General features: G+C 74.4%; 48 protein-coding genes (1 of these 48 running past the window's edge). 17 read left to right on the plus strand and 31 right to left on the minus strand.

Features of this window, described 5'->3' with window-relative positions:
• Positions 1-74: 74 nt before the first annotated feature.
• The 11 genes from ACFT41_RS06245 to ACFT41_RS06295 all read right to left on the minus strand — a co-directional run bounded on the left by ACFT41_RS06245 (position 75) and on the right by ACFT41_RS06295 (position 13491).
• On the minus strand, positions 75-2594 hold the full coding sequence (locus ACFT41_RS06245) for an ATP-dependent Clp protease ATP-binding subunit (protein WP_377589523.1): 2520 nt from the start codon (positions 2592-2594) through the stop codon (positions 75-77).
• 481 nt (positions 2595-3075) lie between these two features.
• A complete protein-coding gene (locus tag ACFT41_RS06250) occupies positions 3076-3420 on the minus strand; it encodes an Lsr2 family protein (protein ID WP_198956599.1) in 345 nt (114 codons plus the stop codon).
• A gap of 115 nt (positions 3421-3535) precedes the next feature.
• On the minus strand, positions 3536-5044 hold the full coding sequence (gene lysS, locus ACFT41_RS06255; protein WP_377589524.1) for a lysine--tRNA ligase: 1509 nt from the start codon (positions 5042-5044) through the stop codon (positions 3536-3538).
• Between the two features lie 202 nt (positions 5045-5246).
• Positions 5247-6005 (minus strand): type III pantothenate kinase, encoded by a 759-nt coding sequence (locus tag ACFT41_RS06260; protein ID WP_377589525.1) that lies wholly within the window; start codon positions 6003-6005, stop codon positions 5247-5249.
• Between the two features lie 56 nt (positions 6006-6061).
• Entirely contained in the window at positions 6062-6973 is a 912-nt protein-coding gene (nadC, locus tag ACFT41_RS06265; protein ID WP_377589526.1) for a carboxylating nicotinate-nucleotide diphosphorylase, read from the minus strand.
• Entirely contained in the window at positions 6970-8667 is a 1698-nt protein-coding gene (locus ACFT41_RS06270; RefSeq protein WP_377589527.1) for an L-aspartate oxidase, read from the minus strand. Before ACFT41_RS06270 ends, nadC begins: the two co-directional genes overlap by 4 nt.
• Positions 8668-8777: 110 nt before the next feature.
• Positions 8778-9674: a septum formation family protein gene (locus tag ACFT41_RS06275; protein WP_377589528.1), complete on the minus strand. Its 897-nt coding sequence runs from the start codon at positions 9672-9674 to the stop codon at positions 8778-8780.
• 164 nt (positions 9675-9838) lie between these two features.
• A complete protein-coding gene (gene panD / locus ACFT41_RS06280) occupies positions 9839-10264 on the minus strand; it encodes an aspartate 1-decarboxylase (RefSeq protein ID WP_377589529.1) in 426 nt (141 codons plus the stop codon).
• A gap of 32 nt (positions 10265-10296) precedes the next feature.
• Positions 10297-11145: a pantoate--beta-alanine ligase gene (gene panC / locus ACFT41_RS06285; protein ID WP_377589530.1), complete on the minus strand. Its 849-nt coding sequence runs from the start codon at positions 11143-11145 to the stop codon at positions 10297-10299.
• Complete coding sequence (locus ACFT41_RS06290; protein WP_377589531.1) at positions 11142-12122, minus strand: Rossmann-like and DUF2520 domain-containing protein; 981 nt, start codon at positions 12120-12122, stop codon at positions 11142-11144. The genes panC and ACFT41_RS06290 overlap by 4 nt, the downstream gene beginning before the upstream one ends.
• An 88-nt stretch (positions 12123-12210) precedes the next feature.
• Positions 12211-13491, minus strand: coding sequence for a phytase (locus ACFT41_RS06295; RefSeq protein WP_377589532.1), 1281 nt, complete (start codon positions 13489-13491; stop codon positions 12211-12213).
• Positions 13492-13546: 55 nt separating this feature from the next.
• On the opposite strand from ACFT41_RS06295, the gene ACFT41_RS06300 reads away from it, so the two are divergent.
• The gene (locus ACFT41_RS06300; protein WP_377613759.1) at positions 13547-14698 is read left to right on the plus strand and encodes an SAM-dependent methyltransferase; all 1152 of its coding nucleotides are present in this window, start codon (positions 13547-13549) and stop codon (positions 14696-14698) included.
• Complete coding sequence (locus ACFT41_RS06305; RefSeq protein ID WP_377583911.1) at positions 14695-15864, plus strand: NADH-quinone oxidoreductase subunit D; 1170 nt, start codon at positions 14695-14697, stop codon at positions 15862-15864. The genes ACFT41_RS06300 and ACFT41_RS06305 overlap by 4 nt, the downstream gene beginning before the upstream one ends.
• A gap of 46 nt (positions 15865-15910) precedes the next feature.
• On the opposite strand, the gene ACFT41_RS06310 is transcribed toward ACFT41_RS06305, so the two are convergent.
• From ACFT41_RS06310 to ACFT41_RS06325, 4 genes are all read right to left on the minus strand, one after another.
• Positions 15911-17668 (minus strand): hypothetical protein, encoded by a 1758-nt coding sequence (locus tag ACFT41_RS06310; RefSeq protein WP_377583914.1) that lies wholly within the window; start codon positions 17666-17668, stop codon positions 15911-15913.
• Between the two features lie 91 nt (positions 17669-17759).
• Positions 17760-18764, minus strand: a complete 1005-nt coding sequence (locus ACFT41_RS06315; protein ID WP_377583916.1) for a glycine betaine ABC transporter substrate-binding protein — start codon at positions 18762-18764, stop codon at positions 17760-17762.
• Between the two features lie 177 nt (positions 18765-18941).
• Entirely contained in the window at positions 18942-19667 is a 726-nt protein-coding gene (locus ACFT41_RS06320) for an ABC transporter permease (RefSeq protein ID WP_377583919.1), read from the minus strand.
• A 52-nt stretch (positions 19668-19719) separates the two neighbouring features.
• On the minus strand, positions 19720-20406 hold the full coding sequence (locus ACFT41_RS06325) for an ABC transporter permease (RefSeq protein ID WP_377583922.1): 687 nt from the start codon (positions 20404-20406) through the stop codon (positions 19720-19722).
• A gap of 2 nt (positions 20407-20408) precedes the next feature.
• Here ACFT41_RS06325 and ACFT41_RS06330 point away from each other — a divergent pair, with 2 nt between their 5' ends.
• Positions 20409-21440, plus strand: coding sequence for an ABC transporter ATP-binding protein (locus ACFT41_RS06330; protein WP_377583925.1), 1032 nt, complete (start codon positions 20409-20411; stop codon positions 21438-21440).
• A 148-nt stretch (positions 21441-21588) separates the two neighbouring features.
• Here the strand turns inward: ACFT41_RS06330 and ACFT41_RS06335 are convergent, their stop codons facing one another.
• From ACFT41_RS06335 to folP, 7 genes are all read right to left on the minus strand, one after another.
• Positions 21589-22107: a hypothetical protein gene (locus ACFT41_RS06335; RefSeq protein ID WP_377583927.1), complete on the minus strand. Its 519-nt coding sequence runs from the start codon at positions 22105-22107 to the stop codon at positions 21589-21591.
• 64 nt (positions 22108-22171) lie between these two features.
• Positions 22172-22480, minus strand: coding sequence for a hypothetical protein (locus ACFT41_RS06340; RefSeq protein ID WP_074472273.1), 309 nt, complete (start codon positions 22478-22480; stop codon positions 22172-22174).
• Between the two features lie 60 nt (positions 22481-22540).
• Positions 22541-23758, minus strand: coding sequence for an ABC transporter permease (locus ACFT41_RS06345; protein ID WP_377583929.1), 1218 nt, complete (start codon positions 23756-23758; stop codon positions 22541-22543).
• Positions 23759-23878: 120 nt separating this feature from the next.
• Positions 23879-24415: a DUF3180 domain-containing protein gene (locus ACFT41_RS06350; protein WP_377583931.1), complete on the minus strand. Its 537-nt coding sequence runs from the start codon at positions 24413-24415 to the stop codon at positions 23879-23881.
• A gap of 19 nt (positions 24416-24434) precedes the next feature.
• Positions 24435-24962 carry a 2-amino-4-hydroxy-6-hydroxymethyldihydropteridine diphosphokinase gene (gene folK, locus ACFT41_RS06355; protein ID WP_377583933.1) on the minus strand — a complete coding sequence of 176 codons (528 nt, stop codon included), beginning with the start codon at positions 24960-24962 and terminating at the stop codon, positions 24435-24437.
• Positions 24959-25357, minus strand: a complete 399-nt coding sequence (gene folB / locus ACFT41_RS06360; protein ID WP_377583935.1) for a dihydroneopterin aldolase — start codon at positions 25355-25357, stop codon at positions 24959-24961. Before folB ends, folK begins: the two co-directional genes overlap by 4 nt.
• Positions 25354-26274, minus strand: a complete 921-nt coding sequence (gene folP / locus ACFT41_RS06365; RefSeq protein ID WP_377583937.1) for a dihydropteroate synthase — start codon at positions 26272-26274, stop codon at positions 25354-25356. The genes folB and folP overlap by 4 nt, the downstream gene beginning before the upstream one ends.
• A 354-nt stretch (positions 26275-26628) precedes the next feature.
• On the opposite strand from folP, the gene ACFT41_RS06370 reads away from it, so the two are divergent.
• The 7 genes from ACFT41_RS06370 to ACFT41_RS06400 are packed head-to-tail and all read left to right on the plus strand — an operon-like array spanning position 26629 to position 35006.
• Positions 26629-26943, plus strand: a complete 315-nt coding sequence (locus ACFT41_RS06370; RefSeq protein WP_077938023.1) for a hypothetical protein — start codon at positions 26629-26631, stop codon at positions 26941-26943.
• A gap of 10 nt (positions 26944-26953) precedes the next feature.
• Positions 26954-27316 carry a hypothetical protein gene (locus ACFT41_RS06375; protein ID WP_377583939.1) on the plus strand — a complete coding sequence of 121 codons (363 nt, stop codon included), beginning with the start codon at positions 26954-26956 and terminating at the stop codon, positions 27314-27316.
• A gap of 49 nt (positions 27317-27365) precedes the next feature.
• Positions 27366-30737, plus strand: a complete 3372-nt coding sequence (locus tag ACFT41_RS06380; RefSeq protein WP_377583941.1) for an ATP-binding protein — start codon at positions 27366-27368, stop codon at positions 30735-30737.
• Between the two features lies 1 nt (position 30738).
• Entirely contained in the window at positions 30739-32691 is a 1953-nt protein-coding gene (locus ACFT41_RS06385; protein WP_377583943.1) for an MFS transporter, read from the plus strand.
• Complete coding sequence (locus ACFT41_RS06390) at positions 32688-33245, plus strand: hypothetical protein (protein ID WP_377583945.1); 558 nt, start codon at positions 32688-32690, stop codon at positions 33243-33245. Before ACFT41_RS06385 ends, ACFT41_RS06390 begins: the two co-directional genes overlap by 4 nt.
• Positions 33246-33253: 8 nt before the next feature.
• Complete coding sequence (locus ACFT41_RS06395) at positions 33254-34393, plus strand: M23 family metallopeptidase (protein ID WP_377584067.1); 1140 nt, start codon at positions 33254-33256, stop codon at positions 34391-34393.
• Between the two features lie 13 nt (positions 34394-34406).
• A complete protein-coding gene (locus ACFT41_RS06400) occupies positions 34407-35006 on the plus strand; it encodes a hypothetical protein (RefSeq protein WP_377583948.1) in 600 nt (199 codons plus the stop codon).
• Positions 35007-35009: 3 nt separating this feature from the next.
• Here ACFT41_RS06400 and ACFT41_RS06405 read toward each other — a convergent pair whose 3' ends face one another.
• Positions 35010-35570 carry a hypothetical protein gene (locus tag ACFT41_RS06405; RefSeq protein WP_377584069.1) on the minus strand — a complete coding sequence of 187 codons (561 nt, stop codon included), beginning with the start codon at positions 35568-35570 and terminating at the stop codon, positions 35010-35012.
• A 206-nt stretch (positions 35571-35776) separates the two neighbouring features.
• Here ACFT41_RS06405 and ACFT41_RS06410 point away from each other — a divergent pair, with 206 nt between their 5' ends.
• Complete coding sequence (locus ACFT41_RS06410) at positions 35777-38584, plus strand: cell division protein FtsK (protein ID WP_377583951.1); 2808 nt, start codon at positions 35777-35779, stop codon at positions 38582-38584.
• Entirely contained in the window at positions 38581-39588 is a 1008-nt protein-coding gene (locus ACFT41_RS06415) for a hypothetical protein (protein ID WP_377583954.1), read from the plus strand. Before ACFT41_RS06410 ends, ACFT41_RS06415 begins: the two co-directional genes overlap by 4 nt.
• 109 nt (positions 39589-39697) lie before the next feature.
• Here the strand turns inward: ACFT41_RS06415 and folE are convergent, their stop codons facing one another.
• The 3 genes from folE to hpt all read right to left on the minus strand — a co-directional run bounded on the left by folE (position 39698) and on the right by hpt (position 43366).
• Entirely contained in the window at positions 39698-40363 is a 666-nt protein-coding gene (gene folE / locus ACFT41_RS06420; RefSeq protein ID WP_377584072.1) for a GTP cyclohydrolase I FolE, read from the minus strand.
• A gap of 32 nt (positions 40364-40395) precedes the next feature.
• Complete coding sequence (gene ftsH / locus ACFT41_RS06425) at positions 40396-42411, minus strand: ATP-dependent zinc metalloprotease FtsH (RefSeq protein ID WP_377584074.1); 2016 nt, start codon at positions 42409-42411, stop codon at positions 40396-40398.
• A 382-nt stretch (positions 42412-42793) separates the two neighbouring features.
• Positions 42794-43366 (minus strand): hypoxanthine phosphoribosyltransferase, encoded by a 573-nt coding sequence (hpt, locus tag ACFT41_RS06430; protein WP_377583956.1) that lies wholly within the window; start codon positions 43364-43366, stop codon positions 42794-42796.
• A 389-nt stretch (positions 43367-43755) separates the two neighbouring features.
• On the opposite strand from hpt, the gene ACFT41_RS06435 reads away from it, so the two are divergent.
• Positions 43756-44718 carry a GlxA family transcriptional regulator gene (locus ACFT41_RS06435; RefSeq protein WP_377583959.1) on the plus strand — a complete coding sequence of 321 codons (963 nt, stop codon included), beginning with the start codon at positions 43756-43758 and terminating at the stop codon, positions 44716-44718.
• Between the two features lie 73 nt (positions 44719-44791).
• Here the strand turns inward: ACFT41_RS06435 and tilS are convergent, their stop codons facing one another.
• The 3 genes from tilS to dacB form a co-directional block, all read right to left on the minus strand.
• On the minus strand, positions 44792-45817 hold the full coding sequence (tilS, locus tag ACFT41_RS06440) for a tRNA lysidine(34) synthetase TilS (RefSeq protein ID WP_377583961.1): 1026 nt from the start codon (positions 45815-45817) through the stop codon (positions 44792-44794).
• Positions 45818-45827: 10 nt separating this feature from the next.
• Positions 45828-46895: a zinc-dependent metalloprotease gene (locus ACFT41_RS06445; RefSeq protein WP_377583963.1), complete on the minus strand. Its 1068-nt coding sequence runs from the start codon at positions 46893-46895 to the stop codon at positions 45828-45830.
• A gap of 69 nt (positions 46896-46964) precedes the next feature.
• Positions 46965-48392, minus strand: a complete 1428-nt coding sequence (dacB, locus tag ACFT41_RS06450) for a D-alanyl-D-alanine carboxypeptidase/D-alanyl-D-alanine-endopeptidase (RefSeq protein ID WP_377584076.1) — start codon at positions 48390-48392, stop codon at positions 46965-46967.
• A gap of 541 nt (positions 48393-48933) precedes the next feature.
• On the opposite strand from dacB, the gene ACFT41_RS06455 reads away from it, so the two are divergent.
• Positions 48934-49440 (plus strand): inorganic diphosphatase, encoded by a 507-nt coding sequence (locus ACFT41_RS06455; RefSeq protein WP_377583966.1) that lies wholly within the window; start codon positions 48934-48936, stop codon positions 49438-49440.
• Between the two features lie 30 nt (positions 49441-49470).
• Here ACFT41_RS06455 and eccD read toward each other — a convergent pair whose 3' ends face one another.
• Positions 49471-50871: a type VII secretion integral membrane protein EccD gene (gene eccD, locus ACFT41_RS06460; RefSeq protein ID WP_377583969.1), complete on the minus strand. Its 1401-nt coding sequence runs from the start codon at positions 50869-50871 to the stop codon at positions 49471-49473.
• A gap of 100 nt (positions 50872-50971) precedes the next feature.
• On the opposite strand from eccD, the gene eccCa reads away from it, so the two are divergent.
• The 3 genes from eccCa (at position 50972) to ACFT41_RS06475 (ending at position 57119) form a co-directional block, all read left to right on the plus strand.
• On the plus strand, positions 50972-54958 hold the full coding sequence (eccCa, locus tag ACFT41_RS06465) for a type VII secretion protein EccCa (protein ID WP_377583971.1): 3987 nt from the start codon (positions 50972-50974) through the stop codon (positions 54956-54958).
• 98 nt (positions 54959-55056) lie between these two features.
• The gene (mycP, locus tag ACFT41_RS06470) at positions 55057-56457 is read left to right on the plus strand and encodes a type VII secretion-associated serine protease mycosin (RefSeq protein ID WP_377583974.1); all 1401 of its coding nucleotides are present in this window, start codon (positions 55057-55059) and stop codon (positions 56455-56457) included.
• Positions 56454-57119 (plus strand): phosphatase PAP2 family protein, encoded by a 666-nt coding sequence (locus ACFT41_RS06475; protein WP_377583976.1) that lies wholly within the window; start codon positions 56454-56456, stop codon positions 57117-57119. The genes mycP and ACFT41_RS06475 overlap by 4 nt, the downstream gene beginning before the upstream one ends.
• 19 nt (positions 57120-57138) lie before the next feature.
• On the opposite strand, the gene ACFT41_RS06480 is transcribed toward ACFT41_RS06475, so the two are convergent.
• Positions 57139-57671, minus strand: partial view of a MarP family serine protease gene (locus ACFT41_RS06480; RefSeq protein ID WP_377583978.1) — the final stretch only. Its footprint extends 646 nt past the window's final position; only the last 533 of its 1179 coding nucleotides appear in the window; the start codon falls outside the window, past its right edge; its stop codon occupies positions 57139-57141.

Genomic DNA, 57671 nt, shown 5'->3' on the forward strand with positions numbered 1-57671 from the left:
GGCTTTCGCCGCCGGGCCGTCGCCTCGTGCTGCCGGTCCTGCTCGTCGTCGTGCTGCCGGTCCTATACCTCGGCTCAGGCGGCCTCGGTGCCGCCCAGCTCGGCGGGGACGGCGTCGGGGACGTCGGCCGGTCGGTCCGAGCCACGGAACACGAGCTTGGACTTGTCGATGTCCTCCGGGTCGCCCTCGCAGTCGACCACGACGATCTGGCCCGGGATCAACTCGTTGAACAGAATCCGCTCGGACAGGTTGTCCTCGATGTCACGCTGGATCGTGCGCCGCAGCGGCCGAGCACCCAGGACCGGGTCGAAGCCCTTCTTCGCGAGGTACTTCTTGGCGTTGTCGGTCAGCTCCAGACCCATGTCCTTGTTGCGCAGCTGGGTCTCGATCCGGGCGATCATGATGTCCACGATCGAGAGGATCTCGCCCTGGCGCAGCTGGTGGAAGACGATGGTGTCGTCGATCCGGTTGAGGAACTCGGGGCGGAAGTGCTGCTTCAGCTCGTCGTTGACCTTCTGCTTCATCCGGTCGTAGGTGGACTCGGAGTCCTCCGACTGCTGGAAGCCCAGCGACACCGCCTTGGCGACGTCCCGGGTGCCGAGGTTGGTGGTCAGGATGATGACCGTGTTCTTGAAGTCCACGATCCGGCCCTGACCGTCGGTCAGCCGCCCGTCCTCCAGGATCTGGAGCAGGGTGTTGAACACGTCCGGGTGGGCCTTTTCGATCTCGTCGAAGAGGACCACCGAGAACGGCCGACGCCGCACCTTCTCGGTCAGCTGCCCACCCTCGTCGTATCCGACGTAGCCGGGAGGGGCACCGACGAGCCGGGACACCGTGTACCGGTCGTGGAACTCGGACATGTCGAGCTGGATGAGGGCGTCCTCGCTGCCGAACAGGAACTCCGCGAGCGCCTTGGACAGCTCGGTCTTACCCACGCCGGACGGGCCGGCGAAGATGAACGAGCCGGACGGGCGCTTCGGGTCCTTCAGGCCGGCCCGGGTGCGCCGGATGGCCTTCGAGACGGCCTTGACCGCGTCCTCCTGGCCGATGACGCGCTTGTGCAGCTCGTCCTCCATGCGCAGCAGGCGGGAGGTCTCCTCCTCGGTCAGCTTGTAGACCGGGATGCCGGTCCAGTTGCCCAGGACCTCGGCGATCTGCTCGTCGTCGACCTCGCTGACGACGTCGAGGTCGCCGGCCTTCCACTCCTTCTCCCGCTGCGCCTTCTGGCCCAGCAGCTGCTTCTCCTTGTCGCGGAGCTGCGCGGCGCGCTCGAAGTCCTGCGCGTCGATCGCGGACTCCTTGTCCCGACGCACCTGCGCGATGCGCTCGTCGAAGTCCCGCAGGTCCGGCGGCGCGGTCATCCGGCGGATCCGCATCCGCGCGCCCGCCTCGTCGATCAGGTCGATCGCCTTGTCCGGCAGGAAGCGGTCGGAGATGTACCTGTCGGCCAAAGTCGCGGCAGCCACGAGAGCGGCGTCGGTGATGCTCACCCGGTGGTGCGCCTCGTACCGGTCGCGCAGGCCCTTCAGGATCTCGATCGTGTGCGCCAGGGACGGCTCGCCCACCTGGATCGGCTGGAACCGCCGCTCGAGGGCGGCGTCCTTCTCCAGGTGCTTGCGGTATTCGTCGAGCGTCGTGGCACCGATGGTCTGCAGCTCGCCCCGGGCCAGCATCGGCTTGAGGATCGACGCCGCGTCGATCGCGCCCTCCGCCGCGCCCGCGCCGACGAGGGTGTGGATCTCGTCGATGAACAGGATGATGTCGCCTCGGGTGCGGATCTCCTTGAGCACCTTCTTCAGGCGCTCCTCGAAGTCACCCCGGTAGCGGGAACCGGCGACCAGCGCACCCAGGTCGAGGGTGTAGAGCTGCTTGTCCTTCAGCGTCTCCGGGACCTCGCCCTTGATGATCTTCTGGGCCAGGCCCTCCACCACGGCGGTCTTGCCGACGCCGGGCTCACCGATCAGCACCGGGTTGTTCTTGGTGCGGCGGGACAGCACCTGCATGACCCGCTCGATCTCCTTCTCCCGCCCGATGACCGGGTCGAGCTTGCCCTCCCGGGCAGCCTGGGTCAGGTTCCGACCGAACTGGTCCAGCACCAGGCTGGTCGACGGCGCGGCCTCACCCGTCGTCGTCCCGGCCGCCGCCGGCTCCTTGCCCTGGTAGCCGGAGAGCAACTGGATCACCTGCTGGCGGACCCGGTTGAGGTCGGCGCCGAGCTTCACCAGGACCTGGGCGGCGACGCCCTCGCCCTCGCGGATCAGGCCGAGCAGGATGTGCTCCGTGCCGATGTAGTTGTGGCCGAGCTGCAGCGCCTCACGCAGCGACAGCTCCAGGACCTTCTTCGCCCGCGGCGTGAACGGGATGTGCCCGCTCGGCGCCTGCTGGCCCTGACCGATGATCTCCTCGACCTGCTGACGCACACCCTCCAGCGAGATCCCCAGACTCTCCAGGGCCTTCGCCGCGACACCCTCACCCTCGTGGATCAGGCCCAGCAGGATGTGCTCCGTACCGATGTAGTTGTGGTTGAGCATCCGGGCCTCTTCTTGGGCCAGGACGACAACCCGTCGCGCTCGGTCGGTGAACCGCTCGAACATGCCCTCGTGCTCCTCACATGCCGTGCGCCTTGATGGTCAGATCTCGGCGGGGCCGGTGCGCGGACGTCCGGGACGGGCGTCCTTGCCTCATTACTCTATCGCCGCGGGCCGACTCCGCTGAGGTCGTGTGTCCTCCGCGGGGGTCCGGTACGCGTCGTTTTAGCCAACCGTCCGCGCTCAGGGCGTGTTCCGGGGGCTCCGCGTGTACGCGCAGAGCGAAATTCGGACGGGCGGAGGGACGGGCCTGCGGGGCTCCGAGCGGGCCCGCTCGGACGGATTCTCCACCGGCTGTGGACAACGCCGCGGCGGCCCGGGTTCTTTCCGGCCGGAGGCGGGACCGGCCGGGGCAGGAGGTGACGCGGCGACGCCGGCCCGGAGGCGTGCTCCGGCCCGGCGTCGGTGTCGCCCGTGTCGGGGATGTCCCGCCGACGGCCCTATCGCACCCGGCGACGGCTGCGGTCACCCGGGACCGACTCGGCGCTCAGCGCTTGGCGTGGAACTCGTCCACGATCTCCTGGGGGATGCGCCCCCGGTCGGAGATCTCCTTGCCCTCCCGCTTGGCCCATGCCCGGATCGCCTTGTTCTGCTCGCGGTCGGCGGTGGCACCGCCCCGGCCGCGCGCGGCCCGCCCGCCGACCACCACGCCGCCCCGGCCCACCTTGGTGCCGTTCGCGACGTAGGGCGAGAAAACCTCCCGCAATTTCTCGGCGTTCGTGGCAGAGAGGTCGATCTCGTACTGAACGCCGTCGAGCGCGAACTTGACGGTCTCGTCAGCGTCCCCGCCGTCCAGGTCATCGACCAGCTTGTGAATGATCTGCTTGGCCACGTCCCACATTCCTTTCGAGCAGGGTGATCCTGCAAACTAAGAGCACAATAACCCGCCCGATGCTTGCCGCGTCAATAGGATGCGGTAACTGCCCCTGCCGGGGGCGGCCGGTCGACTACTCCGCGCGGACCAACGGGAAGAGGATGGTTTCCCGAATTCCCAGGCCCGTGAGCGCCATCAACAGCCGGTCGATTCCCATTCCCATGCCACCGGCCGGGGGCATTCCGTACTCCATGGCCCGGAGAAAGTCCTCGTCCAGCCGCATGGCCTCGGCGTCGCCGCGCGCCGCGAGCTGGGCCTGGGCGACCAGCCGTTCCCGCTGCACCACCGGGTCGACCAGCTCCGAGTACGCGGTGCCCAGCTCGAACCCGAGGACGTAGAGGTCCCACTTCTCGGCCAACCCCGGCTCGCCGCGATGGGCCCGGGTCAGCGGGCTGGTCTCCTCCGGGTAGTCCCGCACGAAGGTCGGCGCCTGAAGCCCCGGCACGACCAGTTCCTCGAACAGCTCCTCGGCGAGCTTGCCCGGCCCCCACTTCGGGTCGACGGCCAGGCCGACCTTGTCGGCGTACTCGACGAGGCGGGCCCGCTCGGTGCGGACGGTGACCTCTTCGCCGAGCGCCTCCGAAAGCACCCCGAAGAGGGTCACGGAGCGCCACTCGCCGCCCAGATCGAACTCGCGGCCATCCGCGTGCGTCACCACGGTCGACCCGCCGACCGCGATCGCGGCCTGCTGCACGAGATTGCGGGTCAGCGCCGCCATCGTGTCGTAGTCGCCGTACGCCTCGTATGCCTCCAGCATCGCGAACTCCGGCGAGTGCGAAGAGTCGACACCCTCATTACGGAAGTTGCGGTTGATCTCGAACACCCGATCGACGCCGCCGACCACGGCCCGCTTGAGAAACAGTTCCGGCGCGATTCGAAGATACAGATCGGTGCTCAACGCATTGCTGTGAGTCACGAATGGCCGAGCTGCCGCCCCGCCGTGCAGCAACTGGAGCATCGGGGTCTCCACCTCGACGAACCCCTGCCCGTGCAGGCAGTCGCGCAGGCTGCGCACGGCCGCGGCCCGGGTGCGCACCATCTGCCGCGCCTGCGGTCGGACGATCAGGTCGACGTACCGCTGGCGGACGCGAGCCTCCTCGCTGAGCGGCTTGTGCGCCACGGGGAGCGGGCGCAGCGCCTTCGCGGTGACCGCCCACTCCTCGGCCAGCACCGACAGCTCGCCGCGCCGGCTGGTGATCACCTCGCCGGTGACGCCGACGTGGTCGCCCAGGTCGACGAGGCGCTTCCAGTCGTCCAGCCGCTGCGCGCCGACCCGGTCGAGGGAGAGCATCGCCTGCAACTCGGTGCCGTCGCCGTCACGCAGCGTCGCGAAGCAGAGCTTGCCGGTGTTCCGTACGAAGATCACCCGGCCGGTGACCGACACCCGGTCGCCCGTCGCGGTGTCCGTGGGCAGGTCGGCGTACCTCGCGCGGACCTCGGCCAGGGTGTCGGTCCGGGCGAACCCGACGGGGTACGGCTCGACGCCCTCGGCGAGCATCCGGTCCCGCTTCTCCCGGCGGACCTTCAGCTGCTCCGGAAGGTCGTCGGCGGGGTCGACTGGCACGGCGTTCTGCTCGGTCACGGCACGCTCTCTCAGCTAAGGAGTTTCGGTGGGGTCAGGCCCGAGCGTACTCAAGGGCTCCGGCGGCCGTTACGGGATAACCTGCCCGCCATGACCGACCCCACCGAGGCCCTGCCACACGCGGGGCCGCTGCCCATCGGGCACGGGTGAGAAGGGCACCCTTCTCTACCGAAAGCGTTGACAAGGGGCCCTTCCTTGCACCTCACACGTTGCGGTCGTAGACCATGCGCAGGCCGATCAGGGTGATCATCGGCTCGTGGTGGGTGATGGTGCGGCACTCGCCGATCACCACCGACGCCAGCCCGCCGGTGGCGATCACCGCCCGCACCTCGCCCAGCTCCTCGGTCATCCGCTCGACGATCCGGTCCACCTGCCCGGCGAAGCCGAAGTAGAGCCCCGACTGGAGACACTCGACGGTGTTCTTGCCGATCACCGACCGGGGCCTGGTCGCCTCCACCTTGCGCAGCTGGGCGGCCCGGGCCGCGAGCGCGTCGAAGGAGATCTCGATGCCCGGGGCGAACGCGCCGCCGAGGAACTCGCCCCGGCCGCTGATCACGTCGAAGTTGGTGGTGGTGCCGAAGTCGACCACGATCGACGGCCCGCCGAACAGGGTGTACGCGGCGAGCGTGTTCACCACCCGGTCGGAGCCGACCTCCTTCGGGTTGTCGATCGCGAGCTGCACGCCGGTGCGTACCCCCGGCTCGACGATGACACTCGGCAGGTCGGCGTAGTAGCGGGCGAGCATCGTCCGCAGCGAGCGCAGCGCGGCCGGCACCGTCGAGCAGGCGGCCACCCCGGTGATCTCCACGGCGTCACCGGCCAGCAGCCCCCGGAACATCAGCCCGAGCTCGTCCGCCGTGGACCGGGCGTCGGTCTTGATCCGCCAGGAGTGCACCAGCTTGTCGCCGTCGAAGGTCGCCAGCACGGTGTTGGTGTTTCCGATGTCGATGCAGAGCAGCACGCACGCAGCCTAGACGCCGGGCCGGGCGGCCGGCGTGGACCGGGCCGCCCGGCGGCTCACCGCGTCCGCAGGTCCAGCGCGACGTCCAGGATCGGCGAGGAGTGCGTCAACGCGCCGACCGACAGGTAGTCCACGCCGGTCGCCCCGTACTCCGCCGCCACGTCGAGGGTCAGCCCGCCGGTCGCCTCCAGCTCCGCCCGGTCCCCCACGGCGGCCACCACCTCGCGCAGCGTCGCCGGGGTCATGTTGTCCAGCAGCAGGAAGTCGGCGCCGGCCTCCACCGCCTCCAGCGCCTCGGCGAGGGTGTCCACCTCCACCTGCACCGCCACGTCCGGGAAGACCTCCCGGACCCGGCGGTAGGCCGGCGCGACGCCGCCGGCCGCGAACTTGTGGTTGTCCTTGATCATGGCGACGTCGTGCAGGCCCATCCGCTTGTTCGTGCCGCCGCCGGCCCGGACCGCGTACTTCTCCAGCGCCCGCAGGCCCGGGGTGGTCTTGCGGGTGTCCAGGACGGTCGCCTTCGTGCCGGCCAGCGCGTCCGACCAGGCCCGCGCGTGGGTGGCCACGCCGGAGAGCCGGCAGAGCAGGTTGAGCGCCGTGCGCTCGGCGGTGAGCAGCAGCCGGGTCGGCCCGGCCACCGTGGCCAGCACGTCGCCGCGGGCCACCCGCTGCCCGTCGTGGGCCACGAGCGACACCTCGACGGTACGAGCACCGGGGTCGGCCGGGAAGCTCGTCACCTCGGCGACCAGCTCGAACGCCGCCGCCGCCACGGCGAGCCCCGCGACCACCCCGTCGGCGCGGGCGACCAGGTCGGCCGTGTCGGTCTGGGTGGCCGGGATGGTGGCGACGCTGGTGACGTCCAGCAAGTCCGGACCGAGGTCCTCGGCGAACGCGGTGAGGAGCACCCGCCGTACCTCGTCCGGGTCCAGCCCGCCCGCCCGCAGCGCCTGCTCCGTCGTGTCCCTCATCGCTCTCCAGCCTCCCAGCGAGACGTCAGCCTGCCCTGCGCCCCGACCTCGGCGACCAGGTGGCCCAGCCACCGCTCGTCCGCCGTCGGGTAGTCCTCCCGCCAGTGGCAACCCCGGGTCTCCCGGCGGGCGTACGCGGCGGCGACCAGGGCCGACGCCACGGTGATCAGGTTCGTCGCCTCCCAGTCGGCGGTGCGCGGGGTGCCCCGGCCGGAGCCCAGCTCGCCCAGCGCCGTGGCCGTGCCCGCGAGCGTGTCCGCCGAGCGCAGCACGCCGGCGCCCCGGGTCATCGCCCGTTGCAGGGCGGGCGTCCCGTCGGCGGGAACCACCCAGCCACCCTCGCCGGCCCACGCACCGGCCTCGGCGGGCCGGGCCTGCTCGGGCAGGCCGGCGGCGATGTCCTCGGCGATCCGGCGGGAGAACACCAGCCCCTCCAGCAGCGAGTTGCTGGCCAGCCGGTTCGCGCCGTGCACGCCCGTGCAGGCCACCTCGCCGCAGGCGTACAGGCCGGGGATGGAGGTGCGGCCGCGCAGGTCCGTGCGGACGCCGCCCGAGGCGTAGTGGGCGGCCGGGGCGACCGGGATCAGGTCGGTGGCCGGGTCGACCCCGATGGCCAGGCAGGAGGCGACGATGGTCGGGAAGCGCCCGGCCAGGAAGTCCCCGCCGAGGTGCCGGGCGTCGAGATAGACGTGGTCGGCGCCGGCGGCCAGCAGCACCCGGTGGATGCCCTTGGCCACCACGTCCCGGGGGGCCAGCTCCGCCAGCTCGTGCTGGCCGACCATGAACCGCTTGCCGTCGCCGTCGACGAGGTGCGCGCCCTCGCCGCGCAGCGCCTCGGAGACCAGCGGCTGCTGCGCCCGGCCGGCTCCGGGGACGCCGGCCCCGGCCGGGGTGATCAGCGCCGTGGGGTGGAACTGGACGAACTCCACGTCGGTGACCGCCGCGCCGGCCCGCATGGCCAGCGCCACGCCGTCGCCGGTGGAGACGGCGGGGTTGGTCGTGGCGGAGAAGACCTGGCCCATCCCGCCGGTGGCGAGCACCACCGCGCGGGCCAGCAGCGCGCCGACGCCGTCCTCGCTGCCCTCGCCGAGCACGTGCAGGGTGATCCCGCAGGCCGGGCCGAGCCCGCCGGGCCCGTCGCCGGGGGCGCGCAGCAGGTCCAGCACGAGGGCGTGCTCGACCAGCCGGATCCACGGGTCGCGGCGGACCGCCGCGTGCAGGGCCCGCTGCACCTCCGCGCCGGTGGCGTCCCCGCCCGCGTGCACGATCCGGTCCGCCCGGTGCCCACCCTCCCGGGTGAGCATGAGCGAGCCGTCGGGGTGCCGGTCGAACTCCGCGCCGATGCGCATCAGCTCCCGCAACCGGGTCGGCCCCTCCTCCACCAGCACCCGCACGGCGGCTGGGTCGCACAGCCCCACCCCGGCGACCTCGGTGTCGAAGGCGTGCCCGGCCGGGGTGTCCGCCGGGTCGAGCACGGCGGCGATGCCGCCCTGGGCCCAGCGGGTCGAGCCGTCGTCGATGTTGACCTTGGTGACCACGGTGACGTGCAGGCCGGCCTCGCGCAGGTGCAGCGCGGCGGTCAGCCCGGCCACCCCGGAGCCGACCACGATCACGTCCGTGGTCTCCACCCAGCCGGGCGAGGACGCGGCCAGCAGCGCCGGCAGGACGGGCAGGTCGACGGTCGGTAGGTCCATGAGCACAGTCAACCCGAACGCCGCTCACCCCGGGCGGCGGGGGCGGGACGAGTGGTTTGGGCTACGCCGGGCAACGGCGGTCCCCTCGTCCGGGTCGGGTGGGAAGGCGGTCACTTCGTCCGGACCGGGAGGCCGGCCGGGCCCGCGCCCTTCAGCGAGACGGTCACCGTACGGTCGCTGAGCCACAGGTGGCAGCGGACCCCCCGGTCGCCGACCCGCCAGCGCCCCGCCCCGGGCGGGCGGACCACCAGGCCGCTGCGGAAGCGCAGGTCGTCGTCGTCCGGCACGCCCGCGTACCGGGCCAGGACCGAGCGGCAACCGGCGTAGAAGGGGAGCCAGTCGGCGTCCCGGGTCGGGTACGGCTTGTCCGGCGCCTGCCACACCCCGACGAACTCGGCGTCGTGCCGGGTGGCGCACTCCACCGGCTTCAGCACCTGCGCGCCGCGCCGCCCGACGTTCTCGCTGCGCTGGCAGCCCAGCCGCAACGGAGAGGGCCCCTTCAGGGCGTCCCGCAGGCTGCCCGTGCGGGTGACCGGCACCGCGCCCGCCTCGGCGGTGCTCACCTCGGTCAGGTCGCAGCGGTACCAGCGGGCGCCGGACGCCCAGCCGGTCTTCGACGGCACCGCCACGGCCAGCCGGAGCCGGCCGGCCCGCCAGTCGTCCCCCACGTGATCCGTGGCCTTGGCGTCGCAGTCGGCGAACGGGGCACGCAGCTCGGCCGAACCGTTGCCCGGCGGGGCTGCCCGGTCGGCCGGGAACGCGCCGACGTGCACGGTCTCCACCCGGTGCGCGAGCACGCAGTCCACCGGCGCGTACGCCGACAGGGGCAGCACGTCGACGAAGTCGGCGACCTGGCAGACCCCGGCGGCCGGGGTGAACGGGCCGGCCGGCCCCGGGGCGGCCCAGTCGTCGGTGAGGTCGCCGTCGAGGCCGGTCGAGCCCCCACAGCCGGCCAGCACGACCGCCGTGACCAAGGCGGCGCACACGCTCGTCAACGCACGACGCATCGGGCCTCCCCAACCACCAGCTCGCGACGGGACCCAAGAGTAACCAGGGATGACCATCGGTGACATACCGCGTACGGGCAGACATCGAGTCGACTTCGGTTCGACCCGGACGCCTGGCGTCGCGGCCCCGGCCGGGGCGGGGATCCCGCGCGGGGCGGCCCGGGTCAGCCGACGACGGCCAGCGGGCTCGGGACCGGGTCGCCTGCCGTGCCCGGGGCCGCCGCGGCCGGGTCGCCGCCCAGCTCGACCACCCGGTTGGCGGCGTCGACGTGCACCACCCGGGGCCGGTACGCCCGCGCCTCGGCGTCGGCGAACTGCCCGTACGAGATCAGGATGACCAGGTCGCCGGGGTGCACGAGGTGGGCGGCGGCACCGTTGATGCCGATCACGCCGCTGCCCCGCTCACCGGGGATCACGTACGTCTCCAGCCGGGCGCCGTTGGTGACGTCCACGATGGCCACCTGCTCGCCGGGGAGCAGGTCGGCCGCGTCGAGCAGGTCCTGATCCACGGTCACCGAGCCCACGTAGTGCAGGTCGGCCTGGGTCACCGTGGCCCGGTGGATCTTCGACTTGAGCATCGTGCGGAACATCGGGATGCCTTTCGCGGGGCGGGGACGACGGGTCAGGAACGCGGGGCGAGCCGGATCGCCACGTTGTCGATCAGGCGGGTGGCACCGACCCTGGCCGCGATCAACAGCCGGGCCGGCCCGGCGACCGGGCCGGGCTCCAGGTCGGCGTCGGTGAGCGCCACGTAGTCCACCTCGATCTCCGGCGGCCCGTCGCCGAGCGCCCGGTGCACGGCGGCCAGCACCTCGCCGCCGTGCGCGCCCCGGTCGGCGGCCGCCGCGCCGGCGCGCAGCGCGGCGGACAGGGTCAGCGCCGCCCGCCGCCCGTCGGCCGAGAGGTAGCGGTTGCGGCTGGACAGGGCCAGCCCGTCCGGCTCCCGCACGGTCGGCACGCCGACCACCTCGACGGGCACGTCGAAGTCCCGGGCCATCCGCCGCACCAGGGTCAGCTGCTGGTAGTCCTTCTCGCCGAAGAACGCCAGGTCGGGGCGGGTGAGATTGAACAGCTTCAGCACCACGGTGAGCACCCCGTGGAAGAAGCCGGGCCGGCTCAGGCCCTCCAGGTCGTCGGCGAGCCGCCCCGGGTCCACCCGCACCAGGGGCTCGCCGTCCGGGTACACCTCGCCCCGGCCCGGCGCGAAGACCACGTCCGCCCCGGCCCGGCGGCAGACCTCCAGGTCCGCCTCCAGGGTGCGCGGGTACCGGTCGAAGTCCTCGTTCGGGCCGAACTGGAGCGGGTTCACGAAGATCGTCACCAGCACGTGGTCGGCCCGCTCCCGGGCGGCGCGCAGCAGCGTCTCGTGCCCGGCGTGCAGCGCGCCCATGGTCATCACCACGCCGACGGTGCCGGCCAGGGCGGCGCGCGCCTTCGTCAGCTCCGCGCGGGTCCGCACCAGCTCCGTCATGCCTGCCTCACCTCTCGTCGGGTCCCGCCGAGCACGTCGAGCAGCGGCTCGGCGTCCACCGGGCGCAGCCGGCCCGCCGCGATGGCCCGGTCCGCCGTGCGCCGGGCCAGGGCCAGATACGCCGCGACCGACTCGGGCGCGGTCGCCGCCAGCCGTTCCAGGTGCCGGCGTACGGTGCCGGCGTCGCCCCGGGACACCGGGCCGGTCAGCGCGTCGTCACCGAGGCGCAGGGCGTTCTCCAGCGCCGCCCGCAGCAGCGGGGCGAGCACCTTCTCCGGCTGGCCCACCCCGGCGTCGCGCAGCCGGTCCGCCGCCTCGTTGACCAGGGTGACCAGGTGGTTGGCGCCGTGCGCCAGCGCCGCATGGTAGAGCGGCCGGTCGGCCTCGCCCACCCACTCGGGCACCCCGCCGAGGTCGGCGACCAGCCGGGCGGCCAGCGGACGCAGCTCGGCCGGCGCGGTCACCCCGTACGAGATGCCGGCGAGCCGGCCGAGGTCGTCGGGCGTACCGGTGAAGGTCATCGCCGGGTGCAGGGCCAACGGGCGGGCCCCGACGGCGGCGGCGGGGGCGAGGACGCCCAGCCCGTGCGCGCCCGAGGTGTGCGCGACCACCTGGCCGGGGCGCAGCGCCCCGGTGTCGGCGAGGCCGGCCACCACCGCGGCGAGCGCGTCGTCGGGCACGGCGACCAGCAGCAGGTCGGTCGCGGCGCGGGCCACGGAGGTGGCGGAGCGGTTGCGGGCGCCGGGCAGCAGCAGGGCGATGCGGGCCTTCGCCGCCCCGGAGACCCCGGAGGCGGCGACCACCCGGTGCCCGGCGGCGGCGAGCGCCGCGCCCAGCACGGCGCCGACCCGGCCGGCGCCGAGGACGCCGACGGTCAGCACGCGGGGAAAGGAGAGCGGGGCGCCGGCAGGGGCGCCGCCCGAGGGTGCGGCGGCCCGCGCGGGGGCGGCCGGACGCGGGCGCAGCGGTGCGCTCATGGCAACGATCCAGTCCTCGAAGGGGGTACCGGTCGATGGCAAGTATGCGCCGCGGTGAAGTGGCCGTAACAAGAAGGTGTGAAAACCTTCACCGCCCGCGCAGGAACCCGGCGTCGACGAACTTGAAGTCGGTGTCCGGGCGCGCCCCGCCGTCCTCGCCCGGGGTTTCCGGGGTGTTCCGGCCGTCGTGCACCACCAGCAGCCCGCCGGGGAAGCCCGGCAGCGGCGTGGCGGTCACCGCCGCGCCGTCGCACTCCTGCGCGCCGTCCACCGCGCCGTCGACCACCGCGAACCGGCCCGTCGGGCGGCCGGTGCGCCGGTCGTACGTGTGGAACGTGTCGTCGCCCTGGGCGGAGACGACCAGGGTGCCGGTCAGGCGGCCCGTCCGGTAGATCGTCAGCCCCTCCACGTCCTGCGCGATCCGGCCGCCGAACCCGGGATCGGCCGAGTGGTCGGTCACGCAGTCGTCCTCCGCCGGGTCGAACGCCGCCGGCACGCCGTACTCGCGGACCCGCTCGACGAGCGTCGGAGCACCGGCGAGCCGGCCACCCACGAGCCGGGCCCGCCACAGGCCCACCTTCTCCTGCGCCAGGTGCACCACGCCGCTGTCCGGGTCCACCACGGTCCCCTCCACCTGCGGGCCGTCGCCCGGGTCGGTGCACGGCGACCAGGCGGTGCCGTCGGGCAGGGTGAACGTCGACGGCAGCGTCAGCCGGTCCACCGGCCGGTAGGCGACCCGCCCGGCGCGCTCGACCAGCCGGAACACTCCCACCTCCGGGGTGCTGCGCCGGCTCACCACCGCGTACGCGCGGCCGGCGGGGTCGACGTACGCGCCCAGCCCGTACGCGGTGCGCTGCTCGTTGACCTCGGCCTGGTCCCGGCTGAACGCGAACGGCGCGTCCGGCGCGGTCACGTCGGTGAGCAGCCGGGTGGCCGGGTCGATCCGGTAGAACCGGAGCTGGTCACGCCCCCGGTCGGTGACCACCGCCAGGTCGACCCGCTGCCCGCCGAGCCGGAACCCGGCCACCAGGTCGACGTTGTTGAACCGGCCCGACTCGTCGTCGGGGCCCGGGGCGGGCGGGGTGGCGATCGTCTGCCGCTCGCGGGCGGCCAGGTCGTAGACCCGCAGGCCGCCATTCTTGGCGGTGGCGATCACGAGGCTGCCGGCCGGGTCGGTCGGGTGCACCCAGATCGCCGGGTCGTCGGCGTCGGCGTCCCCGCCGGCTTCGTCGTCGTACAGGCTCGGGGTCTCGGCCACCGCCCGCACCGCGCGCGGCGCGTCGCCCCGGGCGGCGGGGGCGGCGGCGGCACCGGAGGCGGCCAGCAGCAGCGGTACGGCCGCCAGCGCGGGGATCACGATTCGTCTCATGCCCGCAGACCGTAGGGTCGGCACGGTGACGGACCCTGAACGCGGGATGAACTCCGTGCCGCTGCGCTGGCGGGACGCGATGAGCCGCGCCCTGTACGGGCCGGACGGCTTCTTCGTCTCCGGGACGGGACCGGCTGGCCACTTCCGCACCAGTGTGCACGCCTCCCCGGCGTTCGCGTCGGCGGTGTTCCGGCTCGTGTCGCGCCTCGACGCCGCCCTCGGGTTCCCCGCGCCGTTCGACGTGGTGGACGTGGGCGCCGGCCGGGGCGAGCTGCTGCGCGCCGTGGCAGCCCTGGCCCGTGCGGAAGCAGCCGTCCCCTCCCCGGCCGCCCCCTCCCTGGCGGGCACCGCTTCTGCCAGCGCCTCCCCGGCCACCGCCCCGGAGCCGCCGCCGCTGGCCCACCGCCTGCGCCTCACGGCCGTGGAACTGGCCCCCCGCCCGGCCGGCCTGCCACCCGACATCACCTGGACGGCCGAGACCCCGGAGGCCGTCACCGGCCTGCTGATCGCCACCGAATGGCTGGACAACGTCCCCCTGGACGTCGCCGTCCCCGCCGAGGACGGCTGGCGCTACCTCCTGGTGGACCCGACGACCGGCGAGGAGACCCCAGGCTCCCCCCTGACACCGGAGGACACGACCTGGCTGACCACCTGGCACCCGAGCCCGGTGATCAAGAGCTTTGCGTCAGCCGACGGCCCGGATCCTGACGCAAACCTCTTGATCACCGGGCTCGGGGGGCCGGTGGGGAGGGTGGAGGTGGGGCGGGGGCGGGATGTGGCGTGGGCCGGGGTGGTGGGGCGCCTGCGGCGGGGGGTGGCTGTTGCCGTGGACTACGGGCATCTGCGGGGGGCGCGGCCGGTGGGCGGGACGCTTGCGGGATACCGGGGTGGACGGCAGGTGCCGCCGGTGCCGGACGGGTCGTGCGACGTGACGGCGCACGTCGCCATGGACTCCGTCGCCGCCGCCGGCGAGCGGGTCGCCCGGTGCGCGTACACGTTGGTGTCGCAGCGGGAGGCGCTGCTCGCGCTCGGGGCCGACGGCGGGCGACCGCCGCTGAGCCTGGCCGGCACCGACCCGGCCGGGTACGTGCGGGCGCTCGCCGCCGCGTCGGCGGTGGCCGAGCTGACCGACCCGGCGGGCCTCGGCGGGCACTGGTGGCTGCTCCAGCCGGTCGGCGTCACGCTCGATGCGCTCATGGCACGATGACGGGCATGACCACGGACACCGGTGACCTGCGCGAGCTGACCGTCGGCACCGGGGCCGGCGGGGAGCAGCTCGGCACCGACATGGTGCTCAACATCGGCCCGCAGCACCCCTCCACGCACGGCGTGCTGCGGCTCAAGCTGGTCCTCGACGGGGAGCGGGTGGTCGCCGCCGAGCCGATCGTCGGATACATGCACCGGGGCGCGGAGAAGCTGTTCGAGGTGCGCGACTACCGGCAGATCATCGTGCTCGCCAACCGGCACGACTGGCTGTCGGCGTTCTCCAACGAGCTGGGCGTGGTGCTCGCCGTCGAACGGCTGATGGGCCTGGAGGTGCCCGAGCGGGCCACCTGGCTGCGGATGGCCCTGGCCGAGCTGAACCGGGTGCTCAACCACCTGATGTTCCTCGGCTCGTACCCGCTGGAGATCGGCGCGATCACCCCGGTCTTCTACGCGTTCCGGGAGCGGGAGACGATCCAGGCGGTCATGGAGGAGGTCTCCGGCGGCCGGATCCACTACATGTTCAACCGCGTCGGCGGGCTCAAGGAGGAGGTGCCGGCGGGCTGGACCGGCCGGGCCCGCGCCGCCATCGGCGAGGTGCGCCGTCGGCTGCCGGACCTGGACAACCTGATCCGGCGCAACGAGATATTCCTGGCCCGCACCGTCGGGGTGGGCGTGCTGTCCGCCGCCGACGCCGCCGCGTTCGGCGCGTCCGGGCCGGTCGCCCGGGCCTCCGGGCTCGACCTGGACCTGCGCCGCGACGAGCCCTACCTGGCCTACGACCAGCTCGACGTGCCGGTGGTGACCAAGACCGCCGGGGACTGCCACGCCCGATTCGAGGTGCTGCTCGACCAGGTGTACGTCTCGCTCGACCTCGCCGAGCGGTGCCTGGAGCGGGTGGACCGGCTCACCGGGCCGGTGAACACCCGGCTGCCGAAGGTGGTGAAGGCGCCCGAGGGGCACACGTACGCGTGGACGGAGAACCCGCTCGGCATCAACGGCTACTACCTGGTGTCGCGGGGCGAGAAGACGCCGTGGCGGCTCAAGCTGCGCACCGCGTCGTACGCGAACGTGCAGGCGCTGGCCACCCTGCTGCCGGGCTGTCTGGTGCCGGACCTGATCGCGATCCTCGGCTCGATGTTCTTCGTGGTCGGGGACGTCGACAAGTAGCGGCCGCCCATTGCCTTCGTGATCGTCCCCGGTCCGTGCCGCCGGGTCAGCGCCAGTGGTCGGCCGGGCGGTCACCGCCGGCGCGGGGTGTGTCGCCGTGCGGCGGGTACCCGTACCGCTCGTCGGCGCGCTGGTGCCGGCTGATCCGGGCCGGCTCGGGCTCCGCCGCGCCCCACTGCTCCGCCGACGGGGCGTCGCGCGGCGCCGGCTCGGCCGGCCAGGCGTCGCGCTGCGCCGGTGGCCGCCACTGCGCCGGCACCGGCACGCCGCCCGCCGGCAGCGCCGGGGGAACCGGCTCGGACCACGTCCCGTGGTCCCAGTCCGTGCCGCGGCCCGGCCGGTCGGCAACAGACCCGGCACCGGCGGCGTCCCCGTCCCACCATCGGTCCCCCGGACTCCCCTCGGGGTGGGGATCGCCCTGCCGGACCGCGGCCCAGCGGTCCTCCACCCGGTACCCGGTGCCGGTGGCGTCCGCGTGCGCCGTGGCCCGGCGCTCACCGACCCGGACCTCCCGGCCCCGGTCGTCGTCGCGCACCTCCGCCCAGCGGTCGCCGGCCTCCGCCTCGGACCACTGGCCGGAGGCGGCAGGCCCGGGCGGGTACCCGGGGGCGCGGTCCACCTCGTACCGACCCGCCGCGCCCCGCGCGTCGTACTGGGCTGCCGCGCCCCACGGCTCCGGCTGGACCGCCGCGCCCCACGGCTCGTGCCGGGCGGCCTGGGCCGGCTCGTCGGGGAAGGCCTGCTGCCGCGCCCAGGCGCGGTCGTCGAACGGCTCCGGGTCAGCCGGTTCAGGGTGCCGATGGGCTTCGGTGCCCCGCACGCGGGCGGACGGGTCTGCGCGCCCGGCCCACCGCCGGTCTTCCGGCTCACCGGTCGCCGGCCGCTGGCCGCCCGCCCACGGCCGCTCCTGGGGAGCCGGGGACCAACGGTCGCCGTAGCCGCCGTAGCCGCCCGCCGCCGGGTCCGGCCCGTCGACGACGGTGTGCCGGGTGGTGACGTGCACGGTCTCGGTGTGCCGGACCATGCCGACCGGACGCGGGGCCGGGTCGGGGGCGGCCGGCTGAGGTGCCCGGGTGCCGGGCTCGGCCGGGCGGACCGACGCGCCGTAGACGCCCGGCTGGGCGGGGCGGTCGCCGCCGTGGACGCCCTGCCGGGGCGGGCCGTCCGCGCCGTGGACGCCGGGCCGGGCCGGGCCGTCCGCGCCGTGGACGCCCTGCCGGGGCGGGCCGTCCGCGCCGTGGCGTGGAGCCGGCTGGGGGCGGTGGCCAGAAGGCGCGTCGTCCGGGCGGGCGGGCGGAAGGAACCGGCCTGCCGGGGCCTCCTCGGCGTCGGCGGGCCGGCCGGCGTCGTACGTCTCGGCGACCGCGACCCGGGCCCGGCCCGCGCCCGCCGGCTGCGCCGCCGGCGGATCGGGGTCGGCGGCGATCCCGGCCGCCGCGGCGTCGATCCGGCGACGCAACGCGCCGACCTGCTCCTGGGCCCGCTGGGATGCGTCGAGCGCCTGGTTGCCGCGCTGGGCGGCGGCCACGATCTCGCCGCGCAGCTCCCGCCGCAACCGGTCGATCTCGTCCCGCAACTCCTCGGCCTCGCCGTACCCGCCGTCGCCGTCGGCGCGCAGCGCGATCGACAGGCCGATCAGCACCACGGCGAGGAGCGCCAGCACGGCGGCGAACCGGAGCGGGCCGTTACCGTCGGCGATCAGCAGGATCAGCGCCGCGACGGGGGCGAGCGCCACGCCGATCCAGAACAGCACGGACAGTAGTCGGGAATCACGACTGTCGGTGGCGGCAACCGGGGCGGGCATGGATGTGCAGCCTACCGAGAGTTCCGCCTGCTGGGAACGCCCTGACCAGCACCGGTCGCCGGCGGCTGGGTGCCGGCGACCGGTGGGCGGATCAGCTGGCCGCGAGCACCCCGTCGGAGGAGAAGACGAGGCCTACGCTGGCGCTTCCCGTCTTCAGGGCGTTCTTGGTCTGCGGGCCGCCCGCGTCCAGGGAGCTGAACGAGCCGGCCTTGAAGTCGTAGACCTCGACCAGGCCCGCCTGGCACTTCGGGCGCTGCGGGCACTCCGGCGGGCCGGCCAGCACGGTCGCGCTGCCGGAGCACTTGGCCGCCAGGTCGGACAGCGTGCTCACCCCGTACTTGTCGGCGAACGCCTTGGTGACGGCGAACGCGTTCTGGTCCTGGGCGGCGGACGGCGCGCCGAAGGCGATGCCGGCCTTCTCACCGGCAGTCTTGAGGACGGCGACGGTCTTCTCCAGCTCCGGCGAGGAGACCGGCTGGGCGTCCTTGCCGTTGGCCTTCGTGTTGAGGAACTCGGCCATCGTCGCCGCGTACTCCGGGACGACCTGGATCTTGCCCTTCTCCAGGGCCGGCTCGTACAGCTCCCGGCTGCCGATCTGCTGCACCTTGACCTGGTAGCCGGCGGCGGTGAGCGCGATGCGGTACAGCTCGGCGAGGGTCTGGCTCTCGGTGAAGTTGCCGGCGCCGACGACGATCGTGCCGCCCGGCCCCTTGGCGACGCCCTGGGTGACGTTGTTGGCGGTGGCGAACTCCTCGGCGGCGACCTTGCTGGTCTTGCGGTCGACGTCGACGGCCTTGTTGAGCGCGATCAGCTTCGGCGTGTCCAGCGCGGCAGAGACCTTGTCCAGCGCCGCGAGCAGCTCCGGGGTGGCCGCCTTGGCGTTGACGGCCGGGATGACGTTGTCGGTGTTCTGGAGCAACTTGTCGTCGGCGAGGACGACCAGCTGGTCACCGGCGACCGGGGCGCAACCGGCCCCCGACGCGCCCTGCTGGGGCGCCTCGGTGCCGGAGGAGCCGGCGTCCCCGCAGCCGGTGAGGAAACCGGCCGCCGCGAGGGCGCCGACCGCGCCGATGGCCAGCCGTGTACGTGCGCGCATCAAGCCCGCCTTCCGTGTCCCGGCGCGGCCACCGGGGCCGGCCGCGTGTCCGACGGGCGATATCCTGTCGTCGCCCGCGATCTTCCACCCAACATCCTGCCCACCGGGACCGACAACCCGAGGCGAGGTTCGTCACCGGATCGTCACCATCCGGCGTACGAGGGGGGAGCCGGCCGGTCAGCTCCCGGCGACGGCGTCGGCGGCCCGACGGTTGGCCCGCCGCCGGGCCGGACGCAGCGGGCGCGGGGTGACCAGCCGCTCGACCAGGGCCAGGACCAGCTCGACCAGCATCGCCAGCCCGGCCACCAGCAGCCCACCCGCGATGATCTGCCCGCCGCCGGCGGCGATGTCCAGGCCGAAGCCGGCCCGGATGATCTGGCCCAGCCCGCCGCCGTTGACGAACGAGGCCAGCGCGGCCGTCGCCACCACCTGCACCGCCGCGGTGCGGAAACCGGCGGCCAGGTACGGCACCGCCAGCGGCAGCTCCACCCGGCGCAGCACCTGCCCGCCCGACAGCCCCATCCCGCGCGCCGCGTCCCGGGCCTCCGGGTCGGTCTGCCGCACCCCCGTGTACGCGTTGGCCAGCAGCGGCGGCACCGCGAAGACGGCCAGCGCGACGACCACGGCGGGCCGGCCGAACCCGAGGAAGGTCAGCGGCAGGATGGTCAACAGGGCCAGGGTGGGGATCGCCAGGGTGACGTTGGACACCAGCACGACCAGCCCGCCGCCCCGGCCGGTGTGCCCGAGCCACAGCCCGACCGGCCAGGCCAGCAGGCAGCCGAGCAGCACGGCCGCCGCCGACATGCCGAGGTGCTCGCCGAGCCGGTCCAGGATGCCGCCCGGGTTGGTCCAGTTCAGCGGGTCGTTGAGCCAGAGCACCGCCTGACCGACCGGGTTGCTCACCGGGCCGCTCTTCCGCGAGCGCCCGGCAGGTGCCCGCCCGGCCCTTCGGCGTTCATCGGGCTCGCCCGCGCAGCCAGGGGGTGACCGCCCGGCCGAGCCCGGCCAGGATCAGGTCGAGCACCAGGGCGAGCAGGACGCAGAGCAGCGTGCCGGTCATGATCTCGGCCTGGTAGAAGTTGTTCTGGAAGCCGGCGAAGATGAGCTGGCCCAGCCCGCCCCGGCCGACCACCACCCCGACGGTCACCAGCGCCACGGTCGACACGGTGGCCAGCCGCAGGCCGGTGAGGATGCCGGGCAGCGCCAGCGGCAGCTCGATCCGCAGCAGCCGGCCCCACCGGCCGTACCCCATCCCCTCCGCCGCCTCGCGGACCTCGGGGGGCACCTGGCCCAGCCCGGCGACGGCGTTGCGGACGATGACCAGCAGCGCGTACAGCACGACCACGCTGAGCACCGTCACCGCCCCGATCCCCAGGTAGGGCGCGAGAAACGCGAACAGGGCCAGCGACGGGATCGTGTAGAGCACCCCGGTGAACGCGAGGATCGGGCCGGCGAGTGGGCGGAACCAGTGTGCCGCCACGGCGAGCGGCAGGGCCACCAGGGCGGCGATCAGCACGGCCCGGGCGGTCAGGGAGGCGTGGTCGCGCAGCGCGGCGAGGATCGTGTCAGAGTTGTCCCGCACGTACTGCCAGGAGAACCACGGGTTACCCGGGTCGGCCCGGTAGCTCAGGCGGAAGGACATGCGTGGACGTTACCCCGGAGACCCGGACCACCGCCGTACCCGAACCGGCCGCGACGCCCGGGCCGGCCGGGGCGCACGCGGCGGCCATCGCGCTGGAGGGCATCGGCAAGCGGTACCCGGACGGCACCGAGGCGGTCCGCGAGCTGAGCCTGCGGGTGCCGGCCGGCGAGCTGGTGGTGCTGATCGGGCCGTCCGGCTGCGGCAAGTCGACCGTGCTGCGCATGGTCAACCGGCTGATCGAGCCGACCGCCGGCCGGATCCTGCTCGGCGACGAGGACGTGACCCGCGTCGACCCGGTCGCGCTGCGCCGCCGGATCGGGTACGTCATCCAGAACGTGGGCCTGTTCCCCCACCAGACGGTCGTGGCCAACGTCGGCACCGTCCCCCGGCTGCTCGGCTGGCCCCGGGACAGGATCCGCCGCCGCAGCGAGGAGCTGCTGGAGCTGGTGGGGCTCGACCCGGGCCGGTTCGGCCGGCGGTATCCGCACGAGCTCTCCGGCGGGCAGCGGCAGCGGGTCGGGGTGGCCCGCGCGCTCGCCGCCGACCCGGTGGTGCTGCTGATGGACGAGCCGTTCTCGGCGGTCGACCCGATCGTGCGGACCCGGTTGCAGGAGGAGTTCCTCCGCCTCCAGGCCGAGGTGCGCAAGACCATCGTGCTGGTCACCCACGACCTGGACGAGGCGGTCCGGCTCGGCGGCCGGATCGCCGTGCTCTCCCAGGGCGGCCGGCTGGAGCAGTACGACACCCCGGCGGCCCTGCTCGCCGCGCCCGCCTCGGAGTTCGTCCGGGACTTCGTCGGCGCGGACCGGGGCATCCGGGCGCTGGCGGTCACCCCGGTCACCCGGGAGACGCTGGAGCCGGCCCCCGCCGACCCGGCCGGGCTGCCGCAGGTCGCGCTGGGTTCCTCGGCGTACGACGCGCTCGCCGTGATGCTGACCTCCGGCGCGGACCGGGTGGTGGTGACCGCCGACGGCCGGCCGGCCGGGGTGCTCACCCGGGAACGCGCGCTCGGCACCGGCCGGGACGCGGCCTGAGCCGGGAGGGGCGCGGCCTGAGCCGGCCGGGACGCGGCCTGAGCCGGGAGGGGCGCGGCCTGAGCCGGCCGGGACGCGGCCTGAGCCGGGCGGGGCAGCGGCGGGGCTTCGACCGAGCGGCGAGGCGGCAGGGCGGCGGCAGCGCCGGTCAGGCCCGGCCGCCGAGGCTCGCCGTGCCGATGATCCAGCCGGAAAGGAAGCCGTACCCGGCTCCGGTGCCGGCGGCCTGCAACGCGGCGAGCAGCGAAGGGGCGGGCCCGAGCAGCGTGCTCAGCAACGCGGCCAGGCCGGCGGCCAGGGCGTATGCGCCCCAGCCGGAAAAGAACTGGCTCACCGATCCCTGCACCCGGGCCACCTGGGACGCGGGCAGCACGTAGAGCAGGGCCGCAGCCAGGACCACCAGCAGGATGGCCCGCAGGTCGGTGGCGAGCACCCCCTGCCCCGCCTCGCCGGAGCCGAACCGCCACGCCGGCCACGCCAGCAGCCGCAGAAACCAGCCGCCGGCCGACTCGGGGTCGGTGTGGTCCTCCGCCCAGCCGACGTACAGCGGGCTGCCGCAGACCGCGACGAGCAGCAGCACCGCCAGGGTGCCGGTGCCGGCCGCGGTCCCGTACCGGCTGACGGGGCCCGAGCGGTTGATCACGCCCGAGCGGTTGATGGCAGCCATGACGCGACCGGTTCCCGACGCGCCCCGGCGGGCAAACCTGCGGATCACGATGACCGCGTTCCGGTCAGTGCTTCATCAGGTAGTCAATGAACTTGGCCCGCAGCAACGGCGCGGACTCCTCGTACCCGTGCCCGGTGAGCTCCCGCCACAGCGCCGCCGCCTCGTCGATGGTCGGGCCGACGGAGTTCGGCGCGCCGTCCAGCGCGGCGGCCTCGTCGGCGTTCGGCAGGTGGCGCAGCACCGACCAGAAGAACCCGACGTCGCGCCGCTCCCGGGCCGTGGCGAACGCCCGCTCCCGCAGCTCCTCCGTGGAGAGCGCGTCCAACTCGTCGAACGTGTGCCCGCCGGTGCCGGTGGAAGGTGTCTCGGTCATGCCGCCGAGCCTAACCGGCGAGATCACCGGCGGCGCGCCGCCGCCCCCGACTCGTCCAGGTCAGCGGTCGCCGGCGTCCCAACGCGGCGGGCGGGCGTCCCAGCGCGACGCGTCCCAGGGGTCGGTGGGGGTGTCGTCGGTGCGGGTGGGCAGGGCCGGGGGCCAGTCGCCCACCGGCGCCGGCCGGGGCACCGACCAACCGGAGCTGATCGTGCCGTCGCCCCGCAAGGCCGGCTCCGGGTCCGCACCCGCCGGCCGGGGCCGCCCGTACGTCTCGACCAGCCGGGTGATCACCAGGCCGACGCCGAGGGCCGACCCGCCGACCGCCCACCGGCTCACCGTCCAGTCCTCGGCGTCCAGCCAGGCACGCAGCACGGTGACCAGGCTGACGGCGAGCAGCGTGCCGAGGATCGCGCCGCGCCGGCCGTACGCGCTGGTGCCGCCGAGCAGCGTGGTGCCGACGGCGAGCGTCGTCCAGCCCAGCCCCTCGGTGGGGACGACGGGCCCGTCGCCGTTGCTGGCGAGCAGGATGCCGGCCAGGGTGGCGAGCACGGTGGAGAAGACGAAGGCGAACACGACGACCGTGGCAGCGGCCCCGCCCCGGCGGCGGGCCGGGTCGGCCACCGGGCGGAACCGGCCGATCAGCCGGCGCACCGGGCGGACGGCCCCGAACAGTCCGCCGAGGACCGCTACCGCCGCGAAGCCGGCGAAGAGGTAGAACGCGGTGTCCCGGGGGTCGTACCCGCCCTGCACCAGCACCGGCGCGGAGCGTCGCTCGATGTAGACCACCACGCCGGCCGCGCCCGCCAGGCTCGCCGCCCAGCCGGGCACGTGCAGCACCACCACGGCGAGCCCGACGGCCAGCCCGCCGACGGCGGCCACCGCCACGGCGTGCCCCAGCGCGACCTCGACCCCCCGGTCGCCCTGCTCGGCGACGTGCAGCGCGGCGGCGACCGCCACCGGGCCGACCGCCAGGTTCACGGCCGCGGTCCGCAGGCTCAGCCCGGCGGCCAGCACGAGCAGCCCCAGCGCCACCACGTCGACCAGCAGGGACCGCAGCCCGTCGTCGCGCAACGCGGTCGGCTCCGCCCGCCACAGCAGCCAGGTCAGCACGGCGAGGGCGGCGGCCAGCACCAGCTCCCAGGCGACGTGGACGGCGACCCGGTCCCGACCCGGCTCACCGTGGGCCGGGTCGTCGAAGACGTTCTCCAGCACCGACGCGGGCACGCCCGACGAGGGCTCCACGGGGGTGTGCCGGCCCGGATCCTCGTGCCCCATGACGCGCGTGTCCTCCCCAGGTCACGGCCGCAGGGTCCGACCCGGACGGACCGGGGCGGCCGTTGCTCTCCGGTCGCCAGGCACGGTACCTGCGCGCGGGTCCGGGCGTAACCCCCGTGGTCAGCGCTGGCCCGGGCCGCCCTCCCGCCGGTCCGCGTCGCGCTCGTCCTCGGGCCGCTGCGGCACCCGGCAGGACCGCTCCAGCCAGAGCGCGGCGGCCACCAGGGCGAGTGCCGCGAGCAGGCCGGCACCGGCGGCCGGGCGGTCCTCGGCGGCGGCCCGGGTGGGCTCGACGAAGAGCCACCCGCTCAGCCCGGCGCACCAGCCGGCGAAGATCGCCCCGGCCAGGGCGGACGCCTTGGCCAGCACCACGAACCGGGCCACCAGCAGCGGGTTGACCGGGTCGCGTCCCGGCCTGCGCTCGATCCGGCTGCGGGTGTTGACCGCCGCGTACGCCTCCAGCACCGCCAGCGCGGCCAGCGTCACCACCGGCAGCCAGGGCAGCCGGGGAAAGCCACCGTAGAGGGTGCTGATCAGAAGCCAGGCCACCGCCGCGGCAGCCAGGCCGGCGACGACCAGCGTGGAGATCCGGGTGGGGCCCATCCTGGAGCGGTCGGGGCCCGCCCCGCTCGGCGGTGGGGACTGCGCCTGGGTCATGCCGGCCGGCTCCACTGGCTCATGCCGACGACTCTAACGCCAGATCCGGTCGGGGAGTCAGTTCCAGGGCGTCACCGGCCACCGGCTCGGCGTTGAGCAGATCGGTCAGCCAACCGTGCCCGGGCAGCCGCCCGTACGGCTGGATGTCGATCCACGGCCGGAGCACGAACGCCCGCAGGTGGGCCCGGGGGTGCGGGAGGGTCAGCTCCGGGTCGTCGCTGAGCACCGGTTCGCCGGCATCGTCCCAGGCGGCGACGACGTCGACGTCGAGGGTGCGCGGGCCGAACCGGCGGGCCGGGTCGCGCTCGCGGCCGGCCCGTCGCTCGGCGGCCCGGGCCCGCGCCAGCCAGTCCCGCGGGGCCGCCGCCGGGTCCTCGGCCAGCACCACCGCGTTGAGGTACGCGGGCTGGTCCGCGTCACCCCACGGCGGGGTCTCGTAGACGCCGGAGACCAGCAGCACCGCCCCGCCGAGGGAGTCCACCGCCGAGCGCAGGTGGGCCAGCCGGTCGCCGAGGTTGCTGCCGAGGGAGAGCAGGGCGCGGGTCACGCGGAGCCTCCGGCGGGGGCGGCCGGCGGCGGGTGGTTCCGCGTCCTCGCCATGGTGACGGCGACGTCGGTGAAGGCGTGCGGCACGGGTGCCTCCGGCTTGTGCACGGTGACCGTCGCGCGCGTCACCCGGGAGTCGGCCAGGCAGATCGTGAGCAGCCGGTCGGCGAGCGTCTCGATCAGGTTCACCGGCTCCCCGGTCAGCACCGCGACCAGCCGGTCGGCCAGCTCCCCGTAGTGCACCGTGTCGGTCACCTCGTCGGAGCGGGCCGCGGGCGCGAGGTCGAGTTCGAGGACGGCGTCGACGACGAACTCCTGCCCCCGCTCCCGCTCGAAGTCGTAGACGCCGTGCCGGCCGTGCGCCCGCAGGCCGGTCAGCGTGATCCGGTCGGTCACCGGTCGCCCTCCGTCGGACTTCCGACTCTTTCCGCCTCCGTCTCGCTCCTTCCGGCCCCCCGCTCACGCTCCCGGGCTGGCCCGAGGCGCGGGCTACCGCCGGCCCGCCAGACGGCCAGAGCGTCGACGGTGCCGAGCACGTCGTGCACGCGTACCCCCCAGGCCCCGGCCGCGACTGCGAGCAGGCTGGTCGCGGCGGTGGCGGTCTCCCGGCCGGCGGTCGGCCGGGGGGTGCCGTCGGCGGCGGCGAGCAGCCGGCCCAGGTACGACTTGCGGCTGGCCCCGAAGAGCAGCGGGAGGCCGAGTTCCAGCAGCTCGGGCAGGCGGGCGGTGAGCTGCCAGTTGTGCTCGGCGGTCTTGGCGAAGCCGAGGCCGGGGTCGATGACGATGCGGTCGGCGGCCACTCCGGCGGCCAGTGCCGCGTCGACCCGCCCGGCCAGCTCGGCCCGCACGTCGGTCACCACGTCGGCATAGTGGGCAAGCGCGCCCATGCCCCGCGAGTGCCCGCGCCAGTGCATGAGCACCCAGGGGCAGCCGGCGTCGCGGACCACCCGGGCCATGTCCGGGTCGGCCAGGCCGCCGGAGACGTCGTTGACCACCGCCGCCCCGGCCGCGAGGGCGGTCTCGGCCACCCGGGCCCGGCTGGTGTCGATGCTGACCGCGACGCCGGCGGCGGCGAGTTCCCGGACCACCGGCAGGACCCGGGCGGCCTCGGTGGTGGCGTCCACCCGGTCCGCCCCCGGACGGGTGGACTCGCCGCCGACGTCCACCAGGTGCGCACCCTCGCCCTTCAGTCGCACCCCGTGTGCGACGGCGGCGTCGAGATCGGCGTATCGGCCGCCGTCGGAGAAGGAGTCGGGCGTGACGTTGAGGACGCCCATCACCACCGGGGTCCGCGTCCGTACCAGATCGGTCACGACTGCACGGTACCGGTCGCCGCGACGGCCTCCCGCAGCCCGGTGTCCCCCGCCGACGGCATCCCTGACATGGCAATTAGAACGGGTGTACGATCGGTCGTCCGAGCCGTTCCGGGGCGACTCTTCGCGGCTTGTCGCAAAGGGGGGCGGCCCGTACCCTTTGGAATTGCCCAGCAGCGAGACGGCGAAGCCTGGAGGGAGGGTCAAAGCGGGAAAAATCCCCCCAAAGCTCACTACTCCGCGTGGTGGGTGACGAACGCAGGGTCGCCGACACTGCGCAGAGTGAGCACCATCCCGCCAAGCTTGCCTACTGCACCGCCGCGGCTCCGCCGGCCGCGACATGGGGAGGTTCCAGTGATCGCCATCGAGCTCATGGAGGCGACGTCGTCCGGCGTCACCCACGCGCTCCACACCCTGGCGTCGACTCCACTCGCCGAGCCGGCACCCAAGGGCATCGACACCAACGGCGTCGTCACGTTCTTCGCCAGCAAGATCGCGCCGATCCTGCTGGCCGTGCTCGGCGTCATCTTCATCGGCCGGGCCAGCCGCGGCGAGATCTCCAAGGTCCTGACCAGCTCCGCCATCGCGATCGTCGGGCTGGCCTTCATCGCCGGAGCGGCCACACTCTTCTTCGTCGGTGACTACCTGATCGACCTGATCTTCGAATAGGCGCGGGCAGATGCGGCTGCGCACCGACGACGACATCTACCGGGCCCGCCTGGTCTACCTCGGGCCGCCCGGCTACACCCTGCCCGTCCACCTGCCGTACGCCCAGTACGGCGTGTTCATGCTGCTCGTACCCCTCTACATGTTCATCCACTGGCTGTTCACGCTGCAGGTCGAGCTCTTCCCCGCCTGGGAGATCGCGCTCGCCATCGTGAGCACCTCGTTCATCTTCCGGCACGTCGACCCCGACCGGCCCGCGCGCATGGTGATCCGCACCGCGCTGACCGACTGGCGACGCACCCGGGAGTCGGCCGCCGAGCAGCGCGACCCGCGCCTGGTGGCGAGCCGGATCAGGATCCGGGAGGAAGTGGCATGACCGGGCGTACGCCGATCGGGCCGAAGCAGCACGCGGATGAGGCGGTGGCATGAGTCGCTCTTCCACGCCGGGTTCCCCGGCAGGACGTCATGCCGCCCCGCACGGTAACCGTGCGCGCTCGCTCGACTACCCTCCGGACGAGGATCTGGACAAGGTCGCCCTCGACCCCGCGCTGGCCACCAGCCCCGGTCACGGCCGGGTCGGTGTCTTCCAGGCACCCCGGCCCGCGCCCGGGCGCGCCGCGCCGGCCGGCCCCGAGCCGATCCCGCCGATGGTCGCCGACAGCGCCGACATCGACTCGCCGTTCCTCGACCTCTTCGGCGGCGCCCACCCGGCGTCCCGGCCCGCGCCGCCCGCGCCGCCCCGGCCCACCGGCCGCGAGCACCCCCCGATCCCGCACCAGCAACCGGCCGTCGCGGCCCCGCCGGTCCGGGCCGAGATCCCGCCGGCACCCGCCGAACGGGCCTCCGCCGCGCCCGTGCCGCAGAGCCGGCCCCGGGTCCCCCAGCAGCCGGTGGACCGGCTGCCGGCGGCACGCCCGGCACCCGCGCCCGAACTGCCGCCGCCCCCGGTCGTGGTCGCGCCGCCCACCGACCCCGACGACGAGAACTACGGCTGGCGGGACGCCGAACCGCCCGTGCACCGGGAGGCCGAGCGTGCCCCACAGCGCGGCGCCGAGCCGCCGCCCCTGGGCCGGGAGCCGGATCGACCGGCACGCCCGGCGCCGGATCCGGCGCAGCCCCCGGTCGGCCGCGAGGTGACGGCGCCCCGGCAGCGGACGGTCGAACGGCGGGAGCGGTCCGGCAAGGCGGCCAAGCCCGCGAAGCCCGCCCGGCCGGCACGGCCGGTGAAGCCTCCGAAGTTCAAGTTCGGGGACCGCGACCCATCGGTCGAGCTGGCCATCACCGAGATCGCCGGCCACCTGACCTTCACCCCCAACACCGTCACGGCGTGGTACTGGCTGCCCGAGGTGCGCTGGGCGTTCCGGCCCGACGCCGAGCGGGAGGCCCTACTCGCCGCGATCTCGGAGCAGTACGCCGGCCTCGCCGGCTTCCGGCTGCACCTGCGCCGCACCACCCGCCCCTTCCCGGCCGACGAGTGGGCCCGCACCATCGACGCGCACACCACGTCCCCGCTGCCGGACGTGCCGGGCACCACCGGCTGGGGCGACCACCTGGTGGCCGCCCAGCGGCACCTGCTGTCGGTCAACCACGCCGAGGGACAGACGTACCTCGGGGTGACCTTTGCCCGGCGCTCCCTCGGCGACTCGCTCACCGAGCGGCTCCTGCGCACCTTCGGCCGCGGCGTCGCCGAGGGCGAGCGCCGCAAGCTCGGCCGCACCGTCGAGCAGTTCGACGAGGTGCTGGGCGCGTTCGGCATGCGCGGCCGGAGGGTGACGTCGCAGGAGCTGGAATGGCTGCTCTACCGGTCGGTGGCGCTCTGCATGGCCCCGCCCGGCACCCTCTCCCCGGTCACCAACGGCCGGTGGGAACGCGGCGACCTGCTCGCCCTCACCGAACAGGTGGAGCGGTACCGCACCCCGTACGGGTCGACGGTCAAGCTGGTCAACCGGATGACCGGCGAGGAGCGGCACGTGGCCGTGCTCGCCGTCGGCCGGATGGAGCCGCTGGAGATCCCCGAGCGACACGAGCCCTGGCTGCACTTCCACGAGCGGCTGCCCTGGCCGATGGAGATCTCCACCCGGGTCGACATCCTCGGCTCCGGCGATTCCTTCCGCAACCTCGAACACCGGCTGCGGATGATCCGCTCCCAGCAGCTCGACTACGCCGAGCACGGCATCGACGCCCCGCCCGAGCTGGAACGGCTGGCCAAGCGGGCGCTCGTGATCGGTGACGAGATGACCACCGGCCTGCCGGTGGACTCCGCCCGGGCCCACGGCTGGCACCGCATCGCCGTCGGCGGCCGGACCCGGGAGGAGTGCCTGGAACGGGCCCGCCGGCTGATCCAGCTCTACTCCCGGGAGCTGCGCGTCTCTCTGCAGCACCCGAAGAACCAGGACTGGCTGGCCCGCGAGTTCATCCCCGGCGAGCCGATCGCCAACACCGGCTACGTCCGGCGGATGCCGGTCAACCTGCTCGCCGCCGCGCTGCCGCAGGCCGCGTCCACCGTCGGCGACCGGCGGGGCGACCTGATCGGGCGGACCGCCGGCACCTGCCGCCGACCGGTCTTCCTCGACCTGCACTTCCCCATGGAGGTGCGGGAGCGCTCCGGGCTCGCGGTCTTCGTCGCCGAGCCTGGCGGCGGCAAGTCGACCCTGCTCGGCGCGCTGGGCTACCTGTCCGCCCGGCGCGGGGTGCAGGTGACCCTGCTCGACCCGTCCGGCCCGCTGGCCCGGCTGTGCAGCATGCCGGAGCTGCGGCCATACTCGCGGGTGCTCAACCTGACCGGATCCGAGCAGGGGACGCTGGCGCCGTACGCGCTCATCCCCACGCCGCTGCGCAGCGAGTTCAGCGCCGGTGCGGCCGGCGACCGGGAGTTCGAGATCGCCGTCTCCAACGCCCGGGCCGAACGGCGCATGCTCGTGCAGGACATCTGCATGATGCTCGTGCCGCCGCAGGTTGCCCGGGAGGCGTCCACCGCCACCCTGTTCCGGCACGCGGTCCGTCAGGTGCCGGCCGAGGAGACGTCCACCATGGACGACGTGGTCGCCTGCCTCGGCCAGCTCGACGACGACGCCGGCAGGGAACTGGCGAACCTGCTGCTGGACACGGCCGAGATGCCGCTGGCCATGCTCTTCTTCGGCCGCCCGCCGGAGGGGCTGCTCGGCGCCGACGCGGCGCTGACCGTGATCACCATGGCCGGCCTGCGACTGCCCGACCTCAAGATCGAACGCGAGTACTGGTCGGCCGAGGAGGCGCTCGCGCTGCCCATGCTGCACACCGCCCACCGGCTCGCGGTGCGGCGCTGCTACGGCGGGTCGATGTCCTCCCGAAAGCTGGTCGGCCTGGACGAGGCGCACTTCATGGAGGGCTGGCGCTCCGGCCGGTCGTTCCTCGTGCGCCTCGCCCGCGACTCCCGCAAGTGGAACCTCGCCGCGCTGGTCGCCTCGCAGAACCCACGCGACATCCTCGGCCTCGACGTGCAGAACCTCGTCTCCACCGTCTTCGTCGGCCGCATCGCCGAGGACACCGAGATCGCCTCCGAGGCGCTGCGGCTGCTCCGCGTCCCCGTCAACGACGGATACGAGGCGACACTGGCCTCGCTGTCCGCGGCGGACGCCACCTCCGCCGCCCGGCTCGGCTTCCGCGAGTTCGTCATGCGCGACGTCGACGGGCGGGTGCAGAAGGTCCGGGTGGACGTGTCGTACGTCGACGGGCTGCTGGACCACCTGGACACCACCCCCGCCGCGGTCGCCGCGGCAGCGGGCCAACTGCCGACCATCGCGGACCTGGAGGCGTGACATGGCGAGGGCCCGGGCTCGAATAGCGGCGTTCCTGCTCGCGGTCGGCGTACTCGCCGGCGCCACGGTCTCCTGGCCGGTCGTGGGCGGCGAAGCGGCGTACGCCGCCCTGCCGACCGCCCAGGTGCGGGCGGATCTGTGCAGCACCCAGGAGTGGCAGGCCGACTTCCGCACCTGCGTCGGCAAGCTGACCGCGGTCAGCAAGGACCAGGTGGAGTGCCGCAACGCCCCGGTCCCCGCAGCACCCGACTCAGGTCTCGCCGGCTGGTTCGCTGCCCGCCCCGACTCCGCCAAGCTGCCCGGTCCCAAGGGCCTCTACAGCGACTACGGTTACGCCGGATACAGCTTCCCGACCTACGACCTGCCCGGTGGTTGCGCCTCCGCGGTCATCCATCCGGACTACAAGTTCACCACCACGGTGGCGAACGGCGAGTTCATGATCGCCACCGCCATCATCGGCGGCTCGAACGCCCTGCGGGAGCGGGCCTGGGATCCCGGGTCGATGTGGGCCTGGGCCGATCCGCTGGTCGAGCAGGCCACCAAGGCCGTCTACCAGAAGGTGTTCAGCGTCTTCGGCATCATCACGCTCGGCGTGGTGGGCCTCTACCTGCTCTGGCGGTCCCGTCAGTCGGACATGAGCAACGCCATGACCACCGCCGGGTGGGCTCTGCTGGTGATGGTGGCGGTGACCGCCCTCGCCGCGTGGCCCGTGAAGTCCGCGAACATCGCCGACGGCACGCTCGTCACCACCCTCGGCGTGGTGCACGACGCCGTCGGACCGGCGACACGGGACACCCCACCCGAACAGTGCGATGACCCCAATCCCGCTGCGTGTAAGGACAATCGCCCTCCCGCCGTGCGGGCCAGCGACACCGCGACCGAGTCCATGCTCTACCGCAACTGGCTGCGCGGTGTGCTCGGGTCAGCCGACAGCGAGACCGCCAAGAAGTACGGACCGGCGCTCTATGACGCCAAGTCGCTGTCCTGGGAGGAGACGGAGAAGATCCGGGCCAATCCGGCGACCCGGGACACGACCATCGACGCCAAGCAGCAGCAGTGGGCCCGGGTAGCCGAACAGATCAAGAACGAGGATCGGGAGGCCTACGAGTACCTTCAGGGCCTTCGGGACATGGACCGCGTCGGCTCCGGCTTCATCGCCGTGCTCGCCGCACTGCTCTTCGCGATGTTCGACCTCACCGCGTCGCTGCTGGTCCTGCTGGGCTTCCTCATCTTCCGCTGGGCGGTGATCGCGGCACCGATCCTGGGCACGGTGGGGCTGATGCGCCCGGCGAGCGCCGGGCTCCGCAGGCTGGCCAATGCCGTCGTCGCCGCCGTGTTCAACATCGCCATCTTCGGCACCGGGGCCGCCATCTACCTCTTCGCCGTGGATCTGATCATGAGTACGGCAACCCTGCCGGGCTGGCTCCAGGTGGTGCTCGTCTGGCTCTGCGGGGTGGTCGGCTGGCTGCTGCTGCGGCCGTACCGGCGGATCACCCAACTCGGCGGCAAGGACAGCAGCGAGGCCGTCAGCTCGGCCGGATCGTGGCACCGACGGTTCTTCCGGGACATGCGCACCGCTGCCCGGCTCGACGTGGCCGAGCCTGGTGGCACGAATAAGCCGACCCTGGCCCGAAAGCGCGGGTCGACGGTCGAGCGGACGACGCTCAGGCCTGAGGCCCGGCACGAGGACCCGAGCCACTCCACCGCCGGCACCGCGAACGCCACCGAGCGGCAGCGCCCCGACAGACGGGAACGCCCCGACGAGGCCACCGTGCCGGAACAGCGCGGCCCGGCGCGGCCCGCCGCGCCCCGGCCGCGACGCCGTCAGCCGTCGACCTGGACCGAACCGGACGTGCCGACGGAGAATCCGTCCTTCGTCATCTACCGGCCAGGAACCACCGAGCCGGCTACACCCCGGCCTTCCGCACCGCGGATCCGCACCGAAGCGCGGTGAGGGTGATGCGACGTGCGGTGGAGTTCCTCTTCACTCGGGTGCTGCGGTCCCGGTTGGGCGTCGCGCTGGCGATCGGGGTTCTGGTCTTCGGCGTGATCGGTGCCGCCCGGTTGGTGTCCGGCTCGGGAGACCCGGCGGCGGGGCTGAGCAACCGACCCAGCCAGCCGATCACCACCGTCGACCCGACCGCCGGTGACGACGGCGTACTCGGAGGCACCGCACCCCCGACGCCGGTGACCCGCCCGGGCGCACGGACCCCCGAACAGATCGCGGACCGGTTCATCGCCGCTTGGCTCGGTGGTCGTGGGAAGAGCGCGGACGAGTGGCACGCGGCCCTGCGCCCGCTCTCCACCCCGGAGCTCACCGAGAAGCTCTCGGGTGCCGATCCGGCAGGTGTTCCGGCGGAACGAACGACCGGCGAAGCGAGCCTCCGCCCCCGGACGGAACGTTTCGTCGAGGTGTTGGTGCCGCTCGACACCGGGCGGTTACGCCTGGAACTGGTGGCCCCCGACGGGCAGTGGCTGGTCGACGCCGTGGACTGGGAGCGGACATGAGCGAGCACATGGGAGACGGCAACAGCCCGCAGCGCAGGCTGCGGCTCGGCGCGTTGGCGGTCTCGCTGACCGCCACGCTCGCGCTGCTCTGTTGCACCGGAGGGACGGCGGCGTTCTTCCTCACCGAGCTGAGCGGCGGCAGTGACGCGCTCTCCCCGGAGGCACAGTCCGCCTGCGGCCCGTCGCACCAGGTCAAGGTCTCCGGCAAGATGCCCCGCTTCGCCCAGTACGGCGAGAGCCAGATCCGCAACGCCGCCGTCATCATCAAGGTCGGCTCGGACATGAAGGTGCCGCCTCGCGGTTGGGTCATCGCCGTCGCGACCGCCATGCAGGAGTCCGGGCTACGGAACCTCCCCCACCTGGGCAGCCGCAACGACCACGACTCGGTGGGCCTGTTCCAGCAGCGCCCCAGCCAGGGCTGGGGCTCCCCAAAGCAGCTGCAGGATCCGTCCTACTCGTCCCGCAAGTTCTACGAGAAGCTGGTGAAGGTCCCGGACTGGGAGCAGCTCTCGCTGACCAGGGCCGCCCAACGGGTGCAGGTGAGCGCCTTCCCCGACGCCTACGCGAAGCACGAGGAACTGGCCAGCAAGATCGTTGATGCGCTCGCCGGCGGGGCGGCCCGCACGGTGCGGGTGGCCCAGCGCAGCATCTGCAACGCCGCCACCCGCGGCCAGATCGCCGCCTCGGGGTGGACGGCGCCGATTCCCGGGGGCGTCGGCTCCGGATTCCGTACGGCCAGTCGTCCCAGCCACAACGGAGTGGACATCGCCGCGCCGAAGCGCACCCTGATCCGCGTGGCGGCGACCGGCCGCGTGCTGGTCGCCCGCTGCGACCCGGCCAACAACGGCCGGCTGAGCTGCGATGTCGACGGCTATCCGGGCAAGGGCGGGTGTGGCTGGTTCGTCGATGTGCTGCACGCCGGCGGCTACGTCACCCGCTACTGCCACATGATCGTCAAGCCTCGGGTGGTCCCCGGCCAACTGGTCAAGGCCGGTGAGGTGATCGGCGAGGTCGGAAGCAGCGGAAACTCGTCCGGCCCACACCTGCACTTCGAGGTTCACCTCGACGGAGACCGGTCCAGTCGCAGCGCCGTCAACCCGGTGCCGTTCATGCGGGACCGGGGCGCACCACTGAACGGCAAGGCATAGGGCCTCGGTACGCATGACCGGGCCGCTTCCCGACCCCTTCGCCGACCAGCCTGACTGGGCGCCCCAGCCGCCCAGGCCGATCGAGATCGTGCCCGCGACCGGACGGGTCGAACTGCGGGGACAGCGGGTGCTGGTCGGGCTGCCCGGTCTCGGCTGGCGCGGCGATCTGCGCGCCGACGAACGGGTGGTGCAGAACAGCCGCACCTACGTGCCGGTCATTCCCGAGCAGGAGTGGTACCGCGCGGAGTCCGAACAGGTCGAGGTCTTCGCCCCGCTGGTGCCGGTCGAGCGGGTGTGGGTGGAAACCCTGGGTAACCGGCGGAGCGTCCCGACGGCCGGGACCTCCAGCGTCAGCCTGGTCTCCCTGGACGCACCGGTCCACCGCGCGCCGACTCCCGTCTTCGAGACCGACGCTGTCACAGGACGGCGGGTCGTGCACGTGGCTGATTCGAGTGAGCAACGGGACCTTCGCGCGGTGACCGAGACATACTCGGGAACCGAAGGCGACATCTGCGTCCGGGTCACACCGGAACTGGAGTGGTACCGCTGGGCCTGGCGAGGTCAGCCGCCCACCACCCTGGAGGTTCCGGTCCACCTCCTCTGGATCGAATGAGCCCTAACTAGTCTTCCGACCATCGCAGATGCGCCAGCCATCCGCATCGTCGTTGACCTGAAAAACCCAAGCTTCCCGACGGCTGCTGCGAGGTTGGCCGTTAGCTGAGCTTGAGATCGTCAGCGTCGTCTCGACTGATTCCCCCTCGGCCGTTTTCGTACGGGTCAGCGCTCCCCAACTGATCCGAACATCGACACCAAAGCGTGCTTCGCGTTGTTCGATCTCACTGCGGAGGCCGTTGACCGTCTCAAGTGTGCTCGTCGAGCAGGTGAACTGGTCGGCTTTGATGTCGTTGCGGTCGACGAGGAAGGCACGTAGATAGTTGTCGACCACCACGTCCGGGGCGCTGCGATCCGGTCTGGTGGCGCGGTCGTACAGCACGAAGGCGGTGATGCCGCCGCCGACGAGAAGCAGCCCGAGCACCCCGGCCACCACCGTGATGACGGTCCGCACTCGTCCCGGCCGGCGCACCGGCGTTGGTGTCCCCGATGGGGGCACCAGCTGTTCCGGCGGGGTCCGCTGCGCCGGTACGCGGGAGACCTGGGAACCGGCGGGGGGCTGCACTGATTCCACCCCTTGAGGCTATCGGCTGAACGCCTCGCGCCCAATGCCCAGGATGCAGCGGATCGTGACAGGACGACCCCCAGCGGTGAGAATCCGTCCGGTCACGGACATCTCCGGCGCACCCGCCGTGGCGCATCCCTGAGGACGGGCGGGACCTGGGATACCGTCACTGCTCGGGGAGGGGTTGCCAGCCTCGGGACGAGGGGGTGGACGCGGTGTTCGGTCCGAGGACACGCACCAACCGCGCCTCTGCCCTGCACCGTAGGGCGGAGGCGACGGCCGCCGCTGCGGCCGCCATCCTCGACGAGATCCGGCCCGCGCCGGCCGACCAGCGCCGGCAGTACGAGCTGGCGGACCGGCTGCGTTCTGCGGCGGCCCTGTTGGCGCCGGGCTGGGCGGGGGCACCGCTGGAGGCCCTGACCGTGGCGGCGCCGTCGGGCGAGGGCCCGCCGCCGTTCGTCCGGGTCGGCGTGGCAGCGCCGCTGGACGACGCACGTTTCCCTGCCCTCGTGCCGCTGCTCGGCACCGGGCACCTGACGGTCGACAGCGAAGCCCGGGATCCACGGGTGGCGGGGCTGCTCCGGACCGTGCTGCTGCGCCTGCTGGCCGCGACGCCCGCCGGTTGCCTGCTGGTCCGCGCCATCGACGGGACCGCCGGTGGAAACGTCAGCACCAGGCGGGCTGCGCCACCGGACGACACGTTCGCCCCGTTCTCCGCGCTCGCGGACGCCGGCCTGCTGCCTCCGCCGGCCACGGACGTCGCCGGGCTGCGGGCCGTGCTCACCGAGGCGGAGCAGTGGGTGTCGCCGGGCAGTGGCCGGCCGCGCCGGCACGACCGTACGCTGTTGCTGGTCGTTGCCGCATGGCCGGAGGCGACCGGGCCGACCGATCTGGATCGGATCGAGGCGCTGGCCGAGCGGGGTCGGGCTGCTGGCCTGCACCTGATCGTGGCCGGCTGGCCACCGGCCGGCCCGTACTCGACCCGTGCTCCCCTGCCGCAGGCCACCCCGCTGGCGATGCGCAACGCGTACTCGCTGCTGGGCGACCCGCCGGGCAGTTCCCTGGCGGGGCCGGGGGCGGAGCCACCCGGTGGGTTGAACTCGCCCGTCTTCGTCGACGACGATCCGCCGTCGGGCCTGGTCGACGCCATCTGCCGACGGCTGGCCGAAGAGATCGAGGCCGGTTCCCGGCTCAGCCTGGCCGACCTGTTGCCCGACCCGACCGAGCCACTGTGGGCGGTGGGCTCCGCGGAGGGCGTCTCCACCACGGTCGGGGACGCGGGCGGTCGGGCCGTGACCGTGGGGTTCACCGAGCTGACCCCGCACTGGCTGGTCAGCGGCCGGTCGGGGGTGGATCGCGCCGCCTTCCTCAGCAACGTGTTGCTCGGCCTCTCCGCCCGCTACGGCCCGGACGAGCTGGTGCTGCACCTGGCCGACCTGGGCGACGGCGAGTCGTTCGCGGAGTTCCTGCAGACCGAACGGGACCGGTCCTGGGTGCCTCAGGTGCGTTCGGCGGGGATGGCCGCCGACCGGGAGTACGTGCTGGGCCTCCTCGGGGAGCTGATGGCGGAGGCCCGCCGCCGGGAGGAGGCCGGCCAGCGCGCCGGCGGGCAGCGGTTCGCCGGCTTGCGGGAGCACCAGGCCCTGCCCCGGGTGGTCTGCGTGATCGACAACCTTCCGCTCCTGTTGGCCGAGCGGGACCGGCTGGCCGCCGACGCGGTCGCCCGGCTGGATGCCCTGGCCCGCTCCGGTCGGGCGTACGGGGTGCATCTGGTCCTGGCCGGGGAGGGCGACCTCGGGATCGCCGGCGGGCCGACGACCCGCGACTCGATGCTCGGGCAGTTTCCGGTGCGGGTGGCGCTGGCCGGCGGCGGTCCGGTGCTGGAGCCGAGCAACGATGCCGCGGCCGGGCTGCCGGTGGGCAGCGCGGTGGTGAACACCGCCGGCGGCCTCGGTGGTCCCCGGGGCGCCACCCGGGGGCACGAGCGGATGGTGCGCTTCCCCGACCCGCACGAGGCCCCGGAGACGATCGGGGAGCTGCGGCGCCGGCTCTGGACGGCCCGTCCGGAGCGGTCGGCTCCGCCGGTTGTCTTCGCCGGTTGGGCGCGCCCGCTGTTGCGTGACGATCCGCACTACCGGGCGGCCTTCGCCGGGCGGGCGCGGGGACCGGTGGCCCTGCTGGGCCGGGCGGTGGACCTGTCCCGGTCGACCGTCATGGTGCCGCTCGGCGCGGGTGCCGGCCGTAACCTGGCCGTCCTCGGCCCGGGGGCGGAGGCGGTCGCCCTGTTGGCCACTGCGGCGCGGAGCGTCGCGGCGCACCATCCACCGGGTACGGGACGGTTCGTGGTGGCGTCTCTCGCCGCCGAGGCGGCACAGGTGGCCGACGCCCTCGCGGCGGACCTCGCCGGCCAGCACCGGGTGGAGCGCGTCGACCTGCCGGGCCTACTCGCCGCCGTCGACGCCGACGAACCCGGCTACCTGGTGGTCTTCGGGTTGGACGGGCCCGCCCCGCACGAGCGGCTGACGGACCGGCGCGTCTCCCCCGAGCGGCCGACGGACCGGCGCGCCCCCCACGAGCTGCCGGCGGACCGGCTGCGGGCCCTGCTGCGGGACGGCCCGCCGGCCGGCCGGCACCTGCTCGGCTGGTGGCGCACGGTGCCACCGTTCACGGCGGTCGCCCGGGCGGAGGACGACCTCGACAAGCTGGCCGCCGTGGTCGCGGTGGACGTGCCGGGAGCCCAGCTCGCGACGCTGTTCGGGCATCCGGTGCAGTGGCGCCCCCGGCCGGGTCGGGCGATGCTCTGGGACGGCCCGGACGAGCGGGGCGTCCTGCTGGTGCCTTTCGCCGGGCCGGGCACCGACCCGGGCGACGATGTTCCGCCGCCGACCGGCGCCGCCACAGGAACCGGCACCGTGGCAGAAGCCGGCGCAGGAACAGAAGCCGGCGCAGGAACCGGAACCGAAGCCGCGACCGGGACCGGTGTCGCAGCGGGGACCGACGGGGAGGGCGGATGAGCCGGGAGTCGACCAGCATCGCCGCCACGCCGCCGACTACGGGGCCGGTCCGGCAGCGGGTCGGCGTCGACCCGGCGCCCGCCGCCGACGGCGCCACGTGGACGGAGTACGTCGCCGCGGCCCGCCAGCTCGACGGGGTACGCCGGGGCGCGGCGACCGCCGCGACGGAGCAGGCTCGGGCGGTCCAGGCCGCCCGCGAGGAGCTGACCGGGGTACGCCAGCGGTTGGCGCCGCAGCGGTCCCGGCTGCGCGAGTTGGGCGTACCCCCGATCGTGCTGGCACCGTCGCCGCCGGAGCTGAACGAGGCGGCCCGGGAGATGGCCGGCGGGCCATCGGCGGTGCTGACGGCGCTGCGTGCGGCGCGGGACTGGGCGGACGGGGCGGACGGCCTGTTGGCCGCGCGCGCCCGGATCGGTCCGGCGCCCTGGCCGCCGCGGCTGCGCAACCTGCTGGTCTACGGGCCGCTCGCGTTGGTCGTTCCGCTGCTCCAGGTGCTGCTGTACGTGACGACCGGCGCCGGCCCGGCGAGCTTGGTGGCGCTGGTGTGCGGGCTCCCGATGCCCGCGGCCGCCTTCGTCGCCGGCTGGTTCGGCGTGGGCCGCCTCTTCGGCGGGCCATCGGGGCCGGCGACGGAACGGAACGCCGACCCGCACACCGCGCACAACGCCGATCGGCACTCCGCGCAGGACACCGGCGGGCCCACCGCGCAGGACACCGCAGGGCCGCCGCCGTTGCCGTCCGGCGAGCGGAGCGCCGAGCGACCCGCCGGCGGTGCCGCCCGTGGGGCGACGGCGCACGGCACGGCCTCGAATCAGGCCGGGGGCGACCCGGTCGTGGTGGCCGGCGGCGGTGCCGCGCCGGTGGTTCCGGTCGGACGTGACGGCGCACCGGGGGCGTCGGCCGGCAGCCGTCTGGACCGGACGCCCCGCTGGGGTGCCCTGGTCTGTCTCGTCCCGGCTGTGCTGACCACCGCCGGGATCGTGCTGGCGATGCTGGCCGGTTGAGCCTCCCCCGGCCGCGGCCGGGCCGGGCGGCTGCGGGCCGGGGCGGGAACGACGACGCCGGGGCGACCGCGTGGTCGCTCCGGCGTCGCCTCGGGGATGGTCCCGCCGGTCAGCGGGGGATGATCAGGGCCATCGCCTCGGCGCGGGACTTGGCGTCGTGCTGGAGCGTGCCGCGTACCGCCGAGGTGATGGTCTTCGCCCCGGACTTCTGGATGCCGCGCATGGCCATGCACATGTGTTCGCATTCGAGCACGACCACCACACCGCGTGGGGCGAGCCTGCCCATCAGCAGGTCGGCGATCTGCGAGGTGAGCCGCTCCTGCACCTGGGGGCGGCGGGCGAAGACCTCGACGAGCCGGGCCAGCTTGGACAGGCCGGTGATCCGGCCGTCCGGCCCGGGGATGTAGCCGATGTGCGCGCTGCCCCGGAACGGAAGCAGGTGGTGCTCGCAGAGGCTCATCACGTCGATGTCCCGGACGAGCACCAACTCCTCGTGGTTGGCCTCGAAGGTGGTGCTGAGCACCTGCGCCGGGTCTACCCGCAGGCCGGCGAAGAGCTCGGCGTACGCGCGGGCGACCCGGGCCGGGGTCCTCACGAGACCGTCACGGTCGGGGTCCTCCCCGACCGCGATGAGGATCTCGCGTACGGCTTTCTCGATGCGGGCCAGGTCGACGGAATCCTCGACCGGGCGACCGGTCAACTTGCCGTTTACCAGCCGCGCGGCGAGGTAGTCCAGCCCGTCGGTGTCGGGCTCGGTCGACGAGGCACTCGGGATCGGCGCCTCGTGACCGGCCGCCGCGTCGGTGCTCAGTGCGTACCGTCCGAGTTGTTGGAGCCCGGCAGGCCGCCGCCGACGGACGCGCCGTCGGCCTGAGCCTGCGCCTTGAGCGCCTCCTTCTCGGTCGGCGTGAGGACGGGGGGCTCGGTGGAGGGCTGGCGCTTGCCGAAGCCGTTGTACGGGGCCATCGGCGGGCGCTTCACCACCCGGGAGCAGATCCGGGCCATGTCGGCGGTGGAGAGGGTCTCCTTCTCGATCAGCTCCAGGACGATGTTGTCCAGGACGTCCCGGTATTCCACCAGGATCTCCCAGGCCTCGTCGTGGGCCAGTTCGATCAGCGCCCGCATCTCGTTGTCGATCTCGGCGGCCACCGCGTCGGAGTAGTCCCGCTCGTGGCCCATGTTGCGGCCGAGGAACGGCTCGTCGCCGCTGGTGCCGTACTTGATCGCACCGAGCTTGGAACTCATGCCGTACTGGGTGATCATCGCGCGGGCCAGCCCGGTGGCCTTCTCGATGTCGTTGCCGGCGCCGGTGGTCGGCTCGTGGAAGACCAGTTCCTCGGCGGCCCGGCCGCCCAGCGCGTACGCCAGGGTGTCGACCATCTCGGCGCGGGTCTGGGTGTACTTGTCTTCGGTCGGCAGGACCAGGGTGTGGCCCAGCGAACGGCCGCGCGACAGGATCGTCACCTTGTGCACCGGGGCGGCGTGCGGCAGCGCCCAGGCGACCAGCGCGTGCCCACCCTCGTGGTACGCGGTGATCTTCTTCTCCTGGTCGCTCATGACCCGGGTGCGACGCTGCGGGCCGGCGATCACCCGGTCGATCGACTCCTCCAGGGAGTCGTTGGTGATCGCCCGCTGGTCCTTGCGGGCGGTGAGCAGCGCGGCCTCGTTGATCACGTTGGCCAGGTCGGCGCCGCTGAAGCCCGGGGTGCGCCGGGCCACCGAGTCGAGGTCGACGTCGGGGGCGAACGGCTTGCCCTTGGCGTGCACCCGCAGGATGGCCTTGCGGCCCTCCATGTCGGGGGCGTCCACCGGGATCTGCCGGTCGAACCGGCCGGGGCGCAGCAACGCCGGGTCGAGGATGTCCGGCCGGTTGGTGGCGGCGATCAGGATGACCCCGCCCTTGGTGTCGAAGCCGTCCATCTCGACGAGGAGCTGGTTGAGGGTCTGCTCGCGTTCGTCGTGGCCGCCGCCCATGCCGGCGCCGCGGTGGCGGCCGACGGCGTCGATCTCGTCGACGAAGACGATCGCAGGGGCGTTCGACTTGGCCTGCTCGAACAGGTCGCGGACGCGGCTCGCGCCGACACCCACGAACATCTCGACGAAGTCGGATCCGGAGATCGAGTAGAACGGCACCCCCGCCTCGCCGGCGACGGCGCGGGCGAGCAGCGTCTTACCGGTGCCGGGCGGGCCGAAGAGCAGCACGCCCTTCGGGATCTTGGCGCCCAGGGCCTGGTATTTCGCCGGGTTCTGCAGGAAGTCCTTGATCTCGTGCAGCTCCTCGACGGCCTCCTCGGCGCCCGCGACGTCCGCGAAGGTCGTCTTCGGGGTGTCCTTGGTGATCATCTTCGCCTTGGACTTGCCGAAGTTGAGCACCCGGGAGCCGCCGCCCTGCATCTGCGACATGAAGAACAGCAGCAGGAGCACGAGCAGCGCGATGGGGAGCAGGTTGACCAGCAGGCTCACCCAGACGCTGTCGGACGACACCTTCGTGTCGGCCGGGCCGGTGATCCGGTTCGCCGCCTTGGCCGCGAGGACGTCGTTCCAGACCTCGTCGCCGACCTCGTACGGGAACTGGGCCTCGATCCGGTCGGTCGTGGTGTCGCCGAACTTGGTCCTGCTCTCCAGGTCAAGTTGGAGCGTCTGCTCCTTGTCCTGGAAGACCGCTTTTTTGATCTTGGCGGTGTGCAGCTGGTCGAGCGCAACGGAAGTGTCCACGCGGTGGTAGCTGGGACCAGCGGTGAACAGCTGACTGAGCACAACGGCGCCGAGGATGACCAGGATGATCCAGACCACCGGTCGGCGGAAGAAACGCGTACGTTCCATACTGTTGTCGAGCGCCGAGACGCCCGCATCCTCCTGATCGACGTCCTGACCGTCTGAATGGCTGTCGCCGCCGCGGCGGCGGCCGGAGCCGCCGTGCGGGCCGGCCTCGACCCCGGGACGCGTCACTGCCGCGTCACGGTCACTCGACGGTACACCGTGTGCGCGACATGTGGCCTTGCGAGGCCAGCAGTTACGCGTAAGGCGAACCGGGTTTCAGCCGGCGTGGCGTGATTTCCCCGCCCGGCCACCCGACCGCCCGGTCACGCGGGTCGAGGGGTCGGACGTGGAGGGTGCGTCCACGCCACCGGCCTCTACCGTAGTCCGATCGGCTGAGAGCGCGCTGAACGTCCGCTTGACGGGCCCCGCGCCCGTTGCCCGCCGGTCAGGCGCGGGCGTAGACCTCGGGCTTGAGCACGCCGACGTAGGGCAGCTCGCGGTAGCGCTCGCCGAAGTCGAGGCCGTAGCCGACGACGAACTCGGTCGGGATGTCGAACCCGACGTACTTCACCGGCACCGGGACCTTGATCGCCTCCGGCTTGCGGAACAGGGCGACGACCTCGACGCTGGCCGCCGACCGCGACTCCAGGTAGCGCAGCAGCCAGGACAGGGTGAGGCCGGAGTCGACGATGTCCTCCACGACCACCACGTGCCGGCCGGCGATGTCCCGGTCCAGGTCCTTGAGGATGCGCACCACCCCGGAGGAGGTGGTGCCCTGGCCGTACGAGGAGATCGCCATGAAGTCCAGCTCGATCGGGGGGCCACACCGGCCGAGCGCCCGGGCGAAGTCGGCCATGAACATGACCGCGCCCTTGAGCACGCAGACGAGCAGCAGCCCGTCGATGTCGGCGTGGTCCGCCGACACCTGCTTGGCCAGCTCTGCGGTCTTCTCGCGGATCTGCGCCTCGGAGATGATCACGTGGTCGATGTCGGCGTCGTACCAGGAGCCGTCAGCCATGACTCCTAGCCTGCCGTACGCCGGATGCCCCCCGTCGGCGGGGCCGCCCCTTTCGACGCGGTCCCGCCTGGCATTTCTCGCGCATACCGGTAGCAATCAGGTCAACAGGTGCGGAACTCCACCGGCGGCCGCCGTCGGTGGGCTTCCAGTCCGCCGAGTCCCGGGTGTCGGCGGTGAGGCCGGCCGCCGAAGCAGCGGCCAGGGAGAGCAGGAAGAGCAGGAGCAGCAGGGATTCCATGGCGGCGCTCGCTTTCACAGGTTTTGGGTTGCTTTCGCCGCCGGTGCGCACCGGACTTGCCCCAAGTCTGCGGGGCCCGAGGGACGCGGAAAAGTGGCAGGAACGCCACAGGACCTCGATTTCCTGCCACCGGCGCGGTTACCCTCGTCACATGCTCCGTTCAGTCGCCGTCGTCATGACCGACCGGGTGGCACCGTTCGAGTTGGGCGTGTTCGCCGAGGTGTTCGGCACCGACCGCACCGACGACGGGTTTCCCGGTTACCGGTTCCACGTCTGCACCGCCGACGGCGGGCCGGTGCGCACCTCCTCCGGCTTCCTCCTCACCCCGCACGCCGACCTCGCCCCGGCCGAGGACGCCGACCTCGTGGCGGTCCCCGGGCACAGCGACGGCGCGGTCGTGCCGCCCGAGGTGCTGGCGGCGCTGCGCCGGGCCCACGCGCGCGGCGCGTACGTGCTCAGCGCCTGTTCCGGCGCGTTCGTGCTCGGCGAGGCCGGGCTGCTCGACGACCGGGAGTGCACCACCCACTGGCGGTACGTCGACGAGTTGCAGCGCCGACACCCCCGGGCCCGGGTCCGCTGCGACTCGCTCTACGTGGCCGACGGCCGCCTGCTCACCGGCGCCGGCACGGCGGCCTGCATCGACGCCTGCCTGCACCTGGTACGCCACGAACACGGCTCGGCCACCGCCACCCGGCTCGCCCGCCGGATGGTCGTCCCGCCGCACCGCGACGGCGGCCAGTCGCAGTACGTCGAGGCCCCCATCCCGAAGGCCCCCGAGGCCCCCACCCTGGAGCCGGTCCTGGAGTGGCTGATGGGTCACCTGGACCGGCCGGCCACCGTCGACGAGCTCGCCGTCCGGGCCGGGATGACGCCGCGCACCTTCGCCCGCCGGTTCCGCGCCGAGACCGGCACCACCCCGCACGACTGGTTGACCAACCAGCGGGTGCTGCTGGCCCGGAGGCTGCTGGAGGAGACCGGGATGAGCGTGGAGAGCGTGGCCGGCCGGTCCGGCTTCGGCGACGCCGCGGCGCTGCGGCACCACTTCATCCGGCGGGTCGGCACCACCCCGCACGCCTACCGCACCACCTTCCGCGACCGCGCCACCGCCTCCTGATCCGGCCCCGCGGGGCGAAGGCGGTCCGGCCCCGCGGGGCGCGAAGGCGGTCCGGCCCCACCGGCGAAGTCGATCAGTCGGCCGGGCCGGCCCCGGTCAGCCGGCCCGCGCGGCGGGCCACCCGCAGGCCGCCGGGCAGGTGGACCGCGCCCTGGCCGTGCCAGTCGGTGACCAGGGCGTCGAGCGCCGCCACGTGCCGGTGGGACAGCGCGGCAGGCGACGCGCCCAGCTCCCGGGCCCAGGCGTGCAGCACCCGGGTCCGCAGGGCCGGCACGAGCCCGGCCAGCGCCGCCACCGCCAGCCCGCCACCGGGGGCCCGCACGCCGGCCGGATCGTCACCGGCGGACGAGGTGGCGGGCAGGGCGGCGGCGGACATCTCGTCGAGGGCGGCCGCGTCGGCGGCCACCAGGCGGGCCGTCCGGGCCAGGTTGTCCACCACCCCGGGGCCGAGGGCGCGGACCAGCGCGGGCAGCGCGTCGGCCCGGACCCGGGCCCGGGCGTACGACGGGTCGGCGTTGTGCGGGTCCTCCCACGGGGTGAGGCCGAGCGCGGCGCACGCCTTGCGGGTCTCCTCCCGGCTCACGTCGAGCAGGGGCCGCAGCAGCGGCACCCCGGACAGGTCCCGCCGGGGCGGCATCCCGGCCAGCCCGCGCGGGCCGGCGCCCCGGGCCAGCGCCAGCAGCACCGTCTCGGCCTGGTCGTCGCGGGTGTGCCCGGTGAGCAGCGCCGCCGCGCCGTGCCGCCGGGCCGCCTCGGCGAGCGCCTGGTAGCGCGCCTCGCGGGCCGCCGCCTCGGGGCCACCGGGGCGGCCGGCGACGTCGACGCGTGCTGCTTCGGCCGGCGCGAATCCGGCCCCGGCGGCCCAGGCCGCCACGTCGGCGGCCCGCCGGTCGGAGCCGGCCTGGAGTGCGTGGTCGACGGTGACGAGCCCGACCGGGCGACCCAGCCGGGGCGCGACGAACGCGGCGGCGGCGGCCAGGGCCAGCGAGTCGGCCCCGCCCGAGCAGGCGACCAGCACCGGCCCGGCCCCGGGCAGCCCGGTCAGCGCCCGGCGGACCGCGAGCCGGACGGCGGCGACCGCCGGGGCGAGCGCGGGCATCGGCGTACGGTCAGCCGGCGGTCGGGGTGGTGGCGGCCGGCCCGTGCACCCGGGCGACCCACGCGTCGGGGTCGCCCAGCTCGTCGAGCCGGGGCAGGGTCAGCGGGGAGCCGAAGATCTTGTTGAAGCCGTCCATGCCGACGCGCTCGACGACGCCGTGGACGAACTTGCGGCCCTCGGCGTACTGCCGCATCTTGACGTCGACGCCGAGCAGCCGGCGGATCGCCTTCTCCAGCGGGTTGCCCGTCTCCCGGCGCCGGTTGAACGCGGCCCGGATCGCCTCGACGCTGGGGATGACCTGCGGGCCGACGCCGTCCATGACGAACTCGGCGTGCCCCTCCAGCAGGGTCATCAGGGCGGTGAGCCGGTCGAGCACGGCCCGCTGGGCGGGGGTCTGCACGATGTCCAGCACGCTGGCCCGGCTTTCCGGGTCCCTCACCGCGTCGGAGAGGGTGGCGACGCCCCGGCGCAGCCGCTCCAGCAGGTGCTCGCCGCCCTGCGAGGCGTCCACGAACGCCTGCACCTCGCCGAGGAAGTAGGCCCGCATCCAGGGCACGGCGGTGAACTGGGTGCGGTGGGTGACCTCGTGCAGGCAGACCCAGAGCCGGAAGTCGCGCGGGTCGGCGCCGAGCTTCCGCTCCACCTCGACGATGTTCGGCGCGACGAGCAGCAACTGGCCGGGGTCGCCGGAGAAGACCTCGTACTGGCCGAGGACCCGGCCGGAGAGGTAGGCCAGCACGGTGCCGGCCTGCACGCCGGTGAGCCGGGAGCCGACCGCCTCGGTGAGCGGACCCGGCCGCTTGTCGCCGGAGAGCCGGCTGACCAGCGGGGTGATCACCTCCCGCAGCCCGGCGATGTTGGTGGCGGCCCAGTCCCGGCGGTCCACCACCCGCACGGGCGGGTGGACCACCTGGGACCGCAGCCCCGTGTAGTCGGCCACGTGCCCGGCCGCCTCGTCGGTCAGCCGCCGCAGCTCGGAGACCACCTCGGTGGCCTCGGCGTACGACACCCGGGGCCCCGACTTGCCCAACGCCCCCGCCGTCGCGGTGGCCAGATCCCAGTCCACGAACTGCGCCATGCACCCACCGTACCTGCGCCGGGACACCCCCACCTTTCGGCGATCGAAGGACATACCACCGCGAACCGATCAGCGGCAGCCGCAGCGGGCCAGGGCGGACGTGACGCGGTCGAGGGCGCGGCGGGTGTCGTCGAGGCTGCCCGCCGGGGCCCGGTCGGCGAGTACGGCGAAGGTGAGCAGCCGACCGTCGGCGGTGGTGACCAGCCCGGCGATGGCGTGCACCCCGGTCAGCGTGCCGGTCTTGGCCCGGACCACGCCGGCGCCGTCGGTCGTCCCGTCCGACCGATACCGCCCGTCCAGGGTGCCCGACCAGCCGGCCACCGGCAGGCCGCCGAAGATGATCCCGAGCCCCGGGTGGGTGCCGTCACCGGCGAGGGCGAGCAGGTCGGTCAGCAGGGAGGGGCTGATCCGGTTCCGCCGGGACAGCCCGCTGGCGTCGGAGAGGGTGATCTCGTCGGCGGGCAGGCCCAGCTCGCCGAGGACGATGTCCATCGCCGCCGCCCCGCCGGTGAAGGAGGCCGGCTGGTCCCGGGCCAGCGCCACCTGCCGGGAGAGCGCCTCGGCGATCACGTTGTCACTGTCGGTGATCATCATGTCGACCAGCCGGATCATCGGCGGCGACTCGACCTTGCCCAGCTCTGTGCCGGGGGCCGGGGTCACGCCGGTCGAGGCGCCACCGGTGGCGGGCGCGGCGCCCCGCTCGACCCCGGCGGCGGCGCCGGAGAGCCCCAGCAGCCGGGCGAAGGCGCGGCCGGCCGCGAGATCGGGTTGGGGGCTCCGCTGCGCCCAGCCGTGGCTCGCGTCGAAGTTCTTCTTCGCCACCACCGGGTCCACCCGCGCGCCGTCGGTCATCAACGCGCTGATCGCCGCGCCGAACCCGCCGGTCGGAATGTCGGAGTCCCAGCCGGGCCCGTAGACCGGGCCGGGGAAGAGCGAGGAGTCGACGGTGACCCGGGTCGGCGCGGTGCCGCCGAGGGCCTGCCTGACCTGCTCGGCCAGGTCGTCGAGGCGGGCCGCACCGGGATAGAAGCCGTCGCCGTCGACCGCGAGGGTCGGGTCGCCGCCGCCGACGAGCACCACCTCGCCCGGGGCCGCGCCGGCCACCACCCGGGTCGGGATGCGGTGGTCGGGGCCACGGGCCTGCAACACGGTCACCGCGGTCGCCAGCTTGGTCACCGAGGCGGGCACGGTGCCGTCGTCGCCGCCCCGCGAGTAGAGCGACCGGCCGGTCGTCACGTCGGCCACCGAGACGTTCACCCGGTCGCCCAGCTCGGCGGCGCCCAGCAGCGGCTCGATCGCGGCCTTCACCCCGTCGGCGGTGGGCTCCGGGGCGTTGGCGTCCGGGCCGGAAAGGACAGGGGTCGGGTCCGGCTCCACGACCTCGGCGTCCGCCTGCGGCGTGGCCCCGCCGTCACCGAGCCAGCCGGCGACCGGGCCGGGCCGGACCACCGCCAGGCCGGCGCCGACCAGGGCGAGCAGCAGCACCACGGCGAGCACGGCCAGCGGACCGCGGCGTCGGCGGGCGGGCGACGGGTCGTACCCCGGCGGGGGGCCGGCCGGCGGGTCACCGGGACCGCCGGTCGCGGGCGGGACCGGCGCGGCGGCCGGCTCCGCACCCACGGGGAAGGGCGGCGCGGCGGAAGCGGCAGGGGTCGCGACGAGTTCCGGGGAGCGGTCGGCGTCCGGGGGCCGCCACACCGGCTCGCCGGACGCGACGATCGGGGCCGTGGCCTCCGGATCGAAGTCGTTTACGGCCGGTTCCTGGGCACGCGGCACGTGCGCCCCGGGCACCGGCACCCGCCCGGTCGCGCTCCCGGACCCCGGGTGCGGCTTCTTCCGCCCGTCAACCCCCTGCGGGCGGTAGTGTGAATCTTCCCTCCCCACGACCCCCTCCTCCCCGTGCGGAAAACAGCTTGGGTGACACTACTTCGGTCCGAACACTATGCGGCGGCCGGAGCGGTCGGGTGGGCATTCACCTGCCCGGGAGCGGCGCCACTGGTTCCGTTGGCCAGCGTGGGCAAACGAGGGAGCGTGGGAGATGGATTTCGACGTCACGGTTGAGATCCCCAAGGGTCACCGCAACAAATACGAGGTGGACCACGCGACCGGCCGGATCAGGCTGGACCGCACCCTCTTCACGTCCACGCAGTACCCGGCGGACTACGGGTTCATCGAGGGCACCCTGGGCGAGGACGGCGACCCGCTGGACGCGCTGGTGCTGGTCCCCGAGCCGACTTTCCCGGGCTGCCTGATCCGCTGCCGCACCATCGGCATGTTCCGGATGACCGACGAGAAGGGCGGCGACGACAAGGTCCTCTGCGTGCCCTTCGAGGACCCGCGCCAGGAGCACCTGCGCGACATCCACCACCTGGGCGAGTTCGACCGGCTGGAGATCCAGCACTTCTTCGAGGTGTACAAGGACCTGGAGCCCGGCAAGTCGGTCGAGGGCGCGACCTGGGTCGGCCGCGTCGAGGCGGAGGCCGAGATCCACGCGTCGTACCGGCGGGCCAAGGCGGCCGAGGAGCGCGGCGAGACCATCCACTGACCCACCCCCGTCGACGGGCCCGGTGGCCGCTCAGCCGAGCAGCCCCCGGGCCCGCTCGTACAGGTCGAGCACCGCGCAGGCCACCGGCACCACGGAGACCACCAACGCCGTGTCGACCAGGTCGGCCGCCCGACCCAGGTACGGGGAGGCGGGTCGGCGCGCGTACGTGGTGCCGGCCGCCACGGCGAGCAGCGCCACGGCCAGCCCGCCGACGGCCAGCACCAGCCGCCCCGCCGGCCCGGAGCCCACGGCGAGCACCCCGCCGAGCAGGGCGGCCCCGGCCAGCCCGGCGACGACCGGCGGCACCCGGTGGCGGACCGCCACGAACAGCCGCGAGCGCAGCAGCAGCACGGCGCAGACCACGGCGACCAGCAGCCGCCCGGCCACCCCGCCCGCCATCGTGAGCACCACGGCCGCCCCGGCCACCAGCACGGCGTGCCCGAGCAGCATCCCGGTGAGCATCTCCTCGGTGCGGGCCACCGCGGCGTGCACCCGGGCCCGGTCCGGCAGGTCCCGGGCGGCGTCCCCGCCGGCGCCGCCGTCGCCGGGCAGGGTGATCGGCGGCAGCGGCATCTTGCCCAGCCGGATGGCCAGCAGGGGCAGCGCGCCGAGCGCGAAGACCAGGCCGCAGAGCAGCACCGCCGCGGCACCCCCGGCCGGCAGGGCCAGCCCGCCGAGGGCGGCGGGCGCACCCGCCGCGCCGACGGTCGCGCCGGCCACGAAGACCCGCACCCGGCTGGCCACCCCGAGCAGGCCGAGCACCGCCACCAGCAGCAGCGCCACCGCGCCGGCCAGCAGCTCGGGGGCGCCGAGCCAGGGCAGCGGCGCGACCGGGCCGACCGCGTCGCCGGAGCTGACCGCGAGGGCGCCGGCGGCGAACGCGTACGGCAGGGCGTAGCCACCGAGGGTCGCGCCGGTGGCCCCGTCCCCGTACGCGCGGGAGGCGACCGCCCCGGCGAGGGTGAGCAGCAGCGCCACCGCGACCGCGACGGGCCAGCCGGCCCCGGGCCCGGGGCCGGCGGCGAGGACGGCGAGCAGCCCCACGCCGAGCGGCACGGCCGCGCCGGCCAGGGCGGCGGAACGGGTTGCGGCCGGCGACCAGGCGGCACCCCGGCGGCGGGCCCCGTCGACGATCGCCTCGACCACGTCGTCGTACTCCAGCTCGGGCCACTGCGCGCGGGCCGGCACCAGGTGCAGCACCTCGCCGTCGCGGACCCCCTGGGGCAGCAGGGCCTGGGCGGTGGCCAGCACCGCGCCGTCGGTGCGGCGCAGCACCCAGCCGCCGTGCCGTTCGCCGTCGTCGGCCAGCCCCTCGCCGGCGTGCCGGAGCACCTCGGGCAGCAGCTCGGCCAGGGGAACCTGCTCGGGCAGGGCGACGTCGACCCGGCGCTGGGGGGCGCTGATCGTCACCCGGGCCAACCCGATCGTCATCGACGCATCTCCATATCGAGGGGGGCGGTGGCTGCGCGGACGACAGGACTTTACCTACCATGAGCCAGGCTCGGGTTACCGAGCGCTGTGGGGAGGTCGAGTGTCCACCGTCGTCATCAAGCGACCACCCCGGCGGCCGGCGCCGGAGATCCCGGTCGGCGAGCTGCCCGTCGAGGCCCCACCGGAGATCCCCGCCGTCACCGGGGGGCGCTGGCAGCAGGCGCTGATGGTGCTGCCCATGCTGGGCGGGTCGGTCGCGATGGCGATGATGTTCGGCCGGGGTGGCGGGGCGTACTCGTACGTGGTCGGCGGGATGTTCGGGCTCTCCTCACTGGCCATGCTGGTCACCTCGTGGGGCAGCGCCTCCGGCACGCCGAAGAAGTCGGAGATGATGGCCGCCCGCCGGGAGTACCTGCGACACCTGGGCACGCTGCGCCGCCGGGTCCGGCAGACCGCCGGGCGGCAGCGCGCCGGGCTGCACTACCGCCACCCCGACCCGGACCGGCTCTGGTCCACCGTCGACAGCCACCGGGTCTGGGAGCGCCGCCCGATCGACCCGGACTTCGCCGTGGTCCGGGTGGGCGTCGGCCCGCAGACCCTGGCCACCCCGCTGGTGCCGCCGGTCACCCGCCCGCTGGAAGAGCTGGAGCCGATGACCGCCGGCGCGCTGCGGCGGTTCCTCGACGCGTACGCGGTGGTGCCCGACCTGCCGGTGGCCCTGTCGCTGCGCAGCTTCGCCCGGGTCTTCGTGCGCGGCGAGGCACCCCGGGAGAGCACGGAGGCGGGCATCCGCCCCGGCACCGGCTCGCCCGACGCGCAGGCGCTGGCCCGGGCGCTGCTCACCCAGCTCGCGGTCTTCCACGCCCCCGACGAGCTGCTGGTCGCCGTCTGCGCCGGCCCCGAGCGGCGGGCGTTGTGGGAGTGGGTGAAGTGGCTGCCGCACGCCCACCACCCCACCCGCACCGACGCCGTCGGCCCGGTCCGCCTGGTCACCAGCTCCGCCGTCGAGCTGGAACGGCTCCTCGACGAGGTGCTGGCCAGCCGGTCCCGGTTCAGCCCGTCCGGCCCGGCCACCGACGGGCCGCACGTCGTGGTGGTGCTCGACGGCGGCGACCTCACCGGCGCCACCGACCTCGTCGGCGACGGCGGCATCGACGCGGTCACCGTCGTCGACCTGGACACCCCGCCGCCCCGGCTGCTCGACCGGTACGCCCTCCTGCTGGACCTGCGGGGCGGCCGGCTGCACTCGCACTCCGCCGAGGGACACGCCGAGGTGGGCACCGCCGACCGGCTGGCGCCCGCCGACGCCGAGGCGGTCGCCCGCCGGCTCGCCCCGCTGCGGCTCGCCACCGCCGTACGCGGGCCGGACGCCCCGGTCAACGCCGAGCTGGGCCTGCCCGAGCTGCTCGGCATCGGCGACCCGGAGAGCTTCACCGCCGAGCAGGGCTGGGCGCCCCGGTCGGCGCGGGACCGGCTGCGGGTGCCGATCGGGGTGGGCACCGACGGCGGCGCGATCGAGCTGGACCTCAAGGAGTCCGCCCAGGACGGGATGGGCCCGCACGGGCTGCTCATCGGGGCCACCGGCTCCGGCAAGTCCGAGCTGCTGCGCACCCTGGTCCTCGGGCTGGCCGCCACGCACAGCTCCGAGCAGCTCAACTTCGTCCTGGTCGACTTCAAGGGCGGGGCCACCTTCGCCTCCTTCGACCGGCTCCCGCACACCGCCGCGGTGATCACCAACCTGGCCGACGCGCTGCCGCTGGTCGACCGGATGGTCGACGCGATCAACGGGGAGCTGATGCGCCGCCAGGAGTTGCTGCGCCGGGCCGGCAACTACGCCAGCCTGCGCGACTACGAGCGCGCCCGAGCGGCCGGCACGCCGCTGGCCCCGCTGCCGTCGCTGCTGCTGATCTGCGACGAGTTCTCCGAGCTGCTGTCGGCCAAGCCCGACTTCATCGACCTGTTCGTGCAGATCGGCCGGCTCGGCCGGTCGCTGGGCGTGCACCTGCTGCTGGCCAGCCAGCGGCTGGAGGAGGGACGGCTGCGCGGGCTGGACACCCACCTGTCGTACCGGATCGGGTTGCGGACCTTCTCGGCCCTGGAGTCCCGGACGGTGCTCGGGGTGCCGGACGCCCACGAGCTGCCCCGCTCGCCGGGGCACGGTTACCTGCGCTTCGGCACCGAGCCGCTGATGCGCTTCAGGGCCGCGTACGTCTCGGGGCCGCTGCGGCGCCGGGGCGGCCCGGCCGGCTCCGGCGGGGCCGGCGCGCCCCGCCTGCTGGCGTTCACCACCCACGTGGTGCCGGTGCCGGAGCCGCCCACCCCGGCGCTGACGGCGACCGCCGAGGACGAGGCCGGCCGGGACAGCCTGCTCGACGTGCTGGTGGGGCGGCTGGCCGGGCAGGGCCCGCCCGCGCACCAGGTGTGGCTGCCGCCGCTGGACGCCGCGCCCACCCTCGACGAGTTGCTCGGCCCGGTCGGCGTCGACCCGGCGCGCGGGCTGACCTTCGCCAACCCGGAGCTGCACGGCGCGCTCCAGGTGCCGGTGGCCGTGATCGACAAGCCGTTCGAGCAGCGGCGGGACCTGCTCTGGCTCGCCCTCGGCGGGTCGGCGGGGCACGTCGGCGTGGTCGGTGGCCCGCAGAGCGGCAAGTCGGGCCTGCTGCGCACCCTGGTGTGCGCGCTGGCGTTGACCCACACGCCCGTCGAGGCGCAGGTCTACTGCCTGGACTTCGGCGGCGGCGGGCTCGCCGCGCTGCGCGACCTGCCGCACGTGGGCGGGGTGTCCGGCCGGACCGACCAGACCGCCGTGCGGCGCACCGTCGGGGAACTGGTCACCGTGCTGGTCGACCGGGAGCGCCGCTTCGCCGAACTGGGGGTGGAGTCGATGGCCGCGTACCGGAAGCGGCGGGCCGCGCTCGCCGCCGCCGGGCAGCCCGCCACCGACCCGTTCGGCGACGTGTTCCTGGTGGTGGACGGCTGGAGCACCCTGCGCAACGAGTACGACGACCTGGAGCCGCTGGTCACCGAGCTGGCCACCCGGGGCCTGTCGTACGGGGTGCACGTGGTGGCCAGCGCGATCCGCTGGACGGACTACCGCCCGGCGATCCGGGACCTGTTCGGTTCCCGCCTGGAGCTGCGCCTCGGCGACCCGTCGGACTCGCTTCTGGTCCGCCGCGCGGCGGCGGCGACCGTGCCCGACAAGACGCCCGGCCGGGGCATGACCGGCGAGAACCTGCACTTCCTCACCGCCCTGCCCCGGCTGGCCGAACCCGGCGGCGACACGGCAACCATGGTCAAGGCGGTCGCCGGGGCATGGGACGGCCCGGTGGCGCCCCCGGTCCGGCTGCTCCCGCCGGTGCTGCCGTACGCGGAGCTGGACCTGACCGCGACGGCCGGGCTGGCCCTGCCGGTCGGGATCGCCGAGGCGGACCTGCACCCGGTGGCGCTCGACTTCGCCACCGAGCCACACCTGCTGGTCTTCGGCGACGCCGAGTGCGGCAAGTCGTCGTTCCTGCGGGCCCTCGCGGCGACCATCGTCAGCCGGTTCACCCCGGAGCAGGCGCGGGTGATCCTGGTCGACTACCGGCGCAGCCTGCTCGGCGCGATCGAGACCGAGCACCGGATCGGCTACGGTACGGCCGCCGCCCGCACCACCGAGCTGGTCGAGTCCGCCGCCGGCTACATGCAGCTGCGGCTGCCCGGCCCGGACGTCACCCCGGCGCAGCTGCGCCAGCGGTCGTGGTGGTCGGGGCCGGAGCTGTTCGTGCTGGTCGACGACTACGACCTGGTGGCCAGCGGGCCGGTCAACCCGCTGCGCGCCCTGGAGGAATACCTCCCCCAGGCCCGGGACATCGGCCTGCACCTGGTGCTGGCCCGCCGGGCCGGTGGCGCCGGCCGGGGGTACGACCAGTTCCTCCAGCGGCTCAAGGAGCTGTCGGCCCCGGGGCTGGTGATGGCGGGTAGCCCCGACGAGGGGCCGATCGTCGGTCAGGTCCGGCCCGGCCCGCTCCCGCCGGGGCGGGCCCGGCTGGTGACCCGGCGCGAGGGCGTACGCCTGGTGCAGCTGGCCCATCTCCCCTCGCCGTAGGGGTTTCGCGCCCGACGACCCGGTGATCCGGCCCCGGAATGGCGCGTGACGGGGGTGGGAACCGGTAATCTCCGAGCAGCATGTGTCCGCCGCGATGAATGGCTGGGAATGTGACTGGGGTTCGGCACGGCAGGCCCGCGACGACGCGACGGTTCACCGGCCGCGCGCTGGTCGGCGCCGCCGCGCTCGCGGTGTCGCTCGTCGGCCCGGTCCCACCGTCGGCCCTCGCCGCGCCGGCCCCCACCGTGCAGCGCGGGTTCGCCCCGCTCGCCGCGCCGGTGTCCGGGTTCGCCCCGCTCGCCGCGCCGGTGTCGGTGGGCGTGTCCCGGCGGGTGTCCCCGGTCGACACGCCGGCCCGGGCCGACCAGGTCCGCGACGAGCAGTGGCAGCTCGACGAGCTGCGGGCGTCGACGGCCTGGCGCACCTCGACGGGGCGCGGGGTCGTCGTCGCCGTGATCGACTCCGGGGTGGACGGTTCCCACCCGGACCTGGCCGGCCAGGTGCTGCCGGGCATCGACCTGGTCGACGACGGCGGCACCGACGGCCCGGACCCGGTCGGGCACGGCACGACGGTGGCGGGCCTGATCGCCGGCCGCAACGACGACCGGCGGGGCGCCGTCGGGCTCGCCCCGGACGCGAGGATCCTCCCGGTGCGGGTCCTCGACGACGAGAACCGCTACGACGACGCGCTGATCGTCGCCAAGGGGGTCCGGTGGGCCGTCGACAACGGTGCCCGGGTGATCAACCTGTCGCTCGGTGGCAGCGGTGACAGCCCGGCCCTGGCGGCGGCGTTGGACTACGCGTTCGCCCGCGACGTGGTGGTGGTCGCCTGCACCGGCAACGTCGCCTCCTCCGCCGACACCAAGGTCTGGTATCCGGCGCGGGAGCCGGGCGTGATCGCCGTGGCCGGCCTGGAGCGCGCCAGCGACAACCTGTGGTCCGGGTCGATCACCGGCCGCCCGACGATCCTCACCGCCCCGGCGACCGGGCTGGTCGGGGCCCGGCCCGACAGCGGGTACTGGCGGGTGCAGGGCACCAGCTTCGCGTCGCCGCTCGTGGCCGCGGCCGCCGCGCTGATCCGGGCCCGCTGGCCGCAGATGTCCGCCGGCGAGGTGGTCAACCGCCTGATCAGCACCGCCCGGGACATCGGGCCCACCGGCCGCGACGACCGCTTCGGGTACGGCCTGGTCGACCCGGTCGCCGCGCTCACCGCCGACGTGGCCCCGGTGGGGCGCAACCCGCTCGACGACCAGTCCTCCCCTGGCGTGGTGGGTTTCGGCCCGGCGCCCGGCGCCGCGCAGGAGCCCCCGGTCGCGGGCGCCGGCGCGGACCCGCTCGGCTTCACCGCGCCCCGCCAGCACACCCGCTGGACGGCGCAGCCGGCTGGCGGCCGCGACGACGCCGACCCGAAGCGGCTCTGGGCCGGCGTGGCGCTCCTCGCGGCCCTGGTCACCGGGGTCGCGCTGATGGTCCGCCGCCTGCGCCAGCGCAGCCGTTGACCCCTCCCCGGCTGCGGCTGGCTCTCGCCGCCACCGCCGGCTTCCTGGTCCTGGTGCCGTTCACCCTGCTCGCCCTGCTGGTGCTGGGCTCCTGGCCGCCGCTGCACCGGCTGGACACCTCGGTCGCGCACGCCCTGCACGGCTACGCCGTCGACCACCCGGGCTGGGTGGGGTTCATGACCGTCTGGACCAACGCCTTCGATCCCGGGCCACTGCGGGTCGCCGTACTCGCCGTGGTGGTCTGGTTGTCCACCCGGCGCGCGACGCGGCTGGCCTGGTGGGCGGTCACCACGATGGCGGTGGGCGGCCTGCTCGGCGCGCTGCTCAAGCTGCTGGTCGGCCGGGACCGGCCCGACCTGCTCGACCCGGTAGCGCGGGCCACCGGATACTCGTTCCCCTCCGGGCACGCGCTGAACGCGACCCTCGCCGCCGGGGTGCTGCTGCTGGTCTTCCTCCCGTACGCCAAGCAGCACCCGGCCCGCCGGTGGGCGATCTGGGCCGCCGCCGCCGTGTTGACGGTGCTGACCGGGGTGAGCCGGCTGGCGCTCGGCGTGCACTACACCAGCGACGTGGTCGGCGGCTGGCTGCTGGGCACGGCGACGGTGGCCGCCACCACCGCTGCCTTCCGCACCTGGCACGCCCGGACCGGCCCGCCGTCCTGAGCCGGGCGGCGGGTCGGCGTCAGGTGCACTCGCCGGTGCCGACCGCGCGGGTCCGCTCGGCGCCGGCCAGGGCCACCGGGCGGGCCTCGGCCGCCGTCACCGCGAAGCCCGTGTTCGGGTCGTCCGCCGCCGCCGCGAAGATCACCCCGAGCACCAGGCCGTTCGAGGAGAGCAGCGGCCCGCCCGAGTTGCCGCTGCGCACCAGCGCCCGGATCGTGTAGATCTCCCGGGTCACGTCGCCCGAGGAGTAGATGTCCGGGCCGGTGATCCGGTCGACGTCCCGGATCCGCGCCGACTGGGCGTTGTACGGGCCGTCGAGCGGGAAGCCCAGCACGATCGCGTCCGCCCCGCTGCCCGCGTTGCCGGCGGCGAACCGCAGGGACGGGCCGGGCAGCCCCGGCACCCGCAGCACGGCCAGGTCCCGGTCGGGGTCGTAGACGACGACCTCCCCGTCGTACCGGTCGCCGTTGAGCTCGACCGCCACCGACCGGGTGCCGGCCACCACGTGCGCGTTGGTCATCACCCGGTCGTCGGCGTACACGAAGCCGGAGC

The organism is Micromonospora sp. NPDC057141 (assembly GCF_042670805.1).
Lineage (GTDB): Bacteria > Actinomycetota > Actinomycetes > Mycobacteriales > Micromonosporaceae > Micromonospora.

What these genes read in the sequence shown, in the direction of transcription:
- ACFT41_RS06245 (WP_377589523.1), bottom strand. Translation starts at nt 2,594, where the DNA reads ATGTTCGAGCGGTTCACCGACCGAGCGCGACGGGTTGTCGTCCTGGCC.
- nadC (WP_377589526.1), bottom strand. Translation starts at nt 6,973, where the DNA reads ATGAGGGACACGACGGAGCAGGCGCTGCGGGCGGGCGGGCTGGACCCG.
- ACFT41_RS06270 (WP_377589527.1), bottom strand. Translation starts at nt 8,667, where the DNA reads ATGGACCTACCGACCGTCGACCTGCCCGTCCTGCCGGCGCTGCTGGCC.
- ACFT41_RS06275 (WP_377589528.1), bottom strand. Translation starts at nt 9,674, where the DNA reads ATGCGTCGTGCGTTGACGAGCGTGTGCGCCGCCTTGGTCACGGCGGTC.
- panD (WP_377589529.1), bottom strand. Translation starts at nt 10,264, where the DNA reads ATGTTCCGCACGATGCTCAAGTCGAAGATCCACCGGGCCACGGTGACC.
- panC (WP_377589530.1), bottom strand. Translation starts at nt 11,145, where the DNA reads ATGACGGAGCTGGTGCGGACCCGCGCGGAGCTGACGAAGGCGCGCGCC.
- ACFT41_RS06290 (WP_377589531.1), bottom strand. Translation starts at nt 12,122, where the DNA reads ATGAGCGCACCGCTGCGCCCGCGTCCGGCCGCCCCCGCGCGGGCCGCC.
- ACFT41_RS06295 (WP_377589532.1), bottom strand. Translation starts at nt 13,491, where the DNA reads ATGAGACGAATCGTGATCCCCGCGCTGGCGGCCGTACCGCTGCTGCTG.
- ACFT41_RS06305 (WP_377583911.1), top strand. Translation starts at nt 14,695, where the DNA reads ATGACGGGCATGACCACGGACACCGGTGACCTGCGCGAGCTGACCGTC.
- ACFT41_RS06310 (WP_377583914.1), bottom strand. Translation starts at nt 17,668, where the DNA reads ATGCCCGCCCCGGTTGCCGCCACCGACAGTCGTGATTCCCGACTACTG.
- ACFT41_RS06315 (WP_377583916.1), bottom strand. Translation starts at nt 18,764, where the DNA reads ATGCGCGCACGTACACGGCTGGCCATCGGCGCGGTCGGCGCCCTCGCG.
- ACFT41_RS06325 (WP_377583922.1), bottom strand. Translation starts at nt 20,406, where the DNA reads ATGTCCTTCCGCCTGAGCTACCGGGCCGACCCGGGTAACCCGTGGTTC.
- ACFT41_RS06335 (WP_377583927.1), bottom strand. Translation starts at nt 22,107, where the DNA reads ATGGCTGCCATCAACCGCTCGGGCGTGATCAACCGCTCGGGCCCCGTC.
- ACFT41_RS06340 (WP_074472273.1), bottom strand. Translation starts at nt 22,480, where the DNA reads ATGACCGAGACACCTTCCACCGGCACCGGCGGGCACACGTTCGACGAG.
- ACFT41_RS06345 (WP_377583929.1), bottom strand. Translation starts at nt 23,758, where the DNA reads ATGGGGCACGAGGATCCGGGCCGGCACACCCCCGTGGAGCCCTCGTCG.
- ACFT41_RS06350 (WP_377583931.1), bottom strand. Translation starts at nt 24,415, where the DNA reads ATGACCCAGGCGCAGTCCCCACCGCCGAGCGGGGCGGGCCCCGACCGC.
- ACFT41_RS06375 (WP_377583939.1), top strand. Translation starts at nt 26,954, where the DNA reads ATGCGGCTGCGCACCGACGACGACATCTACCGGGCCCGCCTGGTCTAC.
- ACFT41_RS06380 (WP_377583941.1), top strand. Translation starts at nt 27,366, where the DNA reads ATGAGTCGCTCTTCCACGCCGGGTTCCCCGGCAGGACGTCATGCCGCC.
- ACFT41_RS06385 (WP_377583943.1), top strand. Translation starts at nt 30,739, where the DNA reads ATGGCGAGGGCCCGGGCTCGAATAGCGGCGTTCCTGCTCGCGGTCGGC.
- ACFT41_RS06395 (WP_377584067.1), top strand. Translation starts at nt 33,254, where the DNA reads ATGGGAGACGGCAACAGCCCGCAGCGCAGGCTGCGGCTCGGCGCGTTG.
- ACFT41_RS06400 (WP_377583948.1), top strand. Translation starts at nt 34,407, where the DNA reads ATGACCGGGCCGCTTCCCGACCCCTTCGCCGACCAGCCTGACTGGGCG.
- ACFT41_RS06415 (WP_377583954.1), top strand. Translation starts at nt 38,581, where the DNA reads ATGAGCCGGGAGTCGACCAGCATCGCCGCCACGCCGCCGACTACGGGG.
- ftsH (WP_377584074.1), bottom strand. Translation starts at nt 42,411, where the DNA reads ATGGAACGTACGCGTTTCTTCCGCCGACCGGTGGTCTGGATCATCCTG.
- hpt (WP_377583956.1), bottom strand. Translation starts at nt 43,366, where the DNA reads ATGGCTGACGGCTCCTGGTACGACGCCGACATCGACCACGTGATCATC.
- ACFT41_RS06435 (WP_377583959.1), top strand. Translation starts at nt 43,756, where the DNA reads ATGCTCCGTTCAGTCGCCGTCGTCATGACCGACCGGGTGGCACCGTTC.
- tilS (WP_377583961.1), bottom strand. Translation starts at nt 45,817, where the DNA reads ATGCCCGCGCTCGCCCCGGCGGTCGCCGCCGTCCGGCTCGCGGTCCGC.
- ACFT41_RS06445 (WP_377583963.1), bottom strand. Translation starts at nt 46,895, where the DNA reads ATGGCGCAGTTCGTGGACTGGGATCTGGCCACCGCGACGGCGGGGGCG.
- ACFT41_RS06455 (WP_377583966.1), top strand. Translation starts at nt 48,934, where the DNA reads ATGGATTTCGACGTCACGGTTGAGATCCCCAAGGGTCACCGCAACAAA.
- eccD (WP_377583969.1), bottom strand. Translation starts at nt 50,871, where the DNA reads ATGACGATCGGGTTGGCCCGGGTGACGATCAGCGCCCCCCAGCGCCGG.
- mycP (WP_377583974.1), top strand. Translation starts at nt 55,057, where the DNA reads ATGGCTGGGAATGTGACTGGGGTTCGGCACGGCAGGCCCGCGACGACG.